The organism is Nostoc sp., assembly GCF_036917155.1.
In the GTDB taxonomy this organism is placed as follows: domain Bacteria; phylum Cyanobacteriota; class Cyanobacteriia; order Cyanobacteriales; family Nostocaceae; genus Nostoc.
Genome location: NZ_JBALDZ010000016.1, coordinates 1 through 44,938, shown reverse-complemented (window position 1 = coordinate 44,938; position 44,938 = coordinate 1). Strand labels below are relative to the sequence as shown.

Below are 44,938 nucleotides of genomic sequence, written 5' to 3'. Positions count from 1 at the left end.
GAAGGTGACTTAAATATTGTTGGTAATGACACTATTAGTTCATTAAGTGTACCACCAAATACAGTGGTACGTGTGTGCCAAAATGAAACTGGTGGACTATGCCGTGAGTTTAGTGCTGGTGATTATAGTTATGTTGGAAATGACTTGGATAACATAATATCGTTTATCGAGGTTAAACCTTCCTCCACGCCGTCACCACAAGTTAAGGTCTATAGAGATCCGAATTTTGGTGGAGTTTCCCAATCTTTTCCGACAACTCCAGGAGTATACAAAGCTAACGAAGGTGACTTAAATATTGTTGGTAATGACACTATTAGTTCATTAAGTGTACCACCAAATACAGTGGTACGTGTGTGCCAAAATGAAACTGGTGGTCTATGCCGTGAGTTTAGTGCTGGTGATTATAGTTACGTTGGAAATGACTTGGATAACATAATATCGTTTATAGAGGTCAAGTAGTACCAAATTTGCAAAGACAATTTGGGATGTTCCTCTGTCCCACCTACTTACTCACCTCACAAGCCATCTGTGCCGCTTTTTTAGTCTGTTGACTGTTAACGCTCATTCACCAGTATCTGCAAGTCTGCCTTTTGAACCAAAGCCTCACTCCAGAGGTAGCGATGCTTTGAATAACATCATTTCGGCTGACTTGCAGAGCTTTACTCGCAATCAACTGGAAACTGCGATCGCAATTTTCCCCACTGCACGCCCAGTTTCGCTATAACTATGAGCCACCGCTAGTTCTTGTAAGGGATATGTGCGATCAATCACCACACGAATTTTACCGGATTCAATCAATTCTTTCAGATAAACCAAATCCTTGGCGTTAGGCTTTTCAAACACCGATTTGGCTTTTTGACCCGGAAGGAACGCTGTTAAGACGATCTCTAAGAAGACTTTCGGGCTGGGTACGGTGGTGATATAAACTCCGTTGGGTTTGAGAACTCTTTTGATTTCTGAGAGCGATCGCTTACCCACTGCATCAAAGATAATGTCATACTGGGCTGTATCTTCGGCAAAATCTTGCTGCGTATAATCAATCACGCGATCTGCTCCCAAAGATTTCACCAAATCCAAGTTTTTAGTACTGCTAACTCCCGTCACCACTGCCCCTAAAGCCTTAGCAATTTGCACCGCAAAAATCCCTACACCACCCGCAGCGCCATTAATCAACACAGTTTGTCCTGTTTGAATATTTCCCTGATTTCGCACTGCTTGCAGAGCCGTGAGCGCTGCTAAAGGCACAGCCGCAGCTTCTTCATAAGATAAATTCGTTGGTTTGAGCGTCGCCAAGTTTTCGGGGATAGCGGCAAATTCGGCATAACCTCCTCCAGGGAAGCTAGTACTGCCGTAAATAGCATCTCCCGGTTTAAAGCGCGTAACCCCAGAGCCAACCTCTACGACTTCTCCCGCCACATCAAATCCCAGAATCTTCGGAAATTTACTGCCGATAATCAAACTCAACATCCCTTTGCGGATTTTCCAATCAATAGGATTGACGCTACTAGCACGAACTTTCACAAGTAACTGAGTTGGCTCAATTTTCGGCTGTTCCACATCTTCATAGTGCAAAACTTCAGTCGCACCATACTGATGAATAAGCACTGCTTTCATTGTATTCCTCCTACTACCCTGTTTTCGTGAATGAACTTAGATAGCTTATGACTACAGTGTAGCGATGTCTACGCATAACACTTAACGAAGATGCTAGGCGCTCCTAAAATATAAATATCAGTCTAAAACTACACCTGTATGCTAGCTAGAGACACATACCATAATAGTGTCAAAAATGCTTTGATTAAAGATAAATAGATAATTACTCATGACCCACTGACTCTTAAATTTGGTAAAAAAGATTTGTATATTGATTTAGGTACTAGACAACTGTTAGCGACGCAAAAAGCAGAATCTAAAATTGCAGTTGAGATTAAAAGTTTTAGCGGTAGATCGGATGTTGATGATTTAGAAAAAGCGTTGGGTCAGTATATTTTATATCAGGATATATTGATTGAATCGGAGCCAGAACGAGTGCTATATCTTGCAGTACCTAACAGAGTTTTTGATGATTTGTTTGAAGAACCCATCGGCAAACTTTTGCTGAGAAATCGGTTTCGTCCACCGGAGTTAAGACCCTACACAGGCTATGCAGTTGCTTAAGGTGCGTAGGCGCAGCCCGTCGTAGACATCGCTCTTTAAAAGTTAACACGGAACATTCTCTTTATTCTTCAGTGCTAAATACAACACCTTCATACAGCAATTCAATTGGGCATTCAAATTCAATGCTCGATAGAGTGACGATATCTCCAGCCGTGTAGGGATAGTAAAGCCACATCCTACCCTCACCCCGACAGTAACGCTCAACGGAGATTTGTTCCGAGTCAATCAAGATATATTCTTGCAAACTGGGGATTGTCAAATAATAAGTGAATTTTTCACCCCGATCTTTAGCGCTTGTACCTGGCGAAAGAACTTCAGCAATCAGCTGGGGATGTTGAATAAATTTGCGGGCATTGAGGTCTTGAGGGTCGCAACTGACAATAACATCAGGATAATAGTAGCGACTCTGGGGAGTGAGTTGCATTTTCACATCTGACACATTCACTCGACAACCTCTGGAATGTAAATGAGGGCGTAAGGCAGTGTACAAGTTTAGTGCAATGTCGTTATGGGGGATTGTACCGCCTGTCATGGCAAATACTTCGCCATTGGCATATTCGTAGCGAATGTCTTGCTGAGGTTCCCATTCCAGGTATTCCTCAACGGTCATTTTTGGCGGCTCTTGGGGGATGGCTATCATAACTCAGATTTTTTCACGGTTGGTCTGATTGTAGCTAAATGACACTCTGATTTTTCACGGTATCGATGAAAAGTGCTGAGTTCCGAGTTCCGTTAGCGGTAGCGGGGCGTTTAGCCCGTGCTGAGGTAAAACCTCTCTCTAAATCTCTCTCCTAGAAGGAGAGAGACTTTGAATTTTACCCCTTCCCGCGACGAGTTGGAGGTTAGGGGATTAGGTTTTTCGTTAAGGTTTGTAGTGAGCAATTCAGAAAATTCATTGCGATCGCTCAATCATGTTAGATTATAGTTTGTTGTTTCTCTCAAACACAAAATCCCACAGTTTCCTACCCACCTCCTCATTGTGGGAATGAAAAAAAGAGTTAAAAGTTAAGTTTTTTGAAAATGATATGCAGCAACACACCTATTTTCATTACCTCATATCGCCGATCAGACAAGACTTACAACCACAATTGAATATACTTGTCAAAGCAAAAATTAAAAAAATATGAATTGCATTTTTACCCTCAAAAAAATGATATGTTAGATACAGAATTGAATTTCGCACGTTTCTGGAGTAGAACGATGTGAACTACTCCAGTTTTTCACCCTCAAACCCTTGACATTGATTGCTTTTGACGGAACTTGAGGGCAATCTGAGTACACATTTAAACAACCCAAACCCAGTTTTAAGTTAGTTAAAGTTCTTGCTGGAATTGGGTTTTAGCTGAGTACAAAGAAATCCTGAACCCCTATCTATAAACACTAGAACCCCAACCAAAAAATACTAGAACCCCTACCTGAAAAAAACTTTTTTAATTCTTGTAATGCTTGCAGAATTAGGGTTCTTATTGTTTGAGTACAAGAGTAATAAATCCAATAAATTCTATCCTAGAGAGACGCAATATCTGGCTGGGAGATGGCTGCTATAAATCTTATATCGCCAATCACTTAACGCTCTGAAACAAAACGAAGCGAAAAGTGAGTGGAGGGATGACATAGCACCATGCCTGAAGTGAAGAGAAGTCGCGGCTGTAAGCACCAATTCTACCCAAGAACCGAACGTTGACACACACCAGCCGAACATCAGATATCTATTGCCTGCCTGACTTGCAAACAAGTCGCCCGAACCCAAGGGTTTGCAGGTAGTGTGGAAGACGCGACTTCAATTCTGGGCATGAAAGAGTAGCAACAGCATCTCCCACAGTGGCAGCCAAGTCCACCGACCTTTTGCGAAATTCAATGACATCACCGTCTACACGACTCCTCAACTCTAACGCTACGGAATCGCCAACCCAAGCAAAATCCGGTGGTTGCGGCTGCGACAGCAACAGCAGCGCCACCGTGGAAAGAGACGAAAAGCTCCAAGAACGCATTGCTAAACATCCCTGCTACAGCGAAGACGCTCATCACCACTACGCCCGGATGCACGTTGCAGTTGCTCCAGCTTGCAACATCCAATGCAACTATTGCAACCGCAAATATGATTGCGCTAACGAAAGCCGTCCTGGAGTAGTTAGCGAATTGCTAACACCAGAAGAAGCTGCACATAAAGCTTTGGTCATTGGTGGTAAGATTCCCCAAATGACAGTTGTGGGAATTGCCGGCCCTGGCGACCCTCTGGCGAATCCAGAAAAAACTTTCCGCACATTTGAGTTGATTGCAGCACAAGCACCAGATATTAAGCTGTGCTTATCAACTAATGGTTTAATGCTGCCAGATTACATCGATCGCATTAAACAATTAAATATAGATCACGTGACGATCACCATTAACATGGTAGATCCAGAGATCGGTGCTAAAATTTATCCTTGGGTTCACTACAGACGCAAGCGTTATAGAGGCATTGAAGGCGCGAGAATCCTCCACGAAAGACAGATGGAAGGATTGCAAGCCCTGAAAGATGCTGACATCTTGTGTAAAGTTAACTCTGTAATGATTCCCGGAATTAATGACCATCACTTAGTCGAAGTGAATCGAGTCATTCGTGAGAAAGGTGCATTCTTGCACAACATCATGCCATTGATTTCTGCACCAGAACATGGCACACACTTCGGTTTAATCGGTCAACGCGGCCCCACACCCAAAGAACTGAAAGAAGTTCAGGACAACTGCTCTGGTAACATGAAAATGATGCGCCACTGTCGCCAGTGTCGTGCCGATGCAGTCGGATTGTTGGGAGAAGACCGCAGCCAGGAATTTTCCAAAGAGAAATTCTTGGAAATGGCTCCCGAATATGACATGGAACAACGCGCTACTGTTCACGAAGGAATTGAGAAGTTTAAAGAAGAACTTAAGGTAGCCAAAGATAAGGCGCTAGCCAGTAAGAAAATTGCCAATAGTCCGAAAGTTCTCGTTGCAGTAGCAACCAAAGGCGGCGGATTAGTTAACCAACACTTCGGTCATGCGAAAGAATTCCAAATTTACGAAGTGGGTGGGAACGAAGTTCGCTTTATCGGTCATCGCAAAATTGACCAATACTGCCAAGGTGGATACGGCGAAGAAGCTTCCTTTGAGTATATTATGAAAGCGATCGCAGATTGCAAAGCAGTTTTAGTCTCCAAGATTGGTAACAGTCCTCAAGAGAAATTGCAACAAGCCGGAATACAGACTGTTGAAGCTTACGACGTGATTGAGAAGGTTGCTTTGGAGTTCTACGAGCAATACGTTAAGGAATTAGGGAATTAGGAATAGGGACAGGGGATTAGGGACTGGGGACTAGGGACTGGGAATTAAGGAAGAATTTTCCCAGTATCCATTACCCATTACCCAGTACCCAGTACCCAATCCCCAGTACCCAATCCCCAGTACCCAATCCCCAAAAGGAGAATAAATCATGGCTTACAAAATTCTTACTAGCCAGTGTATTTCCTGCAATCTCTGTCTAACGGTATGTCCGACAAATGCAATTAAAGTGGTTGACGGACAGCACTGGATTGACCCTGAACTTTGTACAAACTGCGTTGGTAGCATTCATACCATGCCTCAGTGTAAAGCTGGTTGTCCCACCTGCGACGGTTGCGTTAAGCAGCCTAATGATTACTGGGAAGGCTGGTTTGCCAATTACAATCATGTAGTTGCTAAATTAACAAATAAACAAGATTACTGGGAACGTTGGTTTAAAAGCTATTCTCAGAAATACTCCGAACAGTTGCAAAAGCGTCAATCCCAATCAGTGGTATCTGAAGCTTAAATAATTCGTAATTCTTAATTGAAGACAACAATGCAAAATAACTGCATCTATCTTGATAATAATGCTACCACTAAGGTAGACCCAGAAGTTATAGAGGTAATGTTACCTTACCTCACAGATTATTACGGCAATCCCTCCAGTATGCATACCTTTGGTGGGCAAGTCGGTAAAGCAGTGAGAACAGCAAGAGAACAACTTGCAGCCATTCTGGGAGCCGATGAGTCAGAAATTGTCTACACAAGTTGTGGAACTGAGGGAGATAACGCGGCGATTCGAGCCGCACTGTTGGCGCAACCAGAAAAGCGACACATCATCACCACCCAAGTTGAACATCCAGCAGTACTCAATGTCTGCAAACAATTAGAAACCCAAGGTTACACTGTCACCTATTTATCAGTAAATCATCAAGGGCAGCTGGATCTAGATGAACTAGAAGCTTCCTTGACGGGTAACACCGCCCTGGTGACTATTATGTATGCTAACAATGAAACTGGCACGATTTTCCCGATTGAGCAAATTGGGTTGCGCGTCAAAGAATCTGGCGCTATCTTCCATGTAGATGCGGTGCAAGCAGTGGGAAAAATCCCCTTAAATATGAAGACTAGCACCGTGGATATGTTAACCTTATCTGGTCACAAGTTGCACGGGCCGAAAGGAATTGGTGCTTTATATATCCGGCGCGGGGTTCGGTTCCGTCCCTTTATGATTGGGGGACACCAAGAACGCGGACGGAGGGCGGGAACAGAGAATGTTCCAGCAATTATCGCCTTGGGCAAAGCTGCGGAACTAGAACTGTTACACTTAGAAGAAGCGATCGCAAAAGAAAGAAAGCTGCGCGATCGCCTCGAACAAACTTTACTCGCTAAAATTCCCGATTGTGTAGTTAATGGTGACATAACGCAGAGATTGCCAAACACCACAAATATCGGCTTCAAGTATATTGAAGGTGAAGCTATCTTACTATCCTTGAACAAATACGGTATCTGTGCATCTTCCGGTTCTGCTTGCACCTCCGGTTCTCTGGAACCTTCCCATGTTCTTCGGGCAATGGGCTTACCCTACACAACTTTGCACGGTTCCATTCGCTTCAGTCTTTGTCGCTACACAACCGTTGCCGAAATCGATCGAGTGATAGAGGTAATGCCCAGTATTGTAGAACGTTTACGCGCCCTCTCACCCTTCAAAAATGATGACGCGGGTTGGCTGCAAGAACAAGAGCAAGCATTGCTGGGAGTTAGGAGTTAGGAGTTAGAAGTTAAGAAGTAGCTTTGGCTGACTATTAATCATTTCATAACTCATCACTCCTCACTCTTGCTCATAACTCATCACTCCTAACTCATCACTCTTAACTAATAAAAGTTATGTGGGACTACACCGATAAAGTATTAGAACTGTTTTACGATCCCAAAAATCAGGGAGCAATCGAAGAAACGGACGAAGTTGGAGTTAAGGTTGCAACGGGTGAAATCGGTAGCATTGCTTGCGGCGATGCTCTGAGATTGCACCTCAAAGTAGAAGTAAAATCTGATAAGATTCTAGATGCTCGCTTTCAAACCTTTGGTTGTACTAGTGCGATCGCATCTTCTAGTGCATTAACCGAAATGATCAAAGGTTTAACCTTAGATGAAGCCCTAAAAGTCTCCAACAGAGACATTGCAGATTACCTGGGTGGTTTACCAGAAGCAAAGATGCATTGCTCTGTCATGGGACAAGAAGCCCTAGAAGCCGCTATCTATAATTATCGTGGCATACCTCTAGCTACCCACGATGATGATGATGAAGGCGCATTAGTTTGCAGTTGCTTTGGCATCAGCGAATCTAAGATTCGCCGCGTGATTTTAGAAAATCATCTCACGGATGCTGAACAAGTAACAAATTATGTGAAAGCTGGTGGCGGATGCGGTTCCTGTCTGGCAAACATTGATGATATTATTAGATCAGTTCAACAGGAATACGCCTCACCTGCTCTCAACAATTACGGCGTAAAAGTTGCCACAGAAATTGTTACGTCTAAAGAGCGAGCACTAACAAACGTCCAAAAGATTGCTCTAATTCAAAAAGTTCTCGATGAAGAAGTCAGACCCGTACTCATTGCAGACGGGGGAGATGTAGAACTCTATGATGTCGAAGGCGATCGCGTTAAAGTTGTACTGCAAGGTGCTTGCGGTTCCTGTTCTAGTAGTACAGCAACTCTGAAAATTGCGATCGAAGCCAGATTACAAGATCGTGTCAGCAAGAGCCTTGTAGTCGAAGCAGTTTAGGAATTGCTGTAGGACTTAACGTATTCTACAAATACGCCCTAATATGCATTCAGCCAGGAACAGAAAGTAGGATTTGAATTGAATCATTGTCTCCACTCAATGCTTCATCCCAATTCGCCAAAAGAAAGATACAGATTCAAATCTAACTTATCTTTTTTACGAATTACGTAGACACCCGAAGGATCGCTCCCCCCAAGGTATTACGAATTACGAATTGGTATCAGTCCTATCACTATCACGGCTAACAGCATATAGGCTGCATAGATTAAGCGCCTACTTGCGAATTTCATCATCTAACTCGCTTCAAAGGAACAGAATATGAGTACATTGTACGACAACATTGGCGGACAACCAGCTATTGAGCAAACAGTAGATGAACTCCACAAACGCATTGCAGCCGATAGTACTCTCAACCAGTTTTTTGCTGGTATAGATATGACCAAGCAACGTAATCATCTAGTTGCCTTCTTATCTCAAATTTTTGAAGGGCCAAAGCAATACGCAGGTCGTCCAATGGACAAAACCCACGCTGGAATGAATTTACAACAACCACACTTCGATGCGATCGCCAAACACCTGAGTGAAGCGATGGCTGTGCGGGGAGTGTCACCAGAAGACACCAAAGCTGCACTAGAGCGCGTCACAAATGTAAAGGGCGCTATTTTGAACAAGTAATAGGACTGACTCATTGATTGTTGACAAATAGCTAAGTCAAATCCTACTTACTCTTTACAGTTGAAACACATTATGACGTATTTGTAAATTGCGTAATTTTCTTTGTTCTTTGTCAAAACAAATGACAAAGGACAAAGGACAAAAAGAAAAAAATTTAACCAGGAAATATATGTACTTGCTTTCGATCATTTTAGCTGTGGAGCGATCGCCACCGGTGACGTTCTACATCCCCTCACTGCTGTAGCTCAACAAGCGTGAGTAGCCCAAAGACAAACGAAAAAGACCCACCAACCAACCAATTGCAGGGAAACACGAACAATGACAGAAGAAAAGATTAGACAGATAGCTTTCTACGGTAAGGGCGGTATCGGTAAATCTACCACCTCCCAAAACACCTTGGCAGCTATGGCAGAAATGGGCCAACGCATTCTGATCGTTGGTTGCGATCCTAAAGCTGACTCCACTCGTTTGATGCTGCACAGCAAGGCTCAAACAACTGTTCTTCACCTCGCCGCAGAACGTGGTGCAGTAGAAGATATCGAACTCGAAGAAGTAATGCTAACCGGTTTCCGTGACGTTCGTTGCGTAGAATCTGGTGGGCCAGAACCCGGTGTAGGTTGCGCCGGTCGTGGTATTATCACCGCCATCAACTTCTTAGAAGAAAATGGTGCTTACCAAAACCTAGACTTCGTATCTTACGACGTATTAGGTGACGTTGTGTGTGGTGGTTTCGCAATGCCTATCCGTGAAGGCAAGGCACAAGAAATCTACATCGTAACATCAGGTGAAATGATGGCGATGTATGCTGCTAACAACATCGCTCGTGGTGTTCTTAAGTATGCTCACACCGGTGGCGTGCGTTTGGGTGGTTTGATTTGTAACAGCCGTAACACAGACCGAGAAATCGAATTGATCGAAACCTTGGCAAAACGGTTGAACACCCAAATGATTCACTTCGTACCCCGTGACAACATCGTTCAACACGCAGAATTGCGCCGGATGACTGTTAACGAGTACGCACCAGAAAGCAACCAAGCTAACGAATACCGGACATTGGCTACCAAGATCATCGACAACAAGAATCTAGCTATTCCTACACCCATCGAAATGGAAGAACTAGAAGAATTGTTGATTGAATTCGGTATTCTCGAAAGCGACGAAAATACTGCAATGCTGGTTGGTAAGAGTGCTGCTGAAGCTCCCGTAGTATAATTCGCTGCTAAGAAATAACGCTTTAGCACAAGGAAAAAGGAAGAGTTTCATATCTTCCCTTTTACCTTTTACTCTCCCCCTTACATCCCCCCTAACCTTAGAGGGGACTCCTAGTCCCCCTATACCCCCATCCTTAAGACTCACAGAGACTAAGTATGACTCCTCCAGAAAACAAAAACATCATCGAAGAAAGAAAAGAACTAATTAAAGAAGTTCTCAGTGCTTATCCTGAAAAAGCTGCTAAAAAGCGCGAAAAGCACTTAAACGTATACGAAGAAGGTAAGTCCGATTGCGGCGTTAAGTCTAACATCAAATCCCTGCCTGGGGTAATGACCGCTCGTGGTTGTGCTTACGCCGGTTCTAAAGGTGTGGTTTGGGGCCCTATTAAGGACATGATCCACATTAGCCACGGGCCTGTAGGTTGCGGTTACTGGTCTTGGTCTGGTCGTCGTAACTACTACATCGGCACCACAGGTATTGATACCTTTGGTACCATGCACTTCACCTCTGACTTCCAAGAAAGAGATATCGTTTTTGGTGGTGACAAGAAACTTGTCAAGCTCATCCAAGAACTTGATGTACTTTTCCCCCTCAACCGTGGTGTTTCCATTCAATCTGAATGCCCCATCGGTCTAATTGGGGACGACATCGAAGCAGTTGCTCGGAAGACATCGAAAGAAATTGGCAAGCCAGTTGTACCCGTTCGTTGCGAAGGCTTCCGGGGTGTTTCCCAATCTTTAGGACACCACATCGCTAACGACATGGTTCGTGACTGGGTTTTCACCAGATCCGACCAAGCTAAGAAAGACGGAACACTTCAGTTTGAAGGTACTCCTTATGATGTAGCCATCATTGGTGACTACAACATCGGTGGTGATGCTTGGGCTAGCCGCATCCTGTTAGAAGAACTCGGCTTGCGCGTAGTCGCTCAGTGGTCAGGTGATGGCACCATCAACGAAATGTTGATGACCCCCAATGTGAAGATGAACCTCATCCACTGTTACCGGTCGATGAACTACATCAGCCGTCACATGGAAGAAGCTTATGGTATACCCTGTACAAAGTATGATTTAATATCTTGTGATACCAAGATTTAGTCCACATCTGACTTTGCTCAATTTAAACATTGTTCTAAATGGACTAAATTTTAAGACACATTTAAGACACAATGAAAAGCAAGGGACAGGACGTTTTTGAGGATTTCACTCCACCAGCATCTACCGATGGCAGCTATCTAGGAACGCAGAAACACATGAAGGCTACTCGGCAGCATCTGGAACGCAAGTTTGAGAAAGGTTTGGCAGACACTAGGGCCCGTCTAAAAGCCGCTAAGGTCAAAGTGGGTTTGGTCGTGGCACGGGATACTATCCAATTGCAAGCATCTCTACCAATCAAGCCGGGCGATCGCGACACGAAAGGAACTGGTTTTAAGCAGTACAAGATTTCGCTAAACATCCCTACAAGCTTGGACGGGTTGAGAACAGCAGAGGAAGAGGCAAACGAGCTAGGCAAGCTGCTCGCCCGTAAACAGTTTGAATGGACTGACAAATATCTGGGTAAAATCGCTAAGGTCAGCAACAGATCCCAAACCCTTGGTGATGTTTTAGAAGAGTTTGAAACTGAGTATTTCAAAACACGCAAATTAACAGAAAAAAGCAAACACACCTTTTTCTATTACAAGGAGTATTTACGGCGATTGATTGGGCTAGATACTTTATTGACTCAATCGGAGATTGATAAAAGATTTGCAGAGTTGACGGGAGACTCTGCCAAATACAGCGCCGTTAAATCGCTGAAAGTTTTAAAAGCAACTCTTAATTTAACTAGTTTCACTCTCGAACACTTTAAAGCTACACAACCCAAAAGTCAGGCTAGGGACATTCCCAGTGATGAGGATATCATCAAATATCAGGAATCTTTTCATCATTATTCTTTGACTAGAAGCCTAACAATCAAAAAGAGTTGTTTGGACAGTTGGAAGATGTGGGAATGGGTATATGGAATGCTTGCTACTTATGGACTACGCCCAAGAGAACTGTTTGTAAACCCTGAAATTGGTTGGTGGTTGAGTCCTGAAAATAAAGATAATACATGGAAGGTTCACCCAGATACTAAGACTGGTTATAGAGAAGCTTTACCGCTACATCCTGAATGGGTTTACTTGTTTGATTTAAAAAACGTAGAGTATTTGGAACTTTTGAAAGCTCAAACTGATGACAGAACTAGTTTTACAGATATCAACAATATTCGGGTTAACTGTTCATCATGGTTTAGGCGCGTAAATATTCCGTTTACGCCCTATGACTTACGCCACGCTTGGGCGATTCGAGCGCACATGATGGGCATTCCAATTAAAGCTGCTGCTGACAATTTGGGGCATTCTGTAGAGATTCACACTGAGATTTATCAGAAGTGGTTCAGCTTGGAGAACCGGAGGAAGGTAATTAAGCAGGCAGTAGATAAAAAGGATGACATGGATATGTTGATACAGGAGAATGCACGACTAAGGGCTGAGGTGGAATATCTCAGGCAAGCTCTGGCACGGCATCAAATCAGTGAGGTTTTGTCTAGTTAACTCACTGCAAAGTGTGGTTTATTAGCAGAGGTGCATCTCTATCTGTTTAGCTTCTGAAACTGTTAAACTAGCGCCGATACATTTTTGGGCAATATATTAGATAAAAATGGCTATTTTTTGGGAATTTTTGTTAAAAAATAGCCAGTCAAAAAATTGTCTACAGTTGCTAAAAACGGCATCCAGAGCGAGTTTTACCCTCCTACAGTTTCGTCTACACCCGTAGAGAGTGTAGACGCACTCAACCCGCACTGTAACCGCACTTGTCACCGTTGATCGAGGCAGTGTAACCGCTCTTATTACCGTCAATCGTGGCACACAAGGCGCACTTGTCACCGTCTGTTGTTGGGGTGTAGGTCAACTGTAGACGGGTTGGAACCGAGTTGAAACCGTGCATAAGTTGACTATAAACCGTGCTTTAGTTCCTTGATAAAAGCGTCAATCACTCTACCTGCGGTTGATTGCTTACCCATTTTCAGCTTGGCAAGAGCGCGATCGCGGATTGCTTCATAGTCTGGTTGCAGGGATGCACCTGCTGTCTGTAGCTGTTGACTGAGTGGCTGGTTTTCGTTCTCCAGGCTTTTGACTTGCGACTGTAACTGGTCGATGGTTTCACTGTTCGCTACAGTTGACTCAATGTTGCTTGGCTGCCCGGTAGTTCTATTATCCTCTACTACCGGGCTTTCGATTTTCCCCGCAGTTCCTCCAGTTGTGATCGCACTTCACTAAAACTCGCTTCTAGTTGCGATCGCACTTCAGTTAGGCTTGCTTCTACTTGCTGCTTGAATTCTTCGATGTCTACAGGTGTAGACGAAGCTGTAGACTGTTCTATAATCCCTGCCAACATTCCCCTCAGCAATCTTGCTGCTGTTTGATTAGGAGATTTATCTTCTGGAATCTGGAAAGTTTGCAGTGCTTCTAATTCAGTATCGTCGAAGCGAAATGAAATTATATTGCTACGCATTTGTAGACTGTCTGTGTACACTATGGTTTACATAGTAGGTCAACCATAGTCATTTGTCCACAGCTTTGTCTACGGTGTCGTTGACAATCTTCAGTAATCAGCTTAAACTAGTCGTAGACAAAGCTGTGGACAGTAGTAAACTTTGGTTGCAGCGAGTAAATCGTAGCGTCGTTTCGCTCCCCTAGTACCCACCTGATACGACAAATGAAGTCAGCGCTTGAATGCGCCCCAGTGAGAGAGTTTACACCTCTCCCCCTGGCACGACTTCCCCCTTACAAGTTGTTCAAGCCACTAAGGAGGCAATACAAATTATGCAACAAGCGCAGACCGACAGCAATGGTACTGTACCTGTTTTTACTGCGGATGAAGGTAATGATTCTCTGGCTGCGATGATGATACGCGCCCTGGATGAATGGAACGTTATTCAGTATTACCAGCAGCTTTTAGAAATTGAGCGCATTGAGTCCGCAGACTCTATTGCGCTGCTTACCGATTGCTACCTAAAGCTTTCAGAACCGCATAGGGACGAGTTGGAACTAACTTTAAGAGCTATGCACAAGTTGATTAGCACTATCTCAAAAGGTTAGCGAATCTTTGTTTTCCCAAAAGGTACTTGAGACTGGGAACTAGAGCCGATGTAATTAATGATTGATTCGCTGGCCTTGTCACCTAAAGGGTTAGCGAAGCAAACAGATGTGTATGGACAGCCCCTAGTTTAGCTAAGGGGTTGTTTTTTGTGAATTGAGGGATCAACATAGCAGGTTAACAATGGATGATATATAGACTTGTATATAGCAATTATCTAGTGAAATGAAAAAATCATAGAAGTTGAACTTGAACAAAAGATTTTCTGTCTACTTAAATAACCCCTAATTCCCCTTATCCGTCACTTACCTTATGTAGCAATACTTCTGACCCGTCACCTCACCCGTCACCGACCCGTCACCTCACCCGTCACCACCCGTCACCGACCCGTCACCACCCGTCACCAACCCGTCACCGACCCGTCACCGACCCGTAACCCCACACGTCAGTCGTCACCTTACTAGACAATAGATATACCTTAGCTATACTTTTATCTGTTGCTGACCCGTCACTCCATCTGTCAGTTTCATTAACGGATGATATATAGACTTGTATATAGCAATTATCTAGTGAAATGAAAAAATCATAGAAGTTGAACTTGAACAAAAGATTTTCTGTCTACTTAAATAACCCTTAATTTATCATATCCGTCACTTGCCTTATGTAGCAACACTTCTGACCCGTCACCTCACCCGTCACCGACCCGTCACCGACCCGTCACCTCACCCGTCACCACCCGTCACCAACCCGTCACCACTCGTCACCACCCATAACCTCACCGATCACCGACCCGTAACCCCACGCGTCAGTCGTCACCTTACTAGACAATAAATATACTTTAGCTATACTTCTATCTGTTGCTGACCCGTCACTCCATCTGTCAGTTTCATTAACGGATGATATACAGACTTTTATATAGCTATTGTCTAGTAAAGTGACGAGTGACGAGTAGGGTGACAGGTGGTTGACGGGTGGTGATGGGTGAGGTGACGGGTCGGTGACGGGTCGGTGACGGGTGGTGACGGGTGAGGTGACGGGTGGGTGACGGGTGAGGTGACGGGTGGGTGACGGGTGAGGTGACGGGTCAGAAGTGTTGCTACATAAGGCAAGTGACGGATATGATAAATTAAGGGTTATTTAAGTAGACAGAAAATCTTTTGTTCAAGTTCAACTTCTATGATTTTTTCATTTCACTAGATAATTGCTATATACAAGATATACTTACTATAGTTAATCAAATACTAAGGTCAATGTCAGATAAGGTTTTAGCAACTTTCCGTATAGACCCTGACGAATGGGAGGAGTTTAAGTCGAAGGCAACTCAAGACAGCAGTAATGCGTCGGCAATGCTGTTAAAGCTTGTCCGTTCGTATATAGCTAGCGATCCTTTGTCCAACACTGAACCAGTTACAGTTCCAAACAATATAGACGAACGATTAAACAGGTTAGACTCGATAGAACAGCGATTGCGAATGGTTGCCGACCGAATGCAGCTAGCCTCTACCGCCCCTGCTGTGAATTTAGAGCTAGATAATGTAAGCAAATTGGTAGACGAGCGTATTCAATCATGTCTCAATCAAATGGGGATTAAGCCCCTAGAGCAGATAGAAGAGATGATAGACGCTCGTTTAAAAGCATCACTAGAAGAAATTCAGATCAACCCCGCAGATAACGCCATAGACAGCAAAGTAACAGAAGAATTTACTGTAGGGAAGGTACAAGAGCTTATAAGCAAGTGGGATAAATATCTTGAGGGATGGATAAAAAAAGTAAATGCTCGCTTTAAGCAGGCGGAAGAACGCTTGAGCAAAGCAGAAGAACTGAATAAACTTGGCCAAGTACAGGTTCACAAACAAGAGATTGACGGACGCTTGGAAGAAGTAGACAAAAGGCTTGAACAAGTAACAGATGTTCTAGACGAAATTAATAAGCTTATAGACGAATACCAGTATGATCCCGTCCGCGATCGCACGCTCAGCAAGCTGAAGGCGGGCAAGGACTCCCCGGCAGGTAAAGCAATTGCGGCGTTTATTAGTGAATTGAGTGCTGAGAATCAGGAAAATACAGGACAATCCTAGCCTAGTCAAAAACAGCAAATAGATAATACATAGACAGCCTCTAGCTTAGTGCAGGGGTTGTTTTTTTGTGAATTAAAGTATAGCTAAAGTATATCTCTTGTCTAGTAAGGTGACGACTGACGCGTGGGGTTACGGGTCGGTGATCGGTGAGGTTATGGGTGGTGACGGGTTGGTAACGGGTGGTGACGGGTTGGTAACGGGTGGTGACGGGTCGGTGACGGGTGAGGTGACGGGTCGGAAGTCTTACTGAATAAGGCGAGTGACGGATACGGGGAATTAGGGGTTATTTAAGTGGACAGAAAATCTTTTATTCAAGTTCAACTTCTATGATTTTTTCATTTCACTAGATAATTGCTATATAGAAGTCTATATCTAAAGTTGAAGTTGGAAGTTAGCGCAACGTGCAGAGGCAAGACCCGCCGCCGCCGATTGCGTACAAAAACGTCGGGCGATCGCTGAAAGCTACCGTAAATTGTCCGTAACGCGATTGCACTGCTCCCGATTGAGGCTTAATCCTTTAGGGCTGAGGAAACTGCTACAAGGAGCGATACAGCTTTCTGTGTTTGTGTTGCGGCGATTCGTGTTTGGTTCAGTTCAAAGGACTGAACCGTGGTTCAGAATCGCTTTCTTGGCTGTCTCCTCTCGGTTTGGTTCAGTTCAAAGTTCTGAACCGTGGTTCAGAACCATTGCCAAAATCGCTACGTTCCCCGTCAGTTGGTTGGTTCAGTGGTTCAAAGGGTCGGTTCAACGGTTCAAAGGGTCGGTTCAACGGTTCAAGCCGCGATGGTGCAGCCGCCCCACTGGGGGCTAGCCCTGCCCAAGAAATAAACCAAAACCATTCATTGAGTTGCAGAACTACTCAACTTAACGCGCAAATAAACCCATTGACTCATATAACCCGTTTTCGAGCTAAAAAAACCTGACGAACATCTTCATCCCTGAAATATTCATCAGACCTCCATACAGTTGAAAACAAGTTATAAAATTTCGGAACCCTCAGACCTTGTTTGCTGTGCTATTATGTGTCGCTCCTAACCAACAAAATTTACCCTTTTTTAAATACACGCTAATAGTTTAGGAAACCTATAGGTTTCCGAATTTAAATACACGCTAATATTGCAACTTTACAAAGAACCGAAAGACAGTGTGGAAACCAGCCGCCCCACTGGGGGCTAGCACTGCCCCGAAATAAACCAAACCTTCATTGAGTTGCAGAGCCACCTAGAGCGATCGCAACCGACGGTTCAACTTAACGTGCAAGTCAATCAACTCTAAATTTAGTTACTAAAACAATATAAACCTCTGGTAAAAATCTAAGCCTCGCTAAAAACTTGTGGAAATATATATATTTCCGTAGAAAAGAACAAGCTAAAAGTGTTGCTACGTTTGATTTACAGATTAATTGCTTGAAAAGTAAAATGGCACAAAATACAGAACGAGCTAGAAATTCATGGCTGTAACCATAGCAACAGCAGATAACGTGCTGTGCATTTTCTATGCGCTGTCGTATGTCGCTCATAGGCAGCAAAGTAAATTTTTTTGAAACCTCGGCAGAATCTTCCCTGAAACCTATAGGTTTGACTAGCTAATTTAGAGCTAATATTGCAGCCTGTGCATAGCTAGTGCCATACGCTTAATCACCCATTAAGCCACGACACACAAAACGAATAGGCGAAAGTTCTAAACTTTGAGGCAGCTTGGAAGCTCAGAAGTTTTGAAGTTACCTCCAAAAAGCGCCAACGCTCAAGCCTTACAGTAACTTCACCTCAAAAAATAAAACTTCCGTGCAGAAGTTGGCCGGAAGTTGGTGCAATTCACTGAACGGAAATTGCATTGTTGCACAAAAATAACTGAAATTCAGCCAAAATTCTTAACCAACTGGCGCTAGTCGAGAGTGCAGCAACTCATTACCGCGTTGCATCCGAACGCAGACTCTACAGCAGTTCTCACCAGCATCAAATTTTTGCAACGGTAGAGCGTGAGCAGCGCGAATCTTACGACCGCACAAAGTAAACCAAGTTTCTTGATCAGGCTTTTCTCCGTCCATTAGGTGCAGTATCCCATTTTCGCTTATCCGCCTTCCCAGTGCTTCCATACCAAATACACTCGTGTTTGAAGCTAGTGTATAAAATTTGACTTTTGCTATGCAAGCAATTGCAAAAATTTGCTGGACTACTTTAAGTTATCCGCTAACGAATTTTGACTTATGCACCACTGTTGCATCTCCAGTTAAGGATTAAGGCTCGATTCCTAGTTCTGTTGGGTATACAGCTAAAACTTCACGCCCATTAAGCCACAATTTGCAAATCAAATTACCATTTCATTAGAGTTTTGGATATTTAAATCACAAGCTTTAAGACAAAAACAAGACACCTGGAACGCAGATTTATAAAACCGTTGATATATAAGCTTTGTAGGTTTTAGTCTACCGTATACCCTGGCTTGAGTATAATTTCTTCGGCCCCACCAAGATTGCTGAATCTTTACGGGAAATCGCTTCTAAGTTTGACGAAACAATCCAAGCAAACGCTGAGAAAGTTATCGCCAAGTATCAGCCCACAATGGATGTGATTCTTGAGAAGTATCGCCCCCGTTTGGAAGGTAAGACTGTAGCCATCATGGTTGGTGGTCTACGTCCTCGCCACGTTGTCCCAGCTTTCCAAGACTTGGGCATGAAGATGATAGGTACTGGTTATGAGTTCGCTCATAACGATGACTACAAACGTACTGCTGGCTATATCGAAAACGGCACCATCGTTTATGACGACGTTACCGCTTACGAATTCGAGGAATTTATCAAAGCGCTGAAGCCTGACCTAGTAGCTTCTGGTGTGAAAGAGAAGTACGTCTTCCAAAAGATGGGTCTTCCTTTCCGTCAAATGCACTCTTGGGATTACTCCGAACCTAGCGATCGCTCCTCAACATCATATAATGCAAGGTTTTTTCGCGGTGGTAGAAAAAAGAGTCTATTTCTAGCCTAAATGCGAGTTTTAGGGCTATCCGATAATAATCTTTTTTGATGCTCCAGACAATATAACTTTTATGCAGTCTCGTTTTTAGATTTTGTTTGCATTTTGCTTAAAGAAAAACTGTAAAATGAAAGACTATTTGAAATGAAGATTTTTTAGATTAAATGGTGCGATCGCTTTTAATAGAGAATCAAGTTAGGCGATCTGATGGAGGATGCGATCGGTAAAAACAGGATTAATCTACCTGCTATATGTCAAAAGTAAACACAATCCGTAGGACGTAATATTTCATAACGATCTACTCGACCAAAACCCTTACGTGTTTTTCCCTGATGCCCTGGTTGTCCTCCTGGTTTCCTTTAAGCTTGAAAACGTAGTTGTTGGAGCGATCGCACTTGGGCAATAGTTTCAAAGTCACGATCATTGTGAATCAAAAGTAAGTTATTTTCCAGTGCCGCTTGAGCTTAAAGACTCCCCAATTATTAGCGCATCTCCTGAAATTATGGGCGGTACTATAGTTTTTGCTGGAACTAGGGTTCCTGTGCAGACGCTTCTGGATTATCTCAAGGCAGGCGAATCCATCGACGACTTTTTGGATGGATTTCCGACTGTTACTAAAGAGCAAGTTATCGCCTTGCTTGAGGAGGCTGGAAAGCAGTTTGCTAGCATGGTGGCATAGCATGAAACTCTTGTTGGATGAGTGTATTGACCGCAAACTAGCGAGGGAGTTTGTTGGCTATTAGTGATGCCTTCTCTACGAGACGCTCCGCGAACGGCGGGCTACGCCAACGCTCCTCAACATCCACAAATTAACTACTGAATTGCTGAACAATTGTCTGCACAATTGCCAAAATTGCTCCGACATTATCCAAGTAATATCTTTGCTTATCAAGCAAAGCCACTTTTTGCGAAAGTTGAAGAAACTGCCAAACTTCTCCTGTTGTCACGCATCCATATACAGGTATTTCTGTTTGTCCAGATGAACGATTGAATAAATCCGCTGCCACCATTTGCGCGATGCACTGTCCTAACCCAGCTTCAACATCATTTTTCTTCGCTTCCACAACAGTGATAATTGGGCTACGCAACGGTGGTAAAGGTGGAGCCATTGCTAAAATAAAATCACATTCCCCAATCAAGCCCTGTGCAGGATCAACGTCAAGTCTTTGTCCAGAGAAAATAGCCAAGCTATCTTGGCTAAGATCGCGACAAGCTAGTAAAATTGGTACAATAATAAATTCGCTCCGAGCTTTTTCACTAATCAGAGCTAATTGGGTTCGCTTTCCTAAAGTTTCATTTAACCACGAAGGAATAGAAAGAGGTACAAGCTTGGGAAATAGATCGGCTTCTTGGGTAGTGATTCCCAAAACAGCCGAAACTTTTTCTAGAGTAAAATCGCTGTACGCCATAGTTTTGACTCAGTGATGTTGCTTAATACACTTGAGGCACAAAAAACTGCTCATTGCGGGGGGCGCGAACATAATCCTCAGCCGCAGGTCTAGACGGAAGTTCTAAGGGAGGAGGTGTCATATCTTCGTAAGGAACTTTGCTCAACAAATGATGAATGCAGTTGAGCCGCGCCCGTTTTTTATCATCTGCTTCAATGGTAAACCAGGGGGCTTCGGGAATATTTGTGTAAGCAAACATGGTATCTTTGGCTTTGGAATATTCTACCCAGCGATCGCGTGATTCCAAATCCATTGGGCTGAGTTTCCAGCGCCTTGCTGGATCGTGACTGCGAGAGAGAAAGCGTTTTTCTTGTTCTTCATCGCTGACGGAGAACCAGTACTTGATTAAAACAATACCCGATCGCACCAGCATTCGTTCAAATTCTGGGCAAGATTGCATGAATTCTTGATATTCTGCTTCGGTACAAAAACCCATCACCCGTTCAACTCCGGCTCGGTTGTACCAACTGCGATCGAAGAGGACAATTTCGCCTGCTGTCGGAAGATGTTGCACGTAACGCTGAAAATACCACTGAGTTTTCTCGCGATCGGAGGGGGTTCCCAGGGCAACTACACGACAGCCGCGAGGATTGAGTGGATCGGCAATGCGTTTAATTACTCCTCCTTTGCCGGCAGCATCGCGTCCTTCAAATATGACGACAACCCGATAGCCGACGTGCTTAATCCAGTATTGCATTTTGACTAGCTCAATCTGGAGTTGCTCTAGTTCAGTTTCAAAAGTCTTTTTGGGAATTTTCTTGGCAAAAGCTTCAGTACTACCATCAAAAATTCGTTTGGATTTCTTAGATTTTTTCTTGTCTTTTGTCTTTACTAGGCTTTCTCTTAAGCCTGTAGCGGGTTGAGCTAGATCATTATTTTGTTGGTTTTTAACTTCATCAATTGACATTACAGCTATTCCATGCTAGATAATTGGCATAATTAGAGTTTATCTATGTTTATCTATAAAATGTATACCTTACAGCAGTTTTCATGTATTTGAACCACATCTGTCGTAGGGGCACAGCATTGCTCTTTAAGTATCTGTTCAACTGGTGGTGTGTTAACGCCCAAACCTCGTGTATTCTACTACTACACTACTACTTAGATAACTTGACAATTGCATTTCTACACTGTCAAGGCTAGGCATTATTAAAATAATTCCTAATTTGCTAAACCATTTCATGAACTTTCAAGCAGAGAGTAATTTGAATGATAAACTCGGTTCCTTCTCCAGCAGTTGAGAAGCACTCCAGTTTACCGCCATGTTTTTCTGTGATGATTTGGTAGCTGATGGACATACCCATTCCGGTTCCTTTGCCAATGGGTTTGGTGATAAAAAAGGGATCGAATATTCGTTGCTGAAATTCTTGAGAAATACCAACTCCATTATCAGCGATCGCTACTTCTACCCATGTTGAATTAACTACCGATGTGCGAATCTTAATTCGACTGGGATTATCATTGATTTCCTGATAAATATACTTAGTATTATTTTCTTCCAAGGCATCAATTATAAGTCAGGTTATAAGCCTGCATCTGATCCCAGAAATATTTGCCAAGGGTTTGGCGATCGCGTACATCCAAGATTCCCCTATGTATAGCATCTGCGTAAGGATTCAGGGTTTGCGGAATGGAAAGATAAGACTTTAGGTGTTCATCCACTACCTCAGTTGTGCGATCTATCAACTGTCCTGCTAGATCGTTAACTGCTCTTTGCCCATTTTTAAAGGACAAATAACCCACTAAACTAACCGCTCCAAAAATTTGGATCAGGAAGGGAACAACAAGAACAATCTGTAATGGGAAAGCTTTTCCTTTGCGGAGATAGTGGATCCAATACGGTTCGGATAAGGTTTTTTGATGACAAGCCTGATTATTAGACATCTCCAGAAATTAAATATGCTTTACCCATAACCCTTGTAGAGACGTAGCACTGCTACGTCTCTACATTGTTTTTCGGAGATGTCTATTGTAGAGACGGCGATTTACCGCGTCTCTTGCCTTAACCGAACCGTATTGATAGTGGATCTTCATTGCTGGAAGCTGGAAGCTATGCTAATTTTATTTACTTCTATAGTTCCCAAGATGTCCCCATATTCACCTTTGTTGAAATTTTTTGTTAAGTCAAAGGCACTATCAATGCATTAACCGGGAGCATCTTATTTTTGTAAAAACATGTCTGGCCCTAGCAAATGGAATTCGCGGCTATACAGACAAAACCCACCTTTCCTTCTCTATGAGAGGCTGCGCCAACGGAACGCTACGCGAACGTGGGTTTCAAATTCTTTGAGTCCGCGTAGGCGGACTACCCTGCGGGAAACCGCAAAGCGTCTAGGTTTGTGTAGCCGCGATTTCTAATCGCCTGGTATATTTGCAAAAGTGAGATGCTCCCCATTAACCAGTGATCGTGAGGAGAATATACTCGACTCTTTCAGACTTATCGGTTATAAACGAAAAGTTATCTGCATTATTATGAATAAAAATCTATATAATGCCTTGTGCTATTCGGCAACTTACCGTACTGCACTAATTAAATGAATAACTATCTAAATAACAGGGGCAATAAATTTAAAATTTATGACAGAAGAACTTACTCCTACTATCATACTTTCAGACCAGCAAGCTGCACGATCAGTCAGAACACTTGAAGCTTTGCTCAGACTTTATGCAGAGGGACATCGTAATTTTTCTGGTTCTGACTTACGTGGGATGACGGTTAATATGATTGATAAAGAGATTAAATATCTTGATTTACGTGAAATTATTCTCAATGGTTCTAATCTCACAGCTATTATACTTAGTAGAGGAAATGCGCTCAAAGTCGATCTAACTGGATCTGATCTTAGTAATTGTAATCTACAAGGAGCTATTTTAAATAGCTGTAGGCTTGATCAATGTAACTTTAGCAATTCAGATTTAAGAAGGGCAAATTTAGAAAGCTCCTCTTGTCGAGGTTCAGACTTTATACAAGCAAAATTTCAAACTACTAACAATATTAATGGTGATTTCACAGCATCAAACTTTACCAAAAATAATTTTCGTTCATCTCATGTAGCCGATAAATTTTCGCAAGCTAATTTTTGTGGAAGCAATTTTCATCAAGCTACGCTTCACCATTTTGACTCACCACAAGCAGATTTCTCGGATGCTGACTTACGAGATATAGTATTATCTACTTGTGTGAATATTAAATATTCTTACTACAATCATAAAACTAAATTTAGTAAAAATTTTGATCCAATTGCAATGGGAATGGAACTTATTGAAGATGAAAATGATTCGGAGGATTTAAGAGTGTGCTGAGGAAAACTGAACAAGGTTGGATGTTTGCACAAGAATATCTGCTAGAAGATTTTATTTGGGATTGCCTAGAAAGTACTTTAGATTTGATTCCCCTTAAACGCCAATTGAGCATTAAGGGAGAGTATTGTGATATTCTCGCTAAAACAAAAAACAATCAATTGGCTGTATTAGAACTCAAAAATTGCGAGGATCGCTACATTATCCATCAACTCACTCGCTACTATCACAGTCTCAGCTTAGAGCAACCTTTGAAAGAATTGATAGACTATAGCCAGCCCATTCGTTTAATTGCAATAAAATAGCTAGAGTAGATGTAAACAAGATATCTAAGCTTGGGTTGGGTTTCACTTCGTTGAACTCAACCTACATTGATAAATTTTATTATCAGTAATCACCCGAACTTGATATTACGCAAACAATAACCAAAACCCTAATTTTCAGGTAGGGGCAATTCATAAATTGCCCCCACTAACATGCATCTAATAGATAAAAGTCGCGCAACGCAACTCACTAGCTCTTTTATACCCCACAGCTAATTTTTTCATCCCAAGGAGCAGGTTTTCTGACTTGCTCCCACACAGGACTATATAAGGCTTCATGCAATTCCCGTGCCATTTCCACTAACCCCGCATAACCAGCGTAAGCATGATGACGTTCATGGTTAATATCCAAAAAAGGAATTTGTGCTTTCAGTGCTGTATATTGATTGCCAGCCCCAGCAATCAACACATCAGCTTTTGTATTCTTGAGTACCTTGAGTAATGCTGGGGGAGTTCCATCGGCCAAAACCATGCCATCTTCACCAAGCAATTGCTTAATTTTAGCTTTCTCTTCCTCTGTACTCTTTTTGTCAGTAGTGGCAATAACTTCCATTCCCAAGTCTTTAGCTGCTAAAATAAGTGACCAACTTTTGACACCACCACTAGCAAGAATAATCCGCTTACCTTTTAATTGAGAACGGTAGGGAGCTAAGGCGATATCTAGGGCTGCTGTTTCTTCTGCAATCAACCATTCTGTACGTTCTTGAAGATATTTATCGCCTAATATTGCTGCAACATTTCGCAAGCAATGATTGAGGTTTTCCACACCATAGAAAGATTCTTCAATATAAGGAATTCCATAATCTTCTTGCATTGAGAGTGCCATTTGCACTGCTACATTCGAGCAAATTACTACATTCAACTTGGCACGATGAGCATAGCAAACTTCTTCATAGCGAGCATCACCTGTAATTTTGGAGAGAACGCGTATACCCAATCTCTTGAACAGTGCTAAAACATTCCACAATTCACCGGCAACGTTGTATTCACCAACAATATTGATATCGAATGGTGTGGTAAATTCTGGTTCAGCCGTTCCGATTACATATTTCAATAAAGTTTCATTGCCGATGCGGTTCCCGAAATTTTTACTACCTAAAAAGCCCGGTGCATCTACATATATAACCGGAATACCGATTTTCTTTGCAGCCATTTTACAGACGCTATCTATATCGTCACCAATCAAAGCAGTAACACAAGTAGCGTAGACAAATACAGCCGCAGGATTATAGCGTTGAACAACTTCGAGAATAGCTTTGTACAGCTTCTTTTCGCCACCAAAAACAACATTATTTTCACTAAAGTTAGTAGTAAAACCAATTTGGTGTAGTTGAGAACCTGATGAGAGGCTACCATGAGTTGCCCAAGGGTTATGAGTGCAAGCAACAGGGCCATGCACTACATGAGCCGCATTAGTAATTGCTCCCACAGAAACCATCGCCCCATCAAAAGGACAATTACCTTGAGTTGCACCTGGTTGTGCTGCTTTATTGCAAGACAGTTTTTTGTTCTCATGCAGTTTTTTTTGGTTATGTACACAAGCTGTATCGTTGAGTAATTCCTTGATTGTTCCTTGGGTATTTTTCATGTCTTTGCCTCGCGCTGAAGATTAATACAAAAGGGATGAAGAGTGATGAATTCTGTTAGCATAGCGGGGTGTAGCCCGTGCTGATTGCTGAGTTAACTGAGTTTAAAAACCCTACTAAATAAGGGTAATTACAACATATCCTGTGAGAAAGCTGAGTTGCAAACGACACACCACACAAACTTTAACAGGTAGTAAATTCCCTATCTGGACAGTTTTTACTTTCTTCAAAGAGTTACAAAAAATCGTAACTGATGCATTAGTATTTTCAGGTAAAACAGCCAACTCCTCTCACATATCTTGTTTCCGTAGGAAATAAGACCTGTTAATGCTTTTGCTATTCTTAGCTTCTCTAAATGTTAGCCTAGCATAATTTTCAAAAATGATTTACTTTTTGATTTTTTGCTGTAAAAATACTCATAGTAATGCTGAATAATTCGCGATCAATCGAGGATCTGCGGTTAGCAATTGTCACAAATCAACCGTTCAAGTCCTGGCGATTAGAAATCGCGGCTACACAGACAAAACCTGCCTTTCCTGCGGAACGCCAAGGGCGAACGCAGGTTAAAAGCCCTTGACTTTGTATTAGTCCACGGAGGTGGACTTCGTTTGTGTAGTAGCGAATTCTATTCGCCCAAAACTTTTCAAACATCCTCTAAAGGATACTCCACAGTTTACAATAGCTTGCATGTAACAATATTTGAATTTCTGGAAGTTAATGATGAACAAAATAGTTCTGATTACAGGCGCTTCTAGCGGAATTGGCAAGGCTACAGCCGAAAAACTTCTTGATGATGGTTATCTAGTCTACGCGTCTGCACGACGCATTGACAAATTGCAAACTTTAGCTGCTAAAGGTGCAAAAGTTCTTGAATTGGATGTTACTCAAGACGAGTGGATGAAGTCAGCAGTAGATTTTATTATTCGTGAATCAGGCAGAATCGACATTTTAATTAATAATGCCGGCTATGGCTCCTATGGAGCATTAGAAGATGTTCCTATTGAGGAAGCTAAATATCAGTTTGAAGTAAATGTCTTTGGACTGGCAAGACTAACTCAGTTAGTGCTTCCATATATGCGAAAAAACTCCTTTGGGAAGATTGTAAATATTACATCAATAGGAGGTAAGATTTATGAGCCTTTGGGTAGTTGGTATCACTCAACTAAATTTGCTGTTGAAGGATTGAGTGATTGTCTGCGTTTGGAGCTTAAGCCCTTTGGGATTGATGTGATTATTGTTGAACCAGGAGCAACTTTGACAGAATGGGGAGCGATCGCAGTTGAAAAATTATTGCAGACATCAGGTAACACTGCCTACGCAACAGCGGCTCAAAGTGGAGCAAAATTATTAGCTTTCACCAGTGACGAGAAACTTGCATCTAAACCCGAAGTCATTGCAGACACAATATCAAAAGCTCTCAAAGCGAAAAAACCCAAGGCACGGTATGCAGCAGGAAGTGGGGCAACATTTTTGGTGACATTTCGCAAATTTGCCAGTGATGGGCTAATGGATTCCCTAATGCAATTTATGATTAAGCAAGCTGCATCACGACGGTAGCAGCAGAGCAAGACTACTACTAATAAACCATGCAACTCAAAGTAATAGAGATTGACGTCGCGATCGCAGCCAAGTTTGTTCAATTGGTGCTAAATTGCATCAACCAAGAGTATCCACACAACAATATTTTTTGGTTTGAAAGCGATGAAGACATTAAGCCACCACGTGAATTAACGCCAGCGTTTTATGGTTGTTTGGATTGGCATTCTGCCGTACATGGACATTAGACATCTCCAGAAATTAAATATGCGTTATCCAGAGTCCTTGTAGAGACGTAGCAGTGCTACGTCTCTACATTCATTTTCGGAGATGAATAAGGGCTTTGCTGATCTGATTGAACACAAAGCCCAAAGATTTTATCGGAGCGATCGCAACTATCCATTTCATTTTGAACCATTGGGTTATGATTTTGTCTCTCCCTGTCTTGCAGAGGCAGATTTAATGCGGCGCATTCTTTCACCAACAGATTTTGCAAATTGGCTTACCGATTTTCTTCCCCAATTACTCACAGAAGACGCAGCAAACTGTTTACAACCTATACAAATAAATAAACCAAACGACTATTTACAATCTCATTTTCGGGGTCTAAATCTCAGTCGCGCTTGGATGCTTGAGGGAATAATCTCTCGATTACCCGATAACGATTCTCGACTCGATACACTCCGCGCTGCGACTGTTTTACATCGCCAATATGGGTTAGTAGATGTTGCAAGTGAACATTATACTAGTAGTCATTGGTTGGGAACTTTTGTAGTTTATCTTGTAACCGCACGGGGATTATGTAAATAGATAAAGCTTCCTCCATAACATCTTTGATGTAGTACATTGCGCCTTTGCGACAACACACCCTAGCAATACTAGGAATTTGATAATATTAACAAAGTAAGCGATCGCCTGTTACCCAACTTCGGCGATATCTACGATGGGCCACGCCCTCTTCAGCAGAGAGAACAAAAACACTATGGCAAAGCGTAAGAAAAGCAATCTCCAGTGGATTAAGGAAACGCTTGAACTTAAACCCGATCATCGCTGGGAATCGCCATCAGGCTACAAAATTTTTGTCGCAGATCGAGGCGCTGTTCGCTTCAATGTTCCCCAGAATTGGGTTTTTGAGCCACAAGAAAAATCTTTCAAGTTCATGGATAAGAAACCGCCCAACGATGATTGCTGCCTAGAAGTATCTTTCAATCGCCTCCCACCCAACGACTGGAGCCAGTTTCCGCTAAAACCCACCTTGAAAAAAATCATGGAAGACGACAGTCGTAACGTCATTGCTAAAGGAGAAATTGTTACCATCAAGCGCCAAACCGCCAGAATTGTCTGGACAGAGATCAAGTTTATTGACACTCAAGAAGAACCACGGGAAGCTTTTTCGCGGACTTGTATTGGTTTGGGGTCAAATGTTCAGTGCTTGATTACATTCGATTATTGGGCAGATCAAGCAGAACAATTAATACCCATTTGGGATGAAGCGATGCGTAGTCTCACATTAGGGTTGTATATCCGTGACCCCATGACTGGTCTGGCTTTCCCAGATTGAGCCACCTTGACTTTGAGAGTTCATTACGTCTTGGTAGAGTAACAGTTTGGGAGTCAGGAGCTTGTGAAATGGATATCCTTGAAATATCAACTAGTAACAATGTCTTTTATTAAAATTACCAGTTCAACAACAAAAAGGAATTTTATCGAACCTATCTAAGACTGGTAATTTTTATGCGTGATATGTTGCGACTTAAGTCAGATGATATTTAGTTAAAAACTAGTATAAATAAGTGCTAGCGTTTTTGCTTTTCTTAGAGGTTGTTTGAAAAGTCTAAATTATTAGTTGCCCTGGCGACTAGAAGTCGCGCACTACTTGCTACAAGTCGGGGAACCCGCCCAACGCAGTGGCTTGGCGACACGAGACTTTACCCACCTACGTGGGTTAAAAACCCTTGATTTTATATTAGTCCACGGAGGTGGACTAAGTTTTGTGTAGTAGCGAATTATATGAGACCGTTGGTCAATTCACGGTGGGTTTGACTCCTCACCCCTAAAACATTGGTTTGGCGTTGCTTTCCCGCCCTGAAATAAATTTCGGGCTAAGAGCTACTGTCCGTTGAAACGGACCCAAATCAGAGTAATGAGGAATGATGGGTTAGACCCCCTATTAATTCGCCAACAGAGTCATTATATTCGCCCAAAACTTTTCAAACACCCTCTAAGCTCGACTTTATCCATAACAGCATCACAGCCATTTTATCTCCACCTTCAGGAGTATATGACATTGATAAACTCAGACATGAGATATTACTTAAGTAATAATTTAACTAGTTACTTTTATCACTAGTGTATATCTGTTTTAACTCATATCCTTATAAATATGAGACATCGACCAGATTAAGGTTTCCAGAACTTTAATCATACAATTCACTAAAGGAGATTTAGTCATGAATATCAAACAAATTCTTGCTGGTGCAGTGCTTCTTTTACCATTTGCTGTTACTTCTATTCCTTCACAAGCGTCAGCATCACAGGTTATTGTTAATCCCCATAGTCCTAATAGACCTGCTCAAATAATTGCAAACAAACCACCACAAGTTAAGCGTTATACACCACCAGTTAAAAAGAAAGTGCTAGTTTCTGGACATTGGGAAACAACAAATCATGGTCGCAAGTGGGTTGCGGCTCATTATGTATACAAATAAAAACGCCTAAAACCTCAAGCCATTGGAATACAAGAAGTGAAATCTTCTTATATTCTCTCTCTACTAGAAGTAGAGAGTGTGTAAAATACAAGGCAAATAAAAACTTTTTACTTAATATTTGAGAGATACTCATGAAATTGGCATCATTGACAAATGTTTTGGTTGCAGGTGCGATCGCTCTCGGTGCAACTGCAACCATCAATCAGCCAAGTCAAGCCGAAAGTCGGCGAGGATTTTATTGTGACACATCAGGAAACAAACCCGTGACAGTGTACACAAATCCTAAAGGTGTGACTGAGCCTTGGATTCGCTGGACTTCCAATTACTTTAAAGACGCTGGCTACGATAAGCTGACGCGCTGCCAAGATGTGAGCCACCGCTTGGAAACTTACCGTCGCAACAGAGAACTGAAGTTTATTACTGTCGGCAAAATGAATGGACAAAATGTGGTTTGCACCGCAAATCAAGTTAGTGGACGCTGTGAAAACTTGATATTGACCCTCAAACCCAATGAAGATGGCGTGCAAGCGCTAAATAATCTCCTGGCTTGGCACCAACCCCTGAGTAAAAGCAATAGAACACCTTACGTTGATTTGAGAGAACATCTAGGGATTCCCAAAGAATAAATACAGCTATTTCCAGGTAAATAGACCACATGGTAGGGGCGCAAGCAATGCTTGTGCCCCTACCACAGATAGTTTTTCCTGTGCTAAATTTGAACTGGTATAGTCAAGAAGTTACAAAGCTATAGTTTAGGTTCCATAAGCCTAACTGGTGCGCCAAGCTTTTGCATAAGCGTATACCGCCGAGTACTTTAAACCATATCGCTTGATTAGCTCAGTTGGTAGAGCGATCGACTCATAATCGATGCGTCACAGGTTCGAGTCCTGTATCAATCACCCAGGAAGTTAGCTCACTGGTAGAGCAATCGACTCATAATCGATGTGTTGTAGGTTCGATTCCTATACTTTCACCCAACCCTGTCCGGGTTAAAAGACAATACCCTTCCAAGGTATTCTTTATACCTTTAAAAGCATTACTGTATATACTTTTCACTGTTACCGTTAGACTAGCGTACCATCGTTGTACCGCTTGTCGTCTGATTGATAAGTAGAATAGGCATCTTATTGCGTATCTCTATTAAACTTACTTATCATTCGGCACAAATAAGATTACTGTGGTAATTCTGGAAGTCCCTAACTTACCATATTTTGTGCGCCAATATGTACATGGAGGATACATTACTTCAGTGATGGGCATTTGGTACTTTATTTGCCATATTTCGCAGTAGCTTCCGTTTGCCGTTTTTCCGGCACGAAATATCCCCTTGAACATGCACTCTTTTACAGCGATCGCTAAAGCACTATCTTGCTGAGTAAGTGAGTGTCCATCTTGGTGCATAACACTTCTCGCGAGTCCGATAGCATCTGATAATGAGATGGCACTACTACTAGTGCCATTAGTTGCGAAACTCCACCTTCTAGATTGTGGCGGGAACTCGGAAAAATCTCGTTTATCGAATATTGTTGTCACGGTGATATACCTCTTGTTTTACACGTCGTTAAATACGTCGTTTTATACGTCATTAATTATGACGTTACTATACGACGTTATTCTTTTACAAACACCATACGTTCGCCTACTTGACGGTGGTTGTACCCCAATCCTGACATTATGATGACGATATCCGAAGATTGTCGTTGCCCTACCTCGTATGTGGTGACTCGTTTTACATGGTCAAAAAGTTCAGTCTGTGCGATAACATCTGATGACTTGTTTAGTCCCCAAGCCTTAGTGTAGACATCGTCGTCAGCTTGGCTGTCGGTATGTTGTAAAGACTTCACGTACTCCTTGACAACTATGCCGAACGGTGATTGTATTCCCGTGTTCTGACTAGAAGACCACTCGATATGGTCTTTTAACGCTTGCATTCCATCATTTATACTCCACATGCCCAGCATTGTACCCACAGCGATCGGTACTCTCACTTTGTCGAAATCTCGACCCTTAAAAGGTGTGTCACTACTTGGCATCTTGATCAATGTAGACAATGCTTTGATATACGGTTTCTCATTCTTTTCTTTCCACTCATCGACCCATATTTTGCGGTACTCAACTTGCATTCGATCCCAATTAAAGGCATCTCTCTGAAGCTTTGGATGTTGTTTTTTGAAGACAAAAAACAGACACCTATCGGCAATTTCTTGCATTGAGCTATTGTCACTACTGCTTCCATTATGGATAGAGGTTATTACCTTAAAGCAGTGAGTAATAAACATAGAAGGTCTGTTCTCGCTGCCTATCTCTGACATTGTAGAGACAGAACTTTTCTTATCAGTTGCAAGAATAATGGAGTAATGTTCTTTAAGTGTCGTGTTGAGCATATCTGGAAAGAAGTTATCTATCTGACATATACCGGGCTGTCCAGTACCAAAGCATCTATGAAGTCTATCTCTAAAGGAAGCGCCCGTACTTCCTGGTCTGTACTCCATACTCATGCGCTCTGGGAAATGACTCCTAAGAGCGTCAGCCATTACCGATTTGCCACTACCGGGTTTACCCTCAAAATACGCAATAGGTATCTTTAACGTATCTCTAATCGTGGCTTGACAATTCATCAAAGCAAGCGCTGTTAAACACTTGTGTTGTATGCCTTGATCTGGCATTGGATGAAATTGTGGAAGGTAAACGTATTGATACCACTCCCAATAATGATTTACGTCTTCTATCCATGTTTCAGTTACGCCGCAAGGAAAATCGAGACCGTTGTCATCGTATTGATAGGACGGAAAATCATCAGGTCGCCTTGTTGTAGGCAATGGAGCGTTGTCGGTCGGCTTACTGTCAGCGTGTCTTAATCCGTCCAATGCTATAGCGATATCAGTGAGCATTTGCTCTTTATCCTCTGGCGACATCGAGCGACAGTCGTCAACGTCTGAGTACAATTCCTGAAGATATTTCACTGGGTTACTTTCGTAAAGGTATGAAGCGAGTTTCTCAGCGTAGAGTGTTTCTTGCATGGTTTACGGTTGGATGATGACTTGTATGCGGTTTGTATGCGGTAGATGCCATGCTGGTGACATCTTTTATAGCTGTTATAGCGCTGATGGACAGTGACATATCTACCCAATAAAGGCAAATAATTGATACTAAAAGCATTGCCGTTACCGAGCGTAAGTGTTTGTCATCACTCATGGTATTGCATGTTTGGTGATAGGTATTTGGCAGTGATTTCTGGGCGAGACGCACTGGCAACAAGGATGGCAGTTTTTACGTGAGCTAAGGTGTACTCAATACCGTGACTTTCGTGCCTCAGAACTGAGTACGATTTACCGCTCCAATAAAAAACATCCCATACTTGATCAATATCCTGATCACTGATACCTGGGTCGATGTCTGGATGATATAAGCGCACACAAATTGGTGAGAAATTGTATTTTATCCACTCAGCTTCAGCTAGAGTACGACAATCGGTAAAGACAGGTGTATATCCTTCGCAGCGTTTCTTTGCGTAAGCAAGTTTATCGATCTCTAAAGTAGTTCCGCCGCACCCTCTGAATGTTACGTCTAACATATCTAATAGTGTCGTCAAGGTGTGATATCCGCGAACGTTGAAATTGTACTCAGAGCGCAGTTTCTTGTTTTCGATGTCATCATCATCAAGGTCTAGCCAATCACTAAAAAGGTGCTTGATTATTGCCGAGAATTTAATATTTTTGTACTCACGATTATCGAGGCATAGCCTGTTAGCGATAGTGTCTTTACCGACGCCGGAGTAACCGAGTAAAACGATAGCGGTAGGTTTTTGAGTGTTTGACATGATGTTTTTTTGTGTGATTTGATGTGTTTATTCAGAAATAGTCGCTTCTCTTAGCGCTCTGATGATGCGGTGGGTAATACTGCCTTTGCAGTACTTCGCAAAAGCAAACTTCACCTTTGCGATCGTGATGAGTGTTTTGCAGTTGTCGATGTGGTTTAGACCTATAGACGTGGAACCCTCGATAACGTCTAACTCACGCAACTGTGCGGCGGTTTTACCGCATACCGCGATAGTAATAGCGTCGTGTACCATTGCACAGTTGAACTTAAAGCGGCAACAAGCGTTAACGAGTGCCGTGTGAGAGTCTTTGAGATATTCCCTACTTTGGCGATATTCCTCGTATGCAGATAACGTCTGTTGTTCGTACCGTGCCTCTGTTTTGACAACTTCAAAGACAGTGTCACAGCGTCGATCTAATGCTTCTAGTGCTAAGGCATACATCAATGCTTCTGCTTTAGAATTATCTTTCATTGCTCTACTTAGCCAAAAAGTAGATGCGATAGTAATCGTTAGTCCCATGATGTTGCGATTATTGCCACCGCGTCCTTTTGTATCATTGACGGTAGGAATGTCGATTCTATAATCATTACTGGGTAAGTATTTCGCCTGTTTTGAGGTCAAAAATTGACGGATCAAACTTTCCTTTTCATCTATGGCTTTTACTGCTTGAGCTTGGCTCATGACATACCGTAAATCCACTAACTGAAACACCTCAACCTCAATACCCGCTACCGTGATAATTGCTCTTTTCGCTTTGTCTGACATTTTCGTGACTCCGTTATATGTGGTGTATGTGTGTTGTAAACAAAACGTCGTAAATGTACGTCGTAAATGATGACGTTTAAAACGTCGTACAATAACGTCGTTACTCTCGTGACTCATACCCTAAGCTGTGGTGTCTTACTTCCTTGCCCTTCATTTGCTGTACTTCATATCCCAGTAAAGTGAATACAGAATGCCAATTTTCACCGCCGTTACGCGATATTTCTACCGAGCGTGAGGATTGCCACTCTGGGAATTGTTCACAACGAATAAAACACCGATCCTCTTTACTCACTCGCAATGCACCGGGAATGCTATAGCGATCACAAAACTCGTTATCACATACGGTTTTCGCTTTGATGTGGGTAGTAGAAGTGGTCATCAAGCGCTTGAGCATAAAGGACTTTTTGTACCAATTCACCTGCTTGTTCCCGATAAGGAATATCTCATCTATGACTGCAAACTTCTCACCTACTATTTCAATATCGAAAACATTCGCATCCCATATCAGAGTGTTGTAACCTGATTTTTGGTACTTCACTATCATCGGTACTACGACTTGGTCTAAGTTGTCGTGTTTCGCTTTGAGAGCCGCAAGGATCGAGTGCTTGACGGATAGCTTGCATTGATAGCTTGAGTGCAATATCAAGACATCATTGCTACTTACTTTGGTATTCACGGGAGCTTCCACAAGCAAATCACCTATTACGAAATTGGCGATCGCTGGGATATTATCGCGCTTTGTGTAAATAGGCAGACCAGCGTCACGACTACTAGAGAAGCTTTCGAGATATCCTGCGATAGCATTTATCTCCTGTAGTAATACTGCGAGAATTTCTTGCCGTGATAAAGCTCCCGTCTTGTCTGTGACTGTCCCACCATGTCTACGATATGCACTCAGTTTTTTACTAGCAAGAGTACCATTAGCAGCTACTAGTGGAATGATAGACTGCAAATCCTGTAACCAGTAGTGGTAATCGTTGTAAGGTGGCGTGATTGCTTGTCCTATACCGTTCGCTATGAGTGTTTCAGCGATAGTCGCACGTGCTTCAGGATCGCCTATCTCGTTACGACGAACTTCCTTGTCGTGGTAGCAGATAATCTCCTTCATCTTGGCAGTATCGTCAGAAATGTATGCTAAGTGTTGAGCGCTTGATCCGTAGTCATTAGCAGTGGTGTCAATGACGTCCGAGAATGCGTCAGAAATATTCCCTATCCACTCAGAATCGCTTGTGTTATCGGGAATGTAGCCTGTTTTTGGAGTAGCACTGCATTCGTGGGTATCGATATTGTAGTTGGTAGTCAAATCAGTGTATGCAGTTTCATTGCTTACAAACATATAGCGTAGCGCTACAGTCCATGCGATAACCTTTTTAAGGCTGTAATAAGGTATTAGCTTGCATCCTAATGCTTGCCCTTCTGCGAGTATCTCAGCTTTTGTCATCTTAGTGAAACGTGCGATCGCATCGTTAAATACTTCAATCGATGGTTTTGTTGTAATGAGTGCTTGTGTCATGGATATGTCCTTGTAGGAATAACGTCGTTATTGATCGTCGTTTTTAGCGTCGTTTAAAACGTCGTACTTTTACGTCGTTCTAAAAATAAGGTGTCTACAGGTAAGGTGCGTATCTCTCGACAACCGTCAGAGGTTACTTATCCTCAAAACCCCAGGCTTTGGCGAACATTGCATCTGTTTCTTCTTTGGTGCGGGTTTGACGACCTGCTACTTTCTCGCGTCTCCTGATAACGTCATCAGCGATCGCTCGGTGTTTGTCGATCACCAGGGTGTCCTCTTCAGCGTCTAAGGATTCCCATATCCCCTTAAGCTCATCTATCTGTACTTGTAACTCGTGTATGTCCTTTGTCGCTGCATTCTTGCGATCGCGGATGTTCTTAAACTTAAGGTCGTATTCACTGGGAAGTGCTTTTGCTACTTGCTGTGGTGCGGTGACTTGCGCTTGTGGCTGAGGTTGGGAATAACCTGCCAATGAGTACATGAACTTGCGAATACCAAGTTTCAGGAATTGCACTGCTATGGTGGGGTTGTCTTTGATTATCCACTCAGCAATGATGTTTTCGGTTAACAAAGTTGTGTAACGACAACCTACTCCAGTCTTGATTTCAGCTTTTTTAGTATCTTCTGAGTTGTGGGAACGAACACGTTTACTAATAGCCTGTTGAGTTAATCCTGCCATCCTTGCATAGCTACTAATAGATGCAAAGGATTCTCCGGTCTTATCGTCGATATAGATTTCAAGACCGTCATTGTTGTAAGCGATTAGATTTGTCATCGTGTTTTACTCTGTAATGTTGTTCTACTTGTGGCAGTTTTACGACTTACCAAGGTCGAGGAAATACTTGTACCCGTAATGTCATTCGATGGTATTCGATACCGCAAAATAAGTGCAAAAGGTAGCGTTTTGATATGTGCAATTAGTGGTAAATGCCGCTTACAATGCCAATTGTGAGTGTTGTGTGGACTTTTCAACTAAGCGGTGGAAAAGGGAATAAGATCGTGGAAATCAGTGAGAGATATCTGCCTTCAGATGTTTTTCGTTGTTCTAGTGATAATTGTTTTCCGAATGTCTTTTCCCTGTTGCTACCCGGTTGCAGGGAATTTTATTGAACTCTATCTACCGTGATGTCCTTTTTACTTATTGAGGTAAATATGCAATTAGAAGACTTAAAAGAGATTGATACTCAGATACAAGTGTTCCGCAACAAAGAGTACACGATATTGAACCAGATGATAGAGCTAAAGAATCAGTACATCTCAGCACGACTTTCTAAGGCAGAATTACTAGCAAAAAAGGCAGCAACAATAGCTAAAGAGGATGGCGAATCCTTGGCGCTTATTATGCAACTAAGGTCAATGGCTGAGCAAGAGGAGGTAGGTCTAGCTAAAAAGGGCTAAGGACGTATTTCAAATATTGTTTGCACCTTGTTATCTCTTGGTAGCAGGGTTTTTTATTGCGTCAAAACCTCTCGGTGTCTGGTATATATCACAGAAGTATCACCTCATACCTCTTGTACATCATCGTCTCTACGGATTGGTAGCAGTCGCGTGTAGTTAGTGGTGTGGGTGGTGATTTACCCAAGGTACACTGATTGAACCCAAAGTGTCAATAGCGTTATCCCAAAAAAAACACCATCTGTTTTTAGATGGTGTTACTCGAAGTTATTTTTTATGTTTTCCAATTTCTGCTTAAGGAGAAAGTTCTCGCTCCTTAAGCCATCAATTCCCCCCGTTGTGTAGCCTCGATTCTCTCTACACGTTGTCTTAGTTCAGTTAGCTCTGATATAGAGGTTCTCCCTCCTAAATACTGGTTAATGAAGTCGATGATTACGGATGTAGCGGTTCTTCCTTCTTCTTGTGCTTTGGCGTAAAAAGCCGCTCTTAGCTCAGGCTCTACTCGCACACTTACCCTTGATTCCTTGTCTCTCTCTTCTTGCATGATGATTACCTTATGTTTGGTCACTACGATTATACTTTGTTGTCACAGCATTAACATCAGTACTCATTCGGGTTCACGGTTTACCCATGAGGCACAATAGAAAGTTTGTATAGACCTTTAGATTGTCGCTCACTGATTGACCGTAAATCGCTTCAAATATCGCTTGTAACTGAGGTCTACAGTCAGCAGGATAGCCAAGAACTTCAACCATCTCATCTATGAAGAACTGCTTTCTAGACTCAAGTATTTGATCGTAAGTCTCTATTATTTGTCTGTTTGCGATCATGTCTTTCGGTAGAAGTACACCCATTATTTTAATAACGTCGTTTTACAACGTCAATTTAAACGTCGTTTAAAGCGACGTAGATTAACGTCGTTGTTTTTGGAAGGGGTGTACATCAATATAGTGCAAGATACTAAGTTTTGCTCATAAGTGAGTAATAGGAGTCATAGCAAGGATTTCGAGTTTTCCGCGATATCCCGGAAAAGTATTTTACCAAAAACCATTGACGTTCTGGGTTCAAATGGGATAACTTAGGTGAACGAAAGCAACACACCGCCTCTCAGAGGGTGAAGGACATCGGTAGAGGTGACGTTGCTAGAGGTACCACACAGCAGTACCCAAGGGTGAAGGACATCGAAGTACTGCAAACATTACTCACAACTATTGATGTTATGACTACAATCGCAAGCGCGTTACTTTACGGTGACGGCACTGATGACGATGACGGTGATCTGATATTTGAAACACTTGTAATCCTCTTGGAGCCTACCATCTACCTTACTGGTAACACTCCCGTCACGATGACAGAGATGATGATGTCACAGTTGCCAGAAGATATTTGCACATCCGAAATCGCACAAGAGTTGCTCGATTTCGCACTACTACTTGGCACGGACGGATACACACCAGAACAGGGTGCTGACATGTATCGACACTTAGAGAAAGACTTTTTGCTCACCACTAACGAAGTCCATAAATATACGAACGTTGCTATAAGCGTGCGATCGTTCATGGATGTTCACAACGGCGGTCATTACAGCACTCTCGCCTAAACAAAAACATCAAAAATATGACATTAACAACAGAACGAGAAACAACACCAACAACCATGGACGGATGGTATTGGGACACTATAAGTAACACCTTTGTAACCGAAGAAGAGTACATCAGACAACAACAAGATCATCAAGAGCTACCCGCAAAACCGCTCACACAAAAACAACGCACAGTGCAGTTATTTTGCTCGCTATATGGCTATGACGAAGGTGAGAGTTACACCGCAAAGCGTATTAAAAATATCGTACTCAAAAACCTGCCAAACAACGCTTCTATGGTGTCTGCCTCGTTAGAATGCACCAGCAAAGCTTTATGGATAGCACTAGAGGGTGCGATGTGGTGGCACAGGGATTATAAGGCGAAGGAATAACGTATTATCTCCTGACCTCAGCACGTCGTTAAACTGCTGACACGATGACATACAAACAACTACCACTTTTAGGACTAAATATCATGGCTGGATACACTGCAAAACCGCTCGGATCTCTGTTTGGCGATTTCAATGTTTGCATCTACGAAAGCAATGGTGTAAATATCGCCGCTTTAAAGTCAAATAGGGGCGATGGGACATACAACTTCAAGGGTAACGATTTTGCCGTGGAAGGACGCGTGATGACGGGTGTTAAAGACGAAAAAACGGGTAAATATTATCTCGTTTATACGTCTCACCCGACATACGAGGGTAAAGATGGAAGCTTTGAGATCGCTGTCAAAGAAAAAACAGGCGATAAGTGGGGACTTAATAAAGAGAAGGGGGACGAACAGCGCTTACTTTGGCAGAAGGGCTATTACACCACTACTTTACTGACCGACGGCGTTGACAACTTCACTATCCTCGCAAAAGTGTTATCAGAGTTAGCATTCGTCGTCAAAACACCACGTCCGATTACTGCAAAGTATGTGATGTCGGATGATGACAAAAAGGATCTTGAGATAGCACTATCGGAACACCTTGCTGATTTTGCGGTTAACGGTAAACCCGCTCCTGGTAGCGCCATACTTGCTAAGGCAAAAATCGTGGCAGATAACGGTGTACTCGTACTTCCACTACTGGATGAAAAGGAACTCCCCAGGATCGAGGTCAAGGATATGTACGGTGAGGTTGAGAGCGTAAATATCGAAGCGTTCCCATTTACGTCATCCAATTACCCGATTATCGATAAGCTCGGCATAGAGTTACCCGTTATCCCTGACGCTAGTGGTGCAAAAAAAGGGTGGTCGAGCGGTGGCGGCTCGGCTACCGTTACTACGACAGTTACGGGCTATTTATCACCACAAGACCGCGCAAAGTATATAGCTGATAGCTTACGAGGTATGGATGTTGCAGTAGTTGGCGATGATATTGCGGCGATCGCTAGAGCTATTACTGACGCAAAACCAGCTAAAGGCGATAATCCTGTTACCGAACTCGTGAAACTCGCTTACCAGATGACAACAGATAACTGGATTCTATAACAACGTCGTTTACATACGTCGTATTTAACGTCATTCAAAACGACGCTTATTTACGACGTACCAAAAATACATTACATGGAAGATAAAATCATGATACATAAACGCCCTCAGATCGTTACATTATGCGGTTCAACACGATTCAAGAACGAGTTTTTAGAAGCATCGAAACAGCTTACAGCACGCGGCGTAATAGTGCTTTCAGTGGGTTGGTTTGGGCATTGCGAGGTCGATGGTATCCCTGATGATGTGAAACAGAAAGTTGATAAACTTCACTTTCGCAAAATTGATATCAGTGATTGGGTGTTAGTGCTTGACCTTAATGGCTACATAGGACAAAGCACTCATAACGAGATTGAATACGCGCTAAAGAATAACAAACTTGTTGTACTTCTTTCTCGGCTTAGGCTTGACTACGATAAACTACCTTCTGAGTTGATAGAACAACTATGATAACTACTCACAACGACAATATCCGCATAGCCTTAATAGCAGAGGAACAAATAGAAGGACTGATAATTGAGCGCGACATGACTACAGGGCAATGGCACTGGCATTATCAAGATTTTCACTCCCACACGCTCTACTCATGCTCTGATGGTTTTTCTACCAGCCTCAACGCATTGATACATTTCACAGCTTATATTTGCGAGGAATTGAAAGCAAATGACATTTACACAACACACGATGAATTCTCAAGAACACTACACACCACCACACATCATCGAGATGGCAAGAGAAGTACTGCATGATATTGACCTCGATCCGTGTAGTAGTGACTTGGCGAATAAAACCGTAAAAGCGCGAAGATACTATACATCTCAGGTTTGTGGCATTAAACGCGAGTGGACTAATTTCTATGGCACTCCTGTTAGCGTATGGTGTAATCCCCCTGGTAGTCGTCATATTAAACCGTCACTACCTATTCAGTTTTGGTCAAAATTATGCAACGAAGTAGCGGAAGGTAACATATCCCACGCACTTTACCTCGCTTATTCGCTAGAGCAGTTACAGCAATGCCAAAAGGCAGGTTATCCACCTATGGCACAATTCCCGCTCTGTATACCACGCCGACGCATAGCATTTATCGATATGGATGGTAACGAGCAAAAATCACCCACACACGGTAACGTCATTGTCTACATACCGGGAACCCTTGATAACACTGACGCATTTAAGCGAGTATTTAGTGAATTAGGCTACGTCAAAACATAAAAAGGACAGCATATTATGACAAACAGGACAATGGTTTTCCAGACTGGCAAGACGTATTTAGCAGTAGTAGACGATATATTGGGTGTAACAGTTCATCTCACTTTTTACGCGGTTACTATCGATGAATTAGGCAAAGTAAGATATGTTTTCACCAAGGCAGACGAGAGTACTGTTACGCTTGATGCTAGCAACTTAAAAGCGTACTTCAATGCAAGTAGTTACAAGGATCTGTAGCTAACGACATTCATAACGTCGTTTAATACGACGTTATTTGTGACGTTAAAAACGACGTTACTTCTAGAGAGGTACATCAATGACAGATATAAACAGCTTATTGCTGTTATGGTTTGTGTGTTTACTTATTATTTACCTTAGTGAAAACGAGTGACAATCGATAAGCCTATACAAGCAAAAAAAGTATTCTACGATACAGCGAACAAGATTGTACACCCATGCAGAACGCGCAATACCGTTACTTTCGACAGTAAAGCAGAATACGAATGCTATCTCATGCTCGATCGTCTATTTCCATCGTATAAGTATGATATTGGCATACATCACGAAATACTGTGCGGTGATATTTCATGGAAATTAGACTTTTTGGTAACAGCAAAAACGCCGTCATTGAAAACCTTTAAACAGTTCGCTGAAATCGCTAGTATCGTCAACGGTAAGCAGTTCCCTGTTATTGGCAACAATCTTTTTTTTGAATTCAAAGGACGTGCTGATAACAACTACTTGCGAAAAATGTCCTACGTTAAGAGACATAATGGCAGTCTGGCAGATACCATCATTCTTGTGAGCTATGATGACGGTGCTTTCGGTTATTGGGATAAAGAACAACGACGCTTTCTAACACACGCTATTATCGCCCAACGACATTTATCAGACATTATTAAAGAGGTAATATGGCAAGAGTAAAACGTAGTAACGAAGACGGTGGCAAAGACATTACAACGTACACCGATTTGGGCGAAATGTATTGGAGAGAGGCACTAGAGAAAGTGTATTCACCTGGTATTGATACCGTCGCGGTATGCCCTGAAATGATGCCGTTGAAAGGGACGAGGCGACTAATTGCGCGACACAAAACACGCGACAAAGTGATGGTGATATACGACAGAGATTATGTCTTTTATAGGCTGTATAACCTGTTCATTAAAAAATTAGCGATCGCCAACAATAATCAGTTCGATGACAACAGATATCAGGTAATAGTCAACGGTTTAAAAGAGTACACGTTAAAAGAGTTCGAGAGAGAGCGTCACGAACGCATAAGAAACGAGGCTGCATTACTGGATACGAAATTCCCTGGAAAGGGTATACAGCATTGGGTGACGATGCTTTCTGATGACGTCAAGGAAGATAAAAAAGAGGATGATACGACGACAGATGGTAATGAGACTACAGTACACAAAGACACGTCGATTCAAACGGATAATAATGCTACTGACGTTGAGAAAAATGAAGAAAACGACGTAAGTAATGACGTCGCCAATATACCTTGGGATAAAGTAAGGAGTGACGATAATGACGATACTACAGACAGCGGCAACAGAGGCGCTATGGACGCTATTGATATGGATAGCGTACCTGATGGTAACGAACGATTAACTGAAGCAAGGAAACGAGGTAGACCAAAGAAATAGGACTGACGCTGATCTTCAGTGAAACGCAAAACACCCTACCGAACGATGGTAAGGTGTTTTTTTATAACGTCGTAAAATACGACGCATAAAACGACGTAAAATACGACGTAGTTTAACGACGTTCTTTCTACAAAGGTATCCACTACCTCATTAATGCACCAATGGGAAGTGTCTACCAGTTGTATCCACAAGGTAGATCGGCTTCTTTACGAGCGGTATCTCAGCATAGGCATACCTGAAGCGCACGTTAGCATTCGGTCTAAACTTAGGCGGAATAATTTCCTTCTCGTACACCAACTGCTCAGTAGGCGTTACAGTATTGTCCCTCAACGGCTCATGCGTTGATAACTTATTGGCATCATACGTCAATTCTTGACATTCCAGCATCGCCGTGATAATTGGCAGTGCATCACTCTCTTGATGGGCATAAATCATTAAGCGATACCCATGTACCGGGTCGCTGTAACGATAGATATTCTTACCCTTTGCAAACTGAATACCTAGTCCACTTACTACAAAAAACTCCTTTATCAGCGTTGCCAGTGCTGTGAGTTTCGCCTTCGTGATCGTTGCTGCCGTCTCAGTCATGAGTCTAAAACTGTACTCAGCGTCAAGTCTCGCTGTCCCGTTCGGAACACTCGCAATGTCTTGCGAGAAGTAAAACGATATCTTAGGATGTCCGTCAACTGGCGGTGCAATATCGTTTGTAGAGCCGTTGTAGACTACAAGATTACTGTTGCCGTATCCCAGCAAATCCCAAAATAGCCGATGTCGCATCGCGATCAACAACTCGTTATCATCAGGTGTAATGGTACACGCTACTCTTAAGCTGCTACGTGCTGTGGCTATATTTGGCTTCCAGTCACTACCAAGATCGTTGAAAAAAAGTGCTACCGCTGCATTGTGCTGTGGATAATACACCTGTTTGAGGTGCTGAAAGGGGTCGTAGTCATCTGGTAGGGCATCCTCCGGCGGCGTGGCAGCAGTCACCGTTGTGGTAACGGGTGTTAGTGTCGCACCCGTAGCAATGTTAGAGGTTGGCGGGAACTGTCCACCTGTATCATTTATTGTTTGCGGTACTTGAACTGAGGTTGGATCTGCCATTGTCTTTAATCGTTCGCGTTAAAAATGTCATCAATAGTCGCTTGGATGATATTAGTGCTATCGGCTTGTGCCTGTGCTTGAGCGGCGATAGTCTTAGTAGGATCTGGGACTGTCAGCCCTGGGACATATTTTTTGACGCTACCATCTGGGTTGCGTAATGGTTGTCCGTGTTCATCTACCGGATCTGTTTGGTCAAGTGTTTTCGCAAATGCGTTCGCGCTGTCATTTATCGCTACCCC

Annotated in this window: 48 protein-coding genes, 2 tRNA genes and 3 pseudogenes; 35 read left to right on the top strand and 18 right to left on the bottom strand. The window is 42.6% G+C overall.

Features of this window, described 5'->3' with window-relative positions; translation table 11 throughout:
* Positions 1-459 (top strand): annotated as a pseudogene (locus V7K67_RS02305) (hypothetical protein); the annotation flags it as partial.
* Between the two features lie 210 nt (positions 460-669).
* Here the strand turns inward: V7K67_RS02305 and V7K67_RS02300 are convergent.
* On the bottom strand, positions 670-1,614 hold the full coding sequence (locus V7K67_RS02300; RefSeq protein WP_335165112.1) for an NAD(P)-dependent alcohol dehydrogenase: 945 nt from the start codon (positions 1,612-1,614) through the stop codon (positions 670-672).
* A 198-nt stretch (positions 1,615-1,812) separates the two neighbouring features.
* Between V7K67_RS02300 and V7K67_RS02295 the strand changes: the two genes are divergently transcribed.
* Positions 1,813-2,157, top strand: coding sequence for an element excision factor XisH family protein (locus tag V7K67_RS02295; RefSeq protein ID WP_335165114.1), 345 nt, complete (start codon positions 1,813-1,815; stop codon positions 2,155-2,157).
* 61 nt (positions 2,158-2,218) lie between these two features.
* Here the strand turns inward: V7K67_RS02295 and V7K67_RS02290 are convergent, their stop codons facing one another.
* Positions 2,219-2,797 carry a Uma2 family endonuclease gene (locus V7K67_RS02290; RefSeq protein WP_334733378.1) on the bottom strand — a complete coding sequence of 193 codons (579 nt, stop codon included), beginning with the start codon at positions 2,795-2,797 and terminating at the stop codon, positions 2,219-2,221.
* Between the two features lie 1,217 nt (positions 2,798-4,014).
* On the opposite strand from V7K67_RS02290, the gene nifB reads away from it, so the two are divergent.
* From nifB to V7K67_RS02250, 8 genes and pseudogenes are all read left to right on the top strand, one after another.
* Positions 4,015-5,460: a nitrogenase cofactor biosynthesis protein NifB gene (nifB, locus tag V7K67_RS02285; protein WP_334733377.1), complete on the top strand. Its 1,446-nt coding sequence runs from the start codon at positions 4,015-4,017 to the stop codon at positions 5,458-5,460.
* Positions 5,461-5,608: 148 nt separating this feature from the next.
* Complete coding sequence (locus tag V7K67_RS02280; protein WP_335165110.1) at positions 5,609-5,965, top strand: 4Fe-4S binding protein; 357 nt, start codon at positions 5,609-5,611, stop codon at positions 5,963-5,965.
* 30 nt (positions 5,966-5,995) lie between these two features.
* Positions 5,996-7,210, top strand: a complete 1,215-nt coding sequence (gene nifS, locus V7K67_RS02275; protein WP_334733375.1) for a cysteine desulfurase NifS — start codon at positions 5,996-5,998, stop codon at positions 7,208-7,210.
* Positions 7,211-7,326: 116 nt separating this feature from the next.
* Entirely contained in the window at positions 7,327-8,226 is a 900-nt protein-coding gene (gene nifU / locus V7K67_RS02270; protein ID WP_334733374.1) for a Fe-S cluster assembly protein NifU, read from the top strand.
* Positions 8,227-8,544: 318 nt separating this feature from the next.
* On the top strand, positions 8,545-8,901 hold the full coding sequence (locus V7K67_RS02265; RefSeq protein ID WP_334733373.1) for a globin domain-containing protein: 357 nt from the start codon (positions 8,545-8,547) through the stop codon (positions 8,899-8,901).
* A gap of 318 nt (positions 8,902-9,219) precedes the next feature.
* The gene (gene nifH, locus V7K67_RS02260; RefSeq protein ID WP_334733371.1) at positions 9,220-10,113 is read left to right on the top strand and encodes a nitrogenase iron protein; all 894 of its coding nucleotides are present in this window, start codon (positions 9,220-9,222) and stop codon (positions 10,111-10,113) included.
* A 155-nt stretch (positions 10,114-10,268) separates the two neighbouring features.
* Positions 10,269-11,207 (top strand): annotated as a pseudogene (locus V7K67_RS02255) (nitrogenase component 1); the annotation flags it as partial.
* A gap of 74 nt (positions 11,208-11,281) precedes the next feature.
* The gene (locus V7K67_RS02250; protein ID WP_335165107.1) at positions 11,282-12,688 is read left to right on the top strand and encodes a site-specific integrase; all 1,407 of its coding nucleotides are present in this window, start codon (positions 11,282-11,284) and stop codon (positions 12,686-12,688) included.
* 670 nt (positions 12,689-13,358) lie between these two features.
* Here V7K67_RS02250 and V7K67_RS02245 read toward each other — a convergent pair.
* Positions 13,359-13,649 carry a hypothetical protein gene (locus tag V7K67_RS02245; RefSeq protein ID WP_335165105.1) on the bottom strand — a complete coding sequence of 97 codons (291 nt, stop codon included), beginning with the start codon at positions 13,647-13,649 and terminating at the stop codon, positions 13,359-13,361.
* A 311-nt stretch (positions 13,650-13,960) separates the two neighbouring features.
* On the opposite strand from V7K67_RS02245, the gene V7K67_RS02240 reads away from it, so the two are divergent.
* The 3 genes from V7K67_RS02240 to V7K67_RS02230 all read left to right on the top strand — a co-directional run bounded on the left by V7K67_RS02240 (position 13,961) and on the right by V7K67_RS02230 (position 17,235).
* On the top strand, positions 13,961-14,236 hold the full coding sequence (locus tag V7K67_RS02240) for a hypothetical protein (protein WP_335165103.1): 276 nt from the start codon (positions 13,961-13,963) through the stop codon (positions 14,234-14,236).
* A 1,248-nt stretch (positions 14,237-15,484) separates the two neighbouring features.
* Complete coding sequence (locus V7K67_RS02235) at positions 15,485-16,312, top strand: hypothetical protein (RefSeq protein WP_335165101.1); 828 nt, start codon at positions 15,485-15,487, stop codon at positions 16,310-16,312.
* Positions 16,313-16,896: 584 nt separating this feature from the next.
* Positions 16,897-17,235, top strand: coding sequence for a hypothetical protein (locus V7K67_RS02230; protein ID WP_335165099.1), 339 nt, complete (start codon positions 16,897-16,899; stop codon positions 17,233-17,235).
* Positions 17,236-18,182: 947 nt separating this feature from the next.
* Here the strand turns inward: V7K67_RS02230 and V7K67_RS02225 are convergent.
* Complete coding sequence (locus V7K67_RS02225) at positions 18,183-18,359, bottom strand: hypothetical protein (RefSeq protein WP_335165097.1); 177 nt, start codon at positions 18,357-18,359, stop codon at positions 18,183-18,185.
* Between the two features lie 379 nt (positions 18,360-18,738).
* Between V7K67_RS02225 and V7K67_RS02220 the strand changes: the two are divergent.
* Positions 18,739-19,293: pseudogene (locus tag V7K67_RS02220) on the top strand (nitrogenase component 1); the annotation flags it as partial.
* Between the two features lie 439 nt (positions 19,294-19,732).
* Entirely contained in the window at positions 19,733-19,960 is a 228-nt protein-coding gene (locus V7K67_RS02215) for a DUF433 domain-containing protein (RefSeq protein WP_334732691.1), read from the top strand.
* A gap of 130 nt (positions 19,961-20,090) precedes the next feature.
* On the opposite strand, the gene V7K67_RS02210 is transcribed toward V7K67_RS02215, so the two are convergent.
* From V7K67_RS02210 to V7K67_RS02195, 4 genes are all read right to left on the bottom strand, one after another.
* Positions 20,091-20,690: a hypothetical protein gene (locus tag V7K67_RS02210; RefSeq protein WP_334732690.1), complete on the bottom strand. Its 600-nt coding sequence runs from the start codon at positions 20,688-20,690 to the stop codon at positions 20,091-20,093.
* Positions 20,691-20,712: 22 nt separating this feature from the next.
* Entirely contained in the window at positions 20,713-21,636 is a 924-nt protein-coding gene (gene ppk2 / locus V7K67_RS02205) for a polyphosphate kinase 2 (protein ID WP_334732689.1), read from the bottom strand.
* A 262-nt stretch (positions 21,637-21,898) separates the two neighbouring features.
* Positions 21,899-22,231, bottom strand: coding sequence for a sensor histidine kinase (locus V7K67_RS02200; RefSeq protein ID WP_334732688.1), 333 nt, complete (start codon positions 22,229-22,231; stop codon positions 21,899-21,901).
* Between the two features lie 4 nt (positions 22,232-22,235).
* Positions 22,236-22,613 carry a hypothetical protein gene (locus tag V7K67_RS02195; RefSeq protein WP_334732687.1) on the bottom strand — a complete coding sequence of 126 codons (378 nt, stop codon included), beginning with the start codon at positions 22,611-22,613 and terminating at the stop codon, positions 22,236-22,238.
* A 693-nt stretch (positions 22,614-23,306) separates the two neighbouring features.
* Between V7K67_RS02195 and V7K67_RS02190 the strand changes: the two genes are divergently transcribed.
* Positions 23,307-24,032, top strand: coding sequence for a pentapeptide repeat-containing protein (locus V7K67_RS02190; RefSeq protein WP_335165094.1), 726 nt, complete (start codon positions 23,307-23,309; stop codon positions 24,030-24,032).
* The gene (locus tag V7K67_RS02185) at positions 24,026-24,334 is read left to right on the top strand and encodes a hypothetical protein (protein ID WP_334732685.1); all 309 of its coding nucleotides are present in this window, start codon (positions 24,026-24,028) and stop codon (positions 24,332-24,334) included. Before V7K67_RS02190 ends, V7K67_RS02185 begins: the two co-directional genes overlap by 7 nt.
* Positions 24,335-24,551: 217 nt before the next feature.
* Here the strand turns inward: V7K67_RS02185 and nifE are convergent, their stop codons facing one another.
* Entirely contained in the window at positions 24,552-25,940 is a 1,389-nt protein-coding gene (gene nifE, locus V7K67_RS02180; RefSeq protein ID WP_334732684.1) for a nitrogenase iron-molybdenum cofactor biosynthesis protein NifE, read from the bottom strand.
* A gap of 715 nt (positions 25,941-26,655) precedes the next feature.
* Between nifE and V7K67_RS02175 the strand changes: the two genes are divergently transcribed.
* The 9 genes from V7K67_RS02175 to V7K67_RS02140 all read left to right on the top strand — a co-directional run bounded on the left by V7K67_RS02175 (position 26,656) and on the right by V7K67_RS02140 (position 31,159).
* Positions 26,656-27,495 (top strand): oxidoreductase, encoded by an 840-nt coding sequence (locus V7K67_RS02175; protein WP_334732682.1) that lies wholly within the window; start codon positions 26,656-26,658, stop codon positions 27,493-27,495.
* A 29-nt stretch (positions 27,496-27,524) separates the two neighbouring features.
* The gene (locus V7K67_RS02170) at positions 27,525-27,722 is read left to right on the top strand and encodes a DUF2891 family protein (protein ID WP_334732681.1); all 198 of its coding nucleotides are present in this window, start codon (positions 27,525-27,527) and stop codon (positions 27,720-27,722) included.
* An 82-nt stretch (positions 27,723-27,804) separates the two neighbouring features.
* Positions 27,805-28,284 carry a DUF2891 family protein gene (locus V7K67_RS02165; protein WP_334732680.1) on the top strand — a complete coding sequence of 160 codons (480 nt, stop codon included), beginning with the start codon at positions 27,805-27,807 and terminating at the stop codon, positions 28,282-28,284.
* 172 nt (positions 28,285-28,456) lie between these two features.
* Complete coding sequence (locus V7K67_RS02160) at positions 28,457-29,035, top strand: hypothetical protein (protein ID WP_334732679.1); 579 nt, start codon at positions 28,457-28,459, stop codon at positions 29,033-29,035.
* Positions 29,032-29,148 carry an immunity protein TriTu family protein gene (locus tag V7K67_RS34270; protein ID WP_442943738.1) on the top strand — a complete coding sequence of 39 codons (117 nt, stop codon included), beginning with the start codon at positions 29,032-29,034 and terminating at the stop codon, positions 29,146-29,148. The genes V7K67_RS02160 and V7K67_RS34270 overlap by 4 nt, the downstream gene beginning before the upstream one ends.
* Before the next feature lie 776 nt (positions 29,149-29,924).
* Complete coding sequence (locus V7K67_RS02155; protein WP_334732677.1) at positions 29,925-30,182, top strand: hypothetical protein; 258 nt, start codon at positions 29,925-29,927, stop codon at positions 30,180-30,182.
* Positions 30,183-30,313: 131 nt separating this feature from the next.
* Entirely contained in the window at positions 30,314-30,808 is a 495-nt protein-coding gene (locus V7K67_RS02150) for a COP23 domain-containing protein (protein ID WP_334708127.1), read from the top strand.
* Between the two features lie 200 nt (positions 30,809-31,008).
* Positions 31,009-31,081 (top strand) — tRNA-Met (locus V7K67_RS02145).
* 3 nt (positions 31,082-31,084) lie between these two features.
* Positions 31,085-31,159 (top strand) — tRNA-Met (locus V7K67_RS02140).
* Positions 31,160-31,328: 169 nt separating this feature from the next.
* Here the strand turns inward: V7K67_RS02140 and V7K67_RS02135 are convergent.
* The 6 genes from V7K67_RS02135 to V7K67_RS02110 all read right to left on the bottom strand — a co-directional run bounded on the left by V7K67_RS02135 (position 31,329) and on the right by V7K67_RS02110 (position 37,055).
* Positions 31,329-31,715 carry a hypothetical protein gene (locus tag V7K67_RS02135; RefSeq protein WP_335165090.1) on the bottom strand — a complete coding sequence of 129 codons (387 nt, stop codon included), beginning with the start codon at positions 31,713-31,715 and terminating at the stop codon, positions 31,329-31,331.
* 77 nt (positions 31,716-31,792) lie between these two features.
* Entirely contained in the window at positions 31,793-33,202 is a 1,410-nt protein-coding gene (locus V7K67_RS02130) for a hypothetical protein (RefSeq protein WP_335165088.1), read from the bottom strand.
* A gap of 167 nt (positions 33,203-33,369) precedes the next feature.
* Positions 33,370-34,002 carry a hypothetical protein gene (locus V7K67_RS02125; RefSeq protein WP_335165086.1) on the bottom strand — a complete coding sequence of 211 codons (633 nt, stop codon included), beginning with the start codon at positions 34,000-34,002 and terminating at the stop codon, positions 33,370-33,372.
* A gap of 27 nt (positions 34,003-34,029) precedes the next feature.
* On the bottom strand, positions 34,030-34,767 hold the full coding sequence (locus V7K67_RS02120; protein ID WP_335165084.1) for a hypothetical protein: 738 nt from the start codon (positions 34,765-34,767) through the stop codon (positions 34,030-34,032).
* Between the two features lie 100 nt (positions 34,768-34,867).
* A complete protein-coding gene (locus V7K67_RS02115; RefSeq protein WP_335165082.1) occupies positions 34,868-36,280 on the bottom strand; it encodes a hypothetical protein in 1,413 nt (470 codons plus the stop codon).
* Between the two features lie 133 nt (positions 36,281-36,413).
* Positions 36,414-37,055, bottom strand: a complete 642-nt coding sequence (locus V7K67_RS02110) for a hypothetical protein (protein WP_335165080.1) — start codon at positions 37,053-37,055, stop codon at positions 36,414-36,416.
* 377 nt (positions 37,056-37,432) lie between these two features.
* On the opposite strand from V7K67_RS02110, the gene V7K67_RS02105 reads away from it, so the two are divergent.
* The gene (locus V7K67_RS02105; protein WP_335165079.1) at positions 37,433-37,678 is read left to right on the top strand and encodes a hypothetical protein; all 246 of its coding nucleotides are present in this window, start codon (positions 37,433-37,435) and stop codon (positions 37,676-37,678) included.
* Between the two features lie 313 nt (positions 37,679-37,991).
* Here V7K67_RS02105 and V7K67_RS02100 read toward each other — a convergent pair whose 3' ends face one another.
* Positions 37,992-38,219, bottom strand: a complete 228-nt coding sequence (locus V7K67_RS02100; RefSeq protein ID WP_335165077.1) for a hypothetical protein — start codon at positions 38,217-38,219, stop codon at positions 37,992-37,994.
* Positions 38,220-38,981: 762 nt separating this feature from the next.
* Here V7K67_RS02100 and V7K67_RS02095 point away from each other — a divergent pair.
* The 8 genes from V7K67_RS02095 (at position 38,982) to V7K67_RS02060 (ending at position 43,595) form a co-directional block, all read left to right on the top strand.
* Positions 38,982-39,275, top strand: a complete 294-nt coding sequence (locus V7K67_RS02095) for a hypothetical protein (protein WP_335165075.1) — start codon at positions 38,982-38,984, stop codon at positions 39,273-39,275.
* Positions 39,276-39,292: 17 nt separating this feature from the next.
* Positions 39,293-39,649, top strand: a complete 357-nt coding sequence (locus V7K67_RS02090; protein WP_335165073.1) for a hypothetical protein — start codon at positions 39,293-39,295, stop codon at positions 39,647-39,649.
* A gap of 44 nt (positions 39,650-39,693) precedes the next feature.
* Entirely contained in the window at positions 39,694-40,734 is a 1,041-nt protein-coding gene (locus tag V7K67_RS02085) for a hypothetical protein (protein WP_335165071.1), read from the top strand.
* 75 nt (positions 40,735-40,809) lie between these two features.
* Positions 40,810-41,184 carry a hypothetical protein gene (locus V7K67_RS02080; protein ID WP_335165069.1) on the top strand — a complete coding sequence of 125 codons (375 nt, stop codon included), beginning with the start codon at positions 40,810-40,812 and terminating at the stop codon, positions 41,182-41,184.
* Positions 41,185-41,397: 213 nt separating this feature from the next.
* Positions 41,398-41,946 carry a hypothetical protein gene (locus V7K67_RS02075; RefSeq protein ID WP_335165067.1) on the top strand — a complete coding sequence of 183 codons (549 nt, stop codon included), beginning with the start codon at positions 41,398-41,400 and terminating at the stop codon, positions 41,944-41,946.
* Between the two features lie 15 nt (positions 41,947-41,961).
* Positions 41,962-42,180 (top strand): hypothetical protein, encoded by a 219-nt coding sequence (locus tag V7K67_RS02070; RefSeq protein WP_335165065.1) that lies wholly within the window; start codon positions 41,962-41,964, stop codon positions 42,178-42,180.
* Positions 42,181-42,330: 150 nt separating this feature from the next.
* Entirely contained in the window at positions 42,331-42,867 is a 537-nt protein-coding gene (locus V7K67_RS02065; protein WP_335165063.1) for a hypothetical protein, read from the top strand.
* The gene (locus tag V7K67_RS02060) at positions 42,855-43,595 is read left to right on the top strand and encodes a hypothetical protein (protein WP_335165061.1); all 741 of its coding nucleotides are present in this window, start codon (positions 42,855-42,857) and stop codon (positions 43,593-43,595) included. Before V7K67_RS02065 ends, V7K67_RS02060 begins: the two co-directional genes overlap by 13 nt.
* A gap of 150 nt (positions 43,596-43,745) precedes the next feature.
* Here the strand turns inward: V7K67_RS02060 and V7K67_RS02055 are convergent, their stop codons facing one another.
* Positions 43,746-44,699, bottom strand: coding sequence for a hypothetical protein (locus V7K67_RS02055; RefSeq protein ID WP_335165059.1), 954 nt, complete (start codon positions 44,697-44,699; stop codon positions 43,746-43,748).
* A 5-nt stretch (positions 44,700-44,704) separates the two neighbouring features.
* A partial coding sequence (locus tag V7K67_RS02050) for a hypothetical protein (protein WP_335165057.1) occupies positions 44,705-44,938 on the bottom strand: 234 nt, incomplete at its 5' end.

Coding starts and splice junctions, on each gene's coding strand:
- V7K67_RS02300 (WP_335165112.1), bottom strand. CDS start 1,614: ATGAAAGCAGTGCTTATTCATCAGTATGGTGCGACTGAAGTTTTGCAC.
- V7K67_RS02290 (WP_334733378.1), bottom strand. CDS start 2,797: ATGATAGCCATCCCCCAAGAGCCGCCAAAAATGACCGTTGAGGAATAC.
- nifB (WP_334733377.1), top strand. CDS start 4,015: ATGACATCACCGTCTACACGACTCCTCAACTCTAACGCTACGGAATCG.
- V7K67_RS02280 (WP_335165110.1), top strand. CDS start 5,609: ATGGCTTACAAAATTCTTACTAGCCAGTGTATTTCCTGCAATCTCTGT.
- nifS (WP_334733375.1), top strand. CDS start 5,996: ATGCAAAATAACTGCATCTATCTTGATAATAATGCTACCACTAAGGTA.
- nifU (WP_334733374.1), top strand. CDS start 7,327: ATGTGGGACTACACCGATAAAGTATTAGAACTGTTTTACGATCCCAAA.
- V7K67_RS02265 (WP_334733373.1), top strand. CDS start 8,545: ATGAGTACATTGTACGACAACATTGGCGGACAACCAGCTATTGAGCAA.
- nifH (WP_334733371.1), top strand. CDS start 9,220: ATGACAGAAGAAAAGATTAGACAGATAGCTTTCTACGGTAAGGGCGGT.
- V7K67_RS02250 (WP_335165107.1), top strand. CDS start 11,282: ATGAAAAGCAAGGGACAGGACGTTTTTGAGGATTTCACTCCACCAGCA.
- V7K67_RS02245 (WP_335165105.1), bottom strand. CDS start 13,649: ATGCGTAGCAATATAATTTCATTTCGCTTCGACGATACTGAATTAGAA.
- V7K67_RS02240 (WP_335165103.1), top strand. CDS start 13,961: ATGCAACAAGCGCAGACCGACAGCAATGGTACTGTACCTGTTTTTACT.
- V7K67_RS02235 (WP_335165101.1), top strand. CDS start 15,485: ATGTCAGATAAGGTTTTAGCAACTTTCCGTATAGACCCTGACGAATGG.
- V7K67_RS02225 (WP_335165097.1), bottom strand. CDS start 18,359: ATGGACGGAGAAAAGCCTGATCAAGAAACTTGGTTTACTTTGTGCGGT.
- V7K67_RS02210 (WP_334732690.1), bottom strand. CDS start 20,690: ATGGCGTACAGCGATTTTACTCTAGAAAAAGTTTCGGCTGTTTTGGGA.
- ppk2 (WP_334732689.1), bottom strand. CDS start 21,636: ATGTCAATTGATGAAGTTAAAAACCAACAAAATAATGATCTAGCTCAA.
- V7K67_RS02195 (WP_334732687.1), bottom strand. CDS start 22,613: ATGTCTAATAATCAGGCTTGTCATCAAAAAACCTTATCCGAACCGTAT.
- V7K67_RS02190 (WP_335165094.1), top strand. CDS start 23,307: ATGACAGAAGAACTTACTCCTACTATCATACTTTCAGACCAGCAAGCT.
- nifE (WP_334732684.1), bottom strand. CDS start 25,940: ATGAAAAATACCCAAGGAACAATCAAGGAATTACTCAACGATACAGCT.
- V7K67_RS02175 (WP_334732682.1), top strand. CDS start 26,656: ATGATGAACAAAATAGTTCTGATTACAGGCGCTTCTAGCGGAATTGGC.
- V7K67_RS02170 (WP_334732681.1), top strand. CDS start 27,525: ATGCAACTCAAAGTAATAGAGATTGACGTCGCGATCGCAGCCAAGTTT.
- V7K67_RS02165 (WP_334732680.1), top strand. CDS start 27,805: ATGAATAAGGGCTTTGCTGATCTGATTGAACACAAAGCCCAAAGATTT.
- V7K67_RS02160 (WP_334732679.1), top strand. CDS start 28,457: ATGGCAAAGCGTAAGAAAAGCAATCTCCAGTGGATTAAGGAAACGCTT.
- V7K67_RS02155 (WP_334732677.1), top strand. CDS start 29,925: ATGAATATCAAACAAATTCTTGCTGGTGCAGTGCTTCTTTTACCATTT.
- V7K67_RS02150 (WP_334708127.1), top strand. CDS start 30,314: ATGAAATTGGCATCATTGACAAATGTTTTGGTTGCAGGTGCGATCGCT.
- V7K67_RS02130 (WP_335165088.1), bottom strand. CDS start 33,202: ATGCAAGAAACACTCTACGCTGAGAAACTCGCTTCATACCTTTACGAA.
- V7K67_RS02125 (WP_335165086.1), bottom strand. CDS start 34,002: ATGTCAAACACTCAAAAACCTACCGCTATCGTTTTACTCGGTTACTCC.
- V7K67_RS02120 (WP_335165084.1), bottom strand. CDS start 34,767: ATGTCAGACAAAGCGAAAAGAGCAATTATCACGGTAGCGGGTATTGAG.
- V7K67_RS02115 (WP_335165082.1), bottom strand. CDS start 36,280: ATGACACAAGCACTCATTACAACAAAACCATCGATTGAAGTATTTAAC.
- V7K67_RS02110 (WP_335165080.1), bottom strand. CDS start 37,055: ATGACAAATCTAATCGCTTACAACAATGACGGTCTTGAAATCTATATC.
- V7K67_RS02105 (WP_335165079.1), top strand. CDS start 37,433: ATGCAATTAGAAGACTTAAAAGAGATTGATACTCAGATACAAGTGTTC.
- V7K67_RS02100 (WP_335165077.1), bottom strand. CDS start 38,219: ATGCAAGAAGAGAGAGACAAGGAATCAAGGGTAAGTGTGCGAGTAGAG.
- V7K67_RS02090 (WP_335165073.1), top strand. CDS start 39,293: ATGACATTAACAACAGAACGAGAAACAACACCAACAACCATGGACGGA.
- V7K67_RS02085 (WP_335165071.1), top strand. CDS start 39,694: ATGACATACAAACAACTACCACTTTTAGGACTAAATATCATGGCTGGA.
- V7K67_RS02080 (WP_335165069.1), top strand. CDS start 40,810: ATGGAAGATAAAATCATGATACATAAACGCCCTCAGATCGTTACATTA.
- V7K67_RS02075 (WP_335165067.1), top strand. CDS start 41,398: ATGACATTTACACAACACACGATGAATTCTCAAGAACACTACACACCA.
- V7K67_RS02070 (WP_335165065.1), top strand. CDS start 41,962: ATGACAAACAGGACAATGGTTTTCCAGACTGGCAAGACGTATTTAGCA.
- V7K67_RS02060 (WP_335165061.1), top strand. CDS start 42,855: ATGGCAAGAGTAAAACGTAGTAACGAAGACGGTGGCAAAGACATTACA.
- V7K67_RS02055 (WP_335165059.1), bottom strand. CDS start 44,699: ATGGCAGATCCAACCTCAGTTCAAGTACCGCAAACAATAAATGATACA.